Here is a 56,257-nt window from a genome sequence, read left to right on the forward strand (position 1 = left end):
CCGCTACGTGGCGGTCGGGGCCCTGGAGAGGGCCTTCTTCGCACAGCTGTGGGAAACGCTTGGCCTTGGGGACGTACCGGACCACTTCGACCGGGCATTGTGGCCGATCATTGAAGAATCACTTGCAGGGGCGTTCGCGACGAAGACGATGGAGGAGTGGACCGCGGTCTTTGCCGAGGTGGACGCCTGCGTCACCCCTGTGCTCGAGCCACACGAACTCGCTTCGTTTGAGCAGATCATCAGCAGGGATCCGAACTTTGCTCTCGATTCGGTGCCTGTGGTCCCGGCATTCTCAAAGGGACCCGCACGTCGGGAAACCAACACCCGGCCACGCACCCAGACAGTACTGCTTCGCAACGGTCTTGAACCTGAGGCGGCAGCCGCCATCGCAGCACAGAGTGACAGCACCGCCGTCACAGGCCTGAGTTGGCCGCCGTTGTGACACACATTCCGAGCACCCACGATCACTCTTGTACCAAGGGCCGCAGTTAAACAGGATCCCTCCGCAGGCAATCCACATCGAGGAACATATGGCACTGACCAGCATCACACCCGCACCGACGACAGCTGAGAGGCTCGAATCGATTCTGGCCCAGGCAGCAGACGCTGCCCAGAGCTGGAGCACGAGCTCACCGCAGGAACGCATCACCGCCTTGGAATCGGTCGCCGATCATCTTGACCGCTGCGGGGATGAGCTCATAGAGATCGCCCACGACGAAACTCACCTCCCCCATGCACGGCTGAGAGGGGAGCTGAAACGCACCACTTTCCAACTCCGACTTTTCACCGAGGTTATTGCCGACGGCAGTTACCTTGATGCACGCATCGATCAAGCAGACCCGGATTGGGGCATGGGGCCAAGGCCGGATATCCGGCGAACCCTTGAACCGATCGGCCCGGTACTGGTCTTCTCCGCCAGCAATTTTCCCTTTGCCTTCAGCGTCGCCGGCGGCGACACCGCATCGGCTCTGGCCGCCGGCTGCCCCGTCATCGTCAAAGCACATTCCGGTCATCCCCGGCTCTCGGAAATGACTGCAGACATCGTCACCGCTGCCCTCGTCCAGGCCGGAGCCCCCGAAGGCCTGTTCGCTGTGATCTTCGGGACCCAGGCAGGGCGAGATGCGCTCCTTGATCCGAGAGTGAAAGCCAGCTCATTCACCGGCTCCATTCCCGGCGGGAGGGCTCTATTCGATCTCGCCAACTCACGTCCGGATCCGATTCCCTTCTACGGGGAACTGGGCAGCGTCAACCCCACTTTCGTCACCCGGGCGGCTGCCCGCAAGCGCGGCAGCCAGATCATTACAGAGTTCGTGGACTCGTTCACACTCGGGGCAGGACAATTCTGCACGAAACCAGGAATCCTGCTCGTACCCGCCGAGTCAACCATCGCCTCCGGCCTGGCCACCGCGCAATATCCGGCGGCCGCCTTGCTTCTCAACGACCGCATACAGTCCGGATACGCCGAAGCCCTGCAGACCCTCAGCGGGCACAAAGACATCAAGCCTTTGGTATTGGGAAACACCGCCTATGCCAGCCCGCCCGGACCATCACTCATGCAAACCACCACTGCCAGCGCGCTGGCTGCACCGGAGGAACTCCTGGTGGAGTGCTTCGGACCGGCAGCTTTGGTTGTTAGTTACGAGGACGAATCGGAACTTCTGCAAATTGCACGGGTCCTTGACGGACAACTAACCGCCACCGTGCACGGGGAAGATGACGATGCCATAGCCCCGGAGCTGCTCCGGCTCCTGGCCCGGAAGGCGGGGCGGGTGCTGTGGAACCAATGGCCTACCGGCGTCTCGGTAACCTACGCTCAACAACACGGCGGTCCCTATCCGGCAACGACATCGACCACATCGACGTCGGTGGGCACCGCCTCCATCTTTCGCTTTCTTCGACCAGTCGCGTATCAAGGCCTGCCACAGCACCTCCTGCCTGCTGCACTGCAGGATGCAAATCCCCTGCGCATTGCCCGCCGAGTTAACGGGCAGGTTCAGAATCCGCCGGCCGGCCTCTAACGGGCAACCTGTTCTCAAGCTAGCCATCTTGGTTGCGGTGTGACTCGGCCCACGATATCGTTCCATATATCAACCGCTGATCGACATATTAGACAACATGGTCGCGTGCGTGGCGTATTTGTTAATTTCTTACCCTTAGCATCGCGGGCCCCGAAAAGTGGGGCGCGCGGTCCGTAAGCAGAAAAGGTTCTCCCATGATGACTGAGCAGCGCTGCCGGCCAGCGGTGACCGAATTTGCCGCCCGGCGTGACGTCGACGAATACTCGCCTCCCTGGGCGGATTTCGGCGACTTTTTCCGCAGCCGGAAGGACGATGACAGCACATTCCTCATCGCGGTCAGCCGCGGCCAGAGAACCCGGGCGGAATGGAGCGTCGATCAGTGGCGAAATGCGGTGTACAACGTGACCAGCGACCTGATCCGCCACGGCGTGAAGGCTGGTGATAATGTGGCCGTCTTGGCGCATAATTCCGCTGAGACGCTTGCCCTAACATTCGCTGTATGGCTGCTCGGTGGCTGCCTCGTTCCCCTTGACCCTCGGGATGAGGATGACAGGCACAAGGAAATCCTGGAAGAGTCGGGAGCACGGTGGGTAGGCGTAGACGCCGGTCCTGAATCGGTGGCCCAGGTGATGCGCTCTGGGTGCGCCGAACCCCTCGTGGTTCGAGGGCTTATGTCGACCCAGCGCAGGGAACGACCATCAACGGGCACGGACCCTGCGCCCTTGGACGCTCCCGCGCTGCGAATGCACACCAGCGGCACCAGCGGTCGGCCCAAAGCGATCGTGCTTTCCATGAGAAGCATTTTGCTCAACTGCGATGCCATGCAAAAAGCGTTCGGTTGGGATTCCAAGACCAGGGTACTGACGGTACTACCGATCAGCCATGCCAATGGCCTGCTCATCAATAGTTTCCTGCCCTGGTTCGTTGGGGGGTCAACGGTGCTGGCGGACCGATTCAGCGGCAGCACTTTCTGGTCGATTGCTGCCGAGACCCACGCCACCACAAGCAGCATTGTGCCCACGGTGCTGGAGTATCTACTCGCCACTGAGAGTAGTGAAACCCCCTCGCCAATCATGAAGGAAGTGATATCCGGCAGCGGGCCACTCCGGGCCACCGCCGCATCGGAGTTCGAGCAGCGGTTCGGCATACGGGTACGCCAATTGTACGGACTCTCTGAAACGACCGCCGTACTCACCGCCACACCGCCGTTGACTGGGAGCCATCTTGAGCCCAACCTTCGACGCTCCATCGGCGTGACCGTTCCCCATGCTGAAGTTGATGTCGTTGATTCCAACGGGGCGTCCTGCGATGAGGGGGTGCGAGGCGAAATCGTGGCACGGGGCGGCATGCTCATGAACAGCTATGACAACAACGACTCTGCGAACGCCGAAGCCTTCAGAGGGGGCTGGTTCCACACCGGTGACCGCGGTTACTGGGAACGTGGAGCCGACGGAAACCGCTGGTTTTTCCTGGAAGGACGCCTTAAGGAAAGCATCGTACGCGGTGGGTTGAACATCGCGCCCCAGCTTATCGACGAAGTCGTGACCAGCCATCCGCTCGTTCGCAGCGCTGCTGCAGTTCCCTTCGCCAACCGCTGGCAGGGCGAAGAGATCGCCGTCTTCGTCATAGCGGCAGGGGACTTGACCGAGGCGGAGCTTCTAACGTGGTGCGCCGAACGCCTCCAGCCGCACATGTGCCCGAAGGTTGTCATCTTCGGATCCGAGATTCCCTCCACGAGTGTCGGAAAGATTCGCCGCAACCTCTTGACCCAACAGTTGGCGGGCGAACTCGCCCGATTCTGGGAATCGTCTTTCCGCCCATAACCCATAACCCATAACCCATAACCCAGCATGCCCAGGAAGTTAACTTCCGTCCCAAATTGCGGTGGACTCCGGGCTGCGGACCCAAACGGATTTTTTTGCACTGACAACTACCATTCCAGGAGAAGAGTAATGACAAGGACCAACACTTCCAGCACGCGGGATTTCGGAGCCGAAGCATGAGCGTGGCAATGAGCCTCGGGACCGACCAGATTTTGGCAGCGGCTGAAGCGTATGCCGTTGAACTGGCAGCCAAGGCTGAGAGCCTGGACAGAGGAGCTGTATTCGACAAAGAGATCCTGGACGAAGGTGCAGCTCTTGGCTTCGTGAAACTAATTTTCGACGAGAACCTGAATTTGGACCTCTCGAGGATGCCGTTGGTGCACGACATCACAGAGCGTATTGCCAGCGTTTACCCTCCCGTCGCCATGGAACTGGGCGTCATGAGGCTGGTGTCTTACCTGCTCGCGCGGTACGCACGACCGGCGGTCAAAGACCGTTGGCTTCGCGCCACGATTGAAGGCCAGGCATACGGATCATTCGCCTTGACAGAACCACATGCTGGGACTGACCTTCGTGGAATGTCAACAGTCGCCCGCAGAGACGGCGATAACTACATTTTGACCGGGGAGAAATGCTGGGTCGGTTTCGCTCCTGTGGCTTCCTACGCCATCGTCCTTTCCAAATTGGAATCATCCGAGCGAGACGCGCCGACCATCGCATTGGTGGTCGACATGTCAAGCACCGGCGCTGTGGGCGAGACAGGGCCCGAGCTTTCCGGGTTCCGCGGACTCTCCAACGGAGTACTTCGCTTTGAAAATGTAGTGGTGCCTGCAGCAAACGCTCTCCAGGTAGATGGGTTCGCGGGTATGATGGACGGCCTGAACATGGCCCGCATTGACGCTGCATCCTACGCCTGCGGGCTGTTGCGCGCTGCTTTGGAAGTCAGTGTCGAACGAGCAGCAACACGCACCGCGTTCGGCAAACGAATAGGTGACCTGCCAAGCATTCAGATTAAACTCGGCCGGATGCGGGCCGCCTACCACACCGCCAGAGAACTGGCCATGCGCGCCACCGAAACCTATATGGAGGGCAACGGCGGAGACCAGGACATTATCTCCATCGCCAAGATGACCGCCAGCGACCTGGCGCGGGAACACACCGACCAAGCTATGCAAATCTTCGGAGCGTCGGGCCTTATCGCCTACTCCAGGGTCGAACGGCTGCACCGGGATGCCAAGGCAACCCAAATCTTCGATGGCACCAGCGAGATCCACGAGACCATGCTGGGACGCCGCCTTGTCAACGCGTTCAGCAAAGACGGGCACGGCGGCTCGTACATGCCTTCCTGGAGCATCAACCAGCCCGCGGACAACATCACGGGCGCTTAGACAGAATCCAGAAACTCCTCAAACCACAGGTCGATGCCGGACAGGTTCGGCCTCCGTCGCTGAAGTAGCACCCGACGAAGACCGGACCTGTGCCTGGGGCCCTAATCAATGTCCTCCAGCGACTGACACGGCCGTTCCGCTTGGGTTCAGCTCGTTCCCTGCTCCATGATCTCCCTGCCTTCCCACACCGGAGGTTTATGAACATCGAGCCCCCACGAAACGGACCCCTCCGCTAGCCACGCCAACAGATACCAGGAAAAACAAGATGAACCACACGCAAAGCACTCTTGAGGAGGTCGCCGAGGCAAAAGGCCAGCTGACCATGAGGATACTAATGACACCGGACACGGCAAACTTTGCCGGCAAAGTACACGGCGGCGTCCTGCTGAAGTACCTGGACCAAGTCGCGTACATTTGTGCCGCACGGTATGCAGGAACCTACGTCGTGACGCTTTCGGTGGATCGCGTCGATTTCCTGGCCCCCATCCAGATCGGTGAACTCGTGACCTTCCAAGCATCAGTTAACTACACAGGACGCACGTCGCTGGAAGTCGGAATCCGCGTACTCAGTGAAAATTTTCACGAACAGAACATCCGGCACACCAACAGCTCCTACTTCACCTTGGTGGCAATCGGCCACGACAACAAACCTACCGCCGTACCTGAATTTAAACCTTCTGACACCGTTGAACGACGACGATTCCGGGAAGCGCACCAACGCCGGCACGAAAGGATGCGACGCGCCCGGATCCGCAGGGACAGAAGAGAGCTCAGTCCCTTGGACCTGCTGCAGGCATGAACCATCGTCTACCTTGAACCGAAAAGCCCTTGTTGGTCCTTCTGAGGCACCGAACTCAGGGGTGGGCAAGAGAAGCCAACCCCAAGAAGTGGAACCATGATGCGCGCAGTTTATGCGAAATCACTTTCCCCGCAAGATCCACTTGCCGGGCTCGACGTAGGGGACTTGCCAGAGCCGGAAGCACCCGCTGCTGACTGGGAGAAAATCACACTCAAAGCCTCTGCCCTAAACCACCATGACCTATTCTCGCTTGGGGGAGTACTAGACCAAGAGGTTCTGCCCATGATCCTGGGCAGTGACGGCGCCGGAATAGACGCCGCCGGCAACGAGGTGATTGTTCATTCCGTAATCGCAAGCCCTGGATGGCGCGGGGACGAAACCCTTGACCCGAAACGCACCATACTTTCGGAGCGCCATCCGGGAACCATGTCCGACCATGTCTGGGTGCCCGCCGGCAACACCGTCCCTAAACCTGCAGAATTGAGCTGGGAGGAGGCCGCCTGCCTTCCCACGTCTTGGCTCACTGCCTACAGGATGCTTTTCTCCGTCTCCCCGGCGAAGCCAGGATCCACCATCCTGATACAAGGAGCCGGCGGCGGGGTGTCCACAGCGCTGACCACCATGGCTGCCGCCACCGGATTCCGAGTATGGGTGACCAGCCGCAGCAGAGAAAAACAAACCCACGCGCTGATGCTTGGGGCCGATCAAGTATTCGACCCCGGTGCCCGCCTTCCGAAGCGGGTCGACGCAGTCTTTGACTCAGTAGGACAGGCCACATGGGACCACACACTGAAATCCGTTCGACCGGGCGGAACCGTCGTTACCTGTGGCGCAACCTCAGGCAGCTCCGCAGTGACTGAACTGAATCGGGTGTTCTTCACCCAGCTGAAAATACTCGGCTCAACCATGGGAACTCGGGACGAACTCGACAGACTCACCGGCTTCCTTGTAGGAACCGGGATACGCCCAACTATCGATTCAGTGCTACCGCTAAACCACGCCGTCAAAGGATTTACCAGAATGCTCGGCGGGAGCCTGATGGGAAAAATAGTATTCACGCATTAACCCAGCAACGGGCAACGCCCGCGACCTAAAGAACAAGAGTCCAATGTCAATCCTCCTACACCGCGACAAGAGACTCCAATGGGCTTAACGCATTCTTGGGCGGGAAAGTTTTCCTCGGCGTGCCCGCCCGGGGCGGCGGGTAAAAATGGTCGGGCCAGTATGGGAGCCGATGCCATTTTTGCGGCCGGATGCGGGGGCGGGTAGGTCGGATGCCAGTGACTGGAAGAACAAAGACGTTGGGCACTGCGCGGTTGGGCGTAGCGTTCCTAGGTATTCTGCTTATCGCCGTGAACATGCGAGTAGCTTTTGTCAGCGTGGGCCCGGTGCTCTCCAACATCGGCGCCGAGTTCGGTTGGTCCGGCAGCACCGCGGGCCTTCTCACCGGTCTACCTCTGATCTCCTTTGCAGTGTTCTCCCCGGTAGCACCGGGCATCGCACGGCGATTCGGCCTGGACCGGGCCTTGTGGCTCGCGATGCTGCTGCTCGCAGCGGGCATTCTGGGCCGGACCGTCCCTGTGGAAGCTGCCGTCTGGGCAGGTACGATGCTGATTGGCACCGGCATCGCTTTCCTGAACGTGTTGCTGCCGTCACTGGTCAAGAGGGAGCTGCCCTCACGGGTCAGCCAAGTGACCGGAATCTACACAGCCGTTCAAGGCGCGGTGTCCGCGGTCGCCGCCGCCGCCGTCGTTCCTATTGCCCACGCCACCGTTTACGGTTGGCGGCTGGCCCTGGGAGTCTGGGCGGGGCTGGCCCTGATCGCACTGGCGATCCTGCTCCCGCGGCTCCGGACCAGGGATCCGATCACCGTCGAGCCCCAAGGCCGGCACGGGCGCTTCCACTCACCCTGGAAGTCCGCGCTGGGCTGGCAGATCACGCTCTTCATGGGGCTGCAGTCCCTGGCGTTCTTCGTGATGATCACATGGCTGCCTGCAATCGAACACGAACGGGGAATCCCGGCGGCCACCTCCGGCCTGCACACCTCGGTGTTTTTACTGGTCGGAGTGTTGGCGAGCCTCGCGGCCGGTACAGTGCTGCACCACACCGCGGACCAGAGGCCGATAGCCCTGGGCAGCAGCATCCTCGCGTTCTGCTCCTACGCCGGGCTCGCCCTGGCTCCGCAACTCTCCCTGCTCTGGGTAGTGATCGGCGCCGCAGGCTCCGGAAGCCTCATAGTGATTGCGCTGTCCCTGTTCAGCCTTCGCACCGCCCACCACGAGCAGGCCGCATCACTCTCCGGAATGGCACAGTCCGTAGGCTACGCGATCGCCGCCGCCGGGCCAGTGGCCTTCGGCGCCCTGCGCGACGTCAGTGGCAGTTGGACGCTCCCGTTGACCATCACCGCCGCGCTCATGATCATCCTGTGCTTCACCGCCGTACTGTCCGGCAGGAACCGCCTGATAGGCGACCAACACCACACCCGGGAACGTGGCCCAGCACCAGCCACCCAAGCACACAGGTAGCCAATCCTTGGGGGCGCCCAGTTCTCAAATCCCTCGGAGTCTTGGGAGGGAAATGTAAAGCTGGCTGCAGGCAGCCCTTTTGTGGGCACTCCCCGCCCCATTCTAAAGAGCCGATAATAAAGATTCCGTAAAGCTGGAAGCGACTGTATGGGGGTACCATACATGTATGGATGATGTGATCACGCGGCTATCGGCAGAGGCCAGGGCTTTGGCTGAGGAGTCGGAGGTGGCCCGGCAGCGGATGCTGGTCCTGGCCCGGGGCCGGCAGGAGTGCATTCTGGGTCTTCACGCCTCGGGCCTGTCGGTGCGGGGAATCGCCGAGCGGTTGGGAAGCAGTGCTTCGGTGATCCAGGACGCGATCCGCACAGCCAAGGGACGGCATCCGCAAGCGCGGCGTGAGGAGCGGTTCCCGTTTGAACTGCATGTCATGCTGGGGATGAGGTTGCGGGAGAATCCGTCGCGGCTGCGGAGCCTCGCGCGGGAGAATCTTGAACGTCTGCGTCGCACTCCGCGGGCGGCTGTCGCTGAGCGGTGGCTGGACCGGTGGGAAGAACTTCTTCGCTTGCCTGATGACGAGCTGGAGAAGGCGATGCTGGCCGATGACGAGGAGGGAAGGGACCTGCGCCAGATCAGCCCCTTTGCCGGGGCACTAAGCCCCGAGGACAGGCTGGTTGCGATGAAGAAGGCGCAGTTACTTGCGAAGGGATGAACTCGAGCACGCAATCCGTGCCGCGACGCAGATCATCAAAGATGACCAGGTCATCATCATCGGCAGCCAGTCGATCCTCGGTTCCTACACTGAGGATCAGCTGCCCGCCGAGGCCACGATGTCCCCGGAGATTGACATCGCGCCGATGCGTGATGCGGACGCCGATGCCCTGAGTGATCAGCTCAGCTTCGACGTGGGGGAGTGGTCGGAGTTCCATGCAACCTACGGCTTCTACATCGAAGGGGTCGGCAAAAGAACCGCGATCCTGCCTCCCGACTGGGAATACCGTCTGGTCGGAGTGCGCAGCGAAGCCACAAACAACGCCACAGGGCTCTGCCTGGACCCCCATGACCTATGCGTTGCGAAACTCATGGCACACCGCGAAAAGGACTTCGAGTTCGTTCGAGCACTGGTGGACGCCCGGCTGATTGACCCAGTAGTTCTGCAGCAGCGGCTGGCATCGATCGACTTGGCCCTTGTCCAGAGCGATCAGGACATCGATGTGCTGGACTACCGGCAACGGAACGCCATTGCCTGGGCAGCCGCCCTGACGAGCTGAAAATAAGGGCATATCTGACGCCTCAAGCGGTGCATTGCGTAAGAATAATGTCCAGAATCGATGTACTGACAGGTGCTGCGGATCATCTCAGATCTCAAGCTGACAGTCCGCAACCAACGCAAGCACGTCCACCGGCTCGAGAACGGTCGAAACAGGCCAAAGCATCAGGAAATGATGACACCCACTCGGGACGAACGGCGCGATGCCACCTGTTGCGGCTCTGCCGGCACAGGGCGTCAGACCCATCCACCGGGCACGGGGCGAGTCTTCCCATGTCGGACGGCTCCAACGTCAGTTTGGGGTGTAGTTCAGCCGGATATGAGAGTCCCTTGTACTACGCCTGGACCCTGGAGCTTCTGTTCCAGAATGCAGGTTTTTCACTGTTCCATTTGCTGTTTGGCTGATCCCGCTTCAGCATGGGTGTCGCGCAAGCACAGGGTTAGCGGGGCCGCTGCGGATAAGCTGCGAGTATGACTGACTTCGTGCGCTTGTTAGCTTCCCGACAGCTCACCGATTACCGGTCGGGGAATCCGGGCACGTTCTTCGCCGATCCCGAACGTCCGCAGCTCAGCCTCGACGAGGCCTACCGGGTGCAGGATGAGGTGGCCGCGCTGCGTGCGCCAGCGGAGCGGGTGGTCGGCTTCAAGGTGGGCTGCACCGGTCCGGGCACCCGCGCGCAGTTCGGGCTGGACGGACCGATCCGGGGGCTCCTTTATGAAAGCGAGCTACACACCTCCGGCAGTGAGCTCTCCCACCAGGCCTATGACGGTCTTGCAATCGAGGGCGAACTGGCGGTGCGCTTGGGCGACGAGGGCCAGATCGCACAGGTCTTCCCGGTCATCGAACTCCATAACTACGTCTTCCGGGGAAAGCTGCCGACGCTGCAGGAACTCGTGGCCAACAACGGCATTAACGCCGGAGTGGTGCTTCCGCTAACGGCGGCGGAATTGCCTTGGCCCGGGGATGAGGCGTTGACTGGTCGCTTGAGCGTTCAGATCAACGGGATCTGCATCGACCAAGGGCCGATGGGTGGCGTTCCCGGAGGCCCGGCGGGGTCGCTGCGGTGGTTGGCGGGGCATTTGAACGACTACGGCCTACGTCTGAGCCCCGGACAACTGATCCTCACGGGCACGCCGTTGGGACTGATCCGGGTGCAGCCAGGGGACCACGTCCAGGTGACCGCTGAGGGCTTCGGTGACGTTGAGGCTACTATCCTCTCCTGAGGCCCCAACCGTTTTCCGCGCTGCTGCCCTTTACCGTTCCTGCAGTCGGCAGTGGTGTTGGTTCGTCCACAGCCGCGGCACTGACTACTGATCCGACAAAATGCCGCCGCGGCTGTGGTGGGTGGGATGAAGGTTCAGCCCTCGCAGGAGCAGCACGTTTTTCTAGACGAGCGGTTCAGCCGCCACCCTGAGCTCGCGAAGTTCGTCCTCCACCGCACGCGAGGGCCAGTGGTCACCAGCCAGCTCCTGAATCCGGTTCCGATCCGCTGCCGGAAATAGCTTCTCAAGCACTCCTGCCGCGTGCAGGAGCGCGATCAGTGCACGGGTCCTGGGATCGGTATCGGCATGGGCAGCCTCTGGAGTCACCGGCTTTGCGGCGGGGGATTTTGACGTCGAATCGGCCGGGGCACCGCTGAGTGTCGATTCGATCTTCTTGAGGAGCGCGGCCTCTGGAGCATGGTCCTTCTCGGGGTACCGCACACGCTTAAAAACGCCGAGGTGCTTTTCCCCGACTTGATCCAGGATGCCGCGTGAGGCCATGCTCTCGTAGACGCGCTGCACTTCTGCGCGGCCTTCCAGTATGGAGACCCACTTTTTGGGAGAGTGCGGACGGGATTTGTGGCGAATGATCTCCAGCTCGTGCCGGAGATGCGTTTGCGGCTCTGTACCCGTGGCCCGGAGATTCTTTCCCTGCAGTTCGATTGCCTCAAGCAAGTCTAGTTCAGCCAGGATTGCCCCGGCCACCGCGGTCCTGAGTATGTATGCCGGCAGCTCTGGTTCACCGTCGATATCGTTCGTTGCCAGGAGGAGGAATGCCTGTGGAAGGCTGAGCTCCCCGGCTTTAGGTGTTTGAGGATCCATAACGATCATGGTGCCCCCGTAAGGCATCCGTCACAACCAGTCGCGTTGATTCATTGAAGATGCGTGGGTGCTGGATGCGAAGGATTAGGCGTTTATCTGCCAAACCGATGGCAGTGTGCCTGCCATTGAGGGTGCCACGGCAGCGCTCGTGGGTTGCCCCATCTGTGCTGCCGTGGCTGCTGCTTCTGCCTTAGTTCCTCCGCCAGGTGGTTATTTCGCGGCGACGGTGGTGGACAGCCGGAGCCAGGTGTCCACCACGGTGTCCGGGTTCAGTGAAACGGACTCGATGCCCTGATCCACCAGCCACTCGGCGAGGTCCGGGTGGTCGCTGGGACCCTGCCCGCAGATCCCCACGTACTTGCCGCGCTCCCGGCAGGCCTTGATGGCCATACTGAGGAGCTTCTTGACCGCCGGATCCCGTTCGTCGAAACCGCCGGACACGATCGCCGAGTCCCGGTCCAGGCCGAGGGCCAGCTGGGTCATGTCGTTGGAGCCGATCGAGAAACCGTCAAAGTAGTCCAGGAACTCGTCGGCGAGCAGCGCGTTGGAGGGAAGCTCACACATCATGATCACCTCCAGGCCGTTCTCGCCGCGGACCAGTCCGTTCTCGGCAAGCAGCTCAATGACGCCGCGGGCCTCATCAAGGGTCCGCACGAACGGGATCATCAGCTTGACGTTGGTCAGGCCCATCTCGTTGCGGACGAAGGACAGGGCCTCGCACTCCAGATCAAAGCAGTCGCGGAAGGACGGCTCCAGGTAGCGTGAAGCGCCCCGGAATCCGAGCATCGGGTTCTCTTCGCGGGGCTCGTACGCCGGTCCGCCCAGGAGGTTGGCGTACTCGTTGGACTTGAAGTCGGACATGCGCACAATCACCGGTTCCGGCGCGAACGCCGCCGCGATGGTGGACACCCCTTCAGCCAGGCGCTTGATGTAGTACTCCCGCGGGCTGCTGTACGCGGCGATCCGTTCCCGGATCTCCGCGGCCACGTCCTCCGGCTGGCTGTCCAGATTCAGCAGAGCCTTGGGGTGGATGCCGATCTGGCGGTTGATGATGAACTCCAGCCGGGCCAGCCCCACACCGTGGTTGGGCAGCTGGGCGAAGGTGAACGCCTGTTCCGGGGTACCCACGTTCATCATGACCTTGACCGGGACGTCGGGCATCTTGGTGATTCCGGTTTCCTCCACGGTGAAGTCCAGCAGTCCTTCGTAAATGACGCCGGTCTCGCCGTCGGCGCAGGAGACGGTGACCTCCAGCCCGTCGGACAGGGAGTCCGTGGCGGTGCCGGTTCCCACAACGGCGGGGATCCCCAGTTCCCGGGCGATGATGGCGGCGTGGCAGGTCCTTCCGCCGCGGTTTGTGACGATGGCGGAGGCGCGTTTCATGATCGGTTCCCAGTCGGGATCGGTCATGTCCGCCACGAGGACGTCGCCGGTCTGGAACGCGGCCATCTGGTCGATGGCGGTGAGGATGCGGACGCTGCCGGCGCCGATCCGCTGGCCGATCGCGCGGCCCTCGGCCAGCACGGGGCCGGTTTCGTTGAGGCGGAAACGGCTCTGGCTGCCGGGGGCGCGGCGGGACTGCACGGTTTCCGGGCGTGCCTGCAGGATGTACAGGCCGCCGTCGATCCCGTCCTTGCCCCACTCGATGTCCATGGGACGGCCGTAGTGGTTCTCGATGGCCACCGCGTGGCGGGCGAGCTGCTCCACGTCCTCATCGCTGAGGCTGAAGCGGTTCCGCAGGGACGCATCCACCGGCACGAAGTCGATGGTGCGGCCGATCTCCTGACTGGCCGTGTAGGTCATCTGCAGGGCCTTCTCGCCCAGTCCCCGCTTGAGGATGGCGGGCCGGCCGGCCTGCAGTGCCGGCTTGTAGACGTAGAACTCGTCCGGGTTCACGGCGCCCTGGACCACGGCCTCGCCGAGCCCGTAGGAGGAGGTGACGAACACGGCGTCCTGGAAGCCCGACTCGGTGTCCATGGTGAACATGACGCCGGAGGCCCCGACGTCGGAGCGCACCATCCGCTGGATCCCCGCCGAGAGTGCCACGTCCGCGTGTTCGAACTTGTGGTGCACCCGGTAGGCGATGGCACGGTCGTTGTAGAGCGACGCGAAGACATCCTTGATGGCTGCCAAAATGTTCTCGATCCCGCGGACGTTCAGGAACGTCTCCTGCTGCCCGGCGAAGGACGCGTCGGGCAGGTCTTCCGCCGTCGCACTGGACCGCACGGCCCAGGAGAGGTCATCGGAGCCGCCGTGCTTTTCCACGAGTTCCCGGTAGGCGTTCCGAAGCTGCTCTTCGAAGTCCGGCAGGAAGGGCGTCTGGCGCACCAGGGTCCGGATCTCCTGCCCGGCAGCGGCCAGGGCCGTCACGTCATCGGTGTCCAGGCCCACCAGCCGGTCGGCGATCTGCTGGTCCAGTCCGGAATCGGCCAGAAAATGGCGGTAGGCATCGGCAGTGGTGGCGAAACCGTCCGGCACCTGGACGCCGGCAGAGGTCAGGTTCTGCACCATCTCCCCGAGGGAGGCGTTCTTGCCGCCCACCCGGTCCAGGTCCTTGAGTCCGAGTTCCGAGAACCACAGGATGTCCGTTGTCATTATGTACTGCTCCTTTGCAGAGGGTGGTGTGCAGGGGCGTGCCCGGTCGTTGAATGGTTGTCGGTAAGCGGGCAGGACCTGTTTACAGTGGCAGGTCGGCGGAGGCCTTGCCACATGATCTACGCCACATTCAGGGTGGGTCTTTCTAGTGTTTGAGGTTCATTTTTTGCAGGATGGTCGCGGCCATTTCCTCGATCGAGACGCTGGCTGAATTGAGGTACGGGATCCCGTAGGACTCGTATAACCGCTCTGCGCTGCGCAGTTCGAAGCCGCATTGGCGAAGTGACGCGTAGGGTGAACCGCGGCGCCGTTCGGTGCGGACCTGGCTCAGGCGCAGCGGGTTGGTGGTCAGGCCGAAACACTTCGACACGAAGGGCCTGAGCGGTTGGGGAAGTCCTTCGCGTTCAAAGTCCTCGTCCACCAAGGGAAAGTTAGCGGCGAAGATCCCGTGCTGCAGTGCCAGGTACATGGTGGTGGGTGTCTTGCCGCAGCGGGACGGGGCCACCAGGATCACCTGGGCCTTCTCCAGGGCCCGGAGGCTCTGGCCGTCGTCGTGTTCCATGGCGTACTCGACCGCGGCCATCCTGGACTGGTACCGGGCGGCGTTCCCGAGTCCGTGTGCCCGGCCGGGCTCCCCGCTGGCCAACGTGCCGAGCCCCTGCTCGAGAACTCCGATATGGGTTCCGATGAGGTCCACGACGATCCCCTTGCACGTGGCAAGAATCTGCCGGATTTCGCTGTTTACTGCGGTGGAAAACACGATGGGCTGCAGACCGGTAGCGGTGTGGCTGTCGATGGTTTCGACGACGGAGCGCGCCTGCCGTGCGGTGGTGATGAAGGGGATGGTGATGCGGTCAAAGTTATTGACGGGAAACTGGGTCAACAAAGTGTTGCCGAGGGTTTCCGCAGTGATGCCGGTGCTGTCGGAGAGGAAGTAGACAGGCCGGAGGTCCCCGCTGGTCATGCTCTTTCCGTTACTGCTGTGCGGATGCGGTACCGCATCCGTCCGTGGGTGGCGTCTTCACTCCGGTACCGGTCATGTCCGGTGTGGAGCGCGGACCAGGTCATACGGTAGGCGCGGGTACCTTTTAGTTGCTTTGGTTCCACCCACACCTCGTGTCCTTCCACGACTTCGATGAGTACGCGGCCTGTCAGCCCATCGGCGGCGATCCACAGGGCGGAGGAATCGGGCATGACGTCTTCGACGAGCCCTGTGCGGATAGTGGTCCCGTTTTTTCGGACTTCCACGACGGCGCCGCGGAGAGTGTTCCAGGTGTCATGGCGGTAGACGGGCATGGGTTGCCTTTCGTTCAGCGGCGGTGGGGAACGGGTGGGCGCCGGCACTGCGGGGGGCACGACCTGGATCGCGGCCATGCCCCCGTCGTCCGTGAGTCTTAGCGGGCGATGATGACGTCGAGTGTGCGGGGGCCGTGAACTCCCTCAACCCGTTCCAGTTCGATGTCGCTGGTGGCGCTGGGCCCACTGATCATGGTCAAAGGCCGGGTGCCGTCGATCCGGCGCAGGGCCTCGGGCAGGATCCCGGCGATGTCGGCGACTTCCACAACACAGATGTGGTGGTCCGGGACGAGGGTGATCGCGCGGCGGCCCTGGTTGGGGCTGCCGTTCAGGATGATGGTCCCGGTCTCGGCGACGGCCACGGCGCTTCCCGTCACGACGGCGTCGACCCCATCGAGCTCGGCGACGCTCAGTGGCGCGGTCACCGAGTCCAGGCGCCGCCGGCTGTCCTGTTCGAGTTCCAGTCCGGTAAGCCAGCCGGCGTCCAGCCCGGCTGGCACAACGTAGCTGCCGGCCCCGGCGAGGACCTCTGCAATCTTGGCAGGAACGTCCGCGGTGTCCACGATGGAGACCCGGGCTTTGTAGTCGATCAGGCGGTCCACCAGCAGCTCGATCAGTACGGCTTCGTCCAGCTGGCTCGAGGCCCGGTACCCACGGGGGATAACGGGAACCTCGGGGGCGTCTTTCAGGGCGGTGCGGATCCGGTCGAGGATCTCTTCGCGGGCGCTCATGGCTGGTCTTCCTGGTCGTGGGCTGCGGCGGGGGCGGTGTCCGGGGCGTGGTGTTCCTTCTTCCACCAGTCGCGGAAGGATTGCTTGGGCGGGGCCGGGATGTCGCGGCTTTGCGTCCAGCCGGCGGCTATGCCGGGCAGTTTGGTGATTTTCTTGTCGGGGCCGGCCGCCAGGCGTCCCAGTGGCAGTCCTTTTTCAAGCATGCCCAGCCGCTTGCCGGAGGACAACGCCCAGGAGGCAGCGTTCATGCCGATGTCCATTTGGGTGGGGATTTTCTTTTTCCCGCGTTTGCTGTCCACGTCCGCGCTGCGCAGATGCACCAGGATGTCCGGGATGTTGATCTTCACCGGGCAGGCGTCGTAGCAGGCCCCGCACAGTGAGGACGCGTAGGGCAGCGAGTTGTTCTCCTCGGCCTGGATGCCGGTCATCAGGGGTGAGAGGATCGCCCCGATCGGGCCTGGATAGGTTGACCCGTAGGCGTGGCCGCCGGTGCGTTCGTAGACGGGGCAGACGTTCATACAGGCGCTGCACCGGATGCAGTGCAGTGCGGAGCGGCCCATCTCATCGGCCAGGGCAGCGCTGCGGCCGTTATCCAGCAATACCAGGTGCACGTTCTGGGGCCCGTCTCCTTCGGTGACGCCGGTCCAGAGGGAGGTGTAGGGGTTCATCCGCTCACCGGTTGAGGACCGCGGGAGGAGCTGCATGAACACTTCCAGGTCCTGCCAGGTGGGCAGGAGCTTCTCCACGCCCATCACCGTGATCAGAGTCTCGGGCAGGGTCAGGCACATCCGGCCGTTGCCTTCGGATTCAACCACGGCGAGGGTACCGGAATCTGCCAGGGCGAAGTTGGCGCCGGAGACGGCGACCTTGGCAGTGAGGAATTTCCGGCGCAGGTGCGCCCTTGCCGCGCCGGCAAGGCGTGCCGGGTCGTTGGTCAAATCAGGGTCCACGCCCTCCATTTCGCGCAGGAATATGTCCCGGACCTGGGTGCGGTTTTTGTGGATCGCCGGGACCAGGATATGGCTGGGTTTGTCGTGGTCCAGCTGGACGATCAGCTCGGCGAGGTCGGTCTCATAGGCGGCGATGCCCTGTTCTTCGAGGTACTCGTTGAGGCCGATCTCCTGGGTGGCCATGGACTTGATCTTGACTGCTTCGGTTTCCCCGGTCGCCCGGATCAGCCCGGCCACGATCTCGTTCGCCTCATCGGCGTCCCTGGCCCAGTGGATCACGCCGCCGCGGGCGGTGAAGTTCGCCTCGAACTGTTCCAGGAGCTCGGGCAGGCGGGCCATCACAGATTCCTTGATGGCGGAGCCGGCGTCGCGCAGGTCTTCCCAGTCAGGCAGTTCGGAGACCACGTTGAGCCGTTTGTCCCTGATGGTGTGGGTGGCGTGGCCGAGGTTGGCCCGGAGCTGGGCGTTGCCAAGCTCCCGGTGGGCCGCCTTTGGGAAGGACTCGGAGGCGTGGAGGTTGCCTGTGCCGTAGACGGGCAGGGAGGGCATGCCAAGGAAGGTGCTCATCGTGTTGCCTTTCCGGTGGAAACGAGCACATCGCCGCTAACGGACGCGGGCTCCTCCACGGTGCTTGCAAGGATTTCGGCCAGGTGCAGGGTGGTGACGTCGCTGCCCTGCCGGGAGAGGCCGCCGCCGATGTGCATCAGGCAGGAGGCGTCCCCGCCGGCGCACAGGCTGGCGCCGGTGGAGGCGATGTTGGCCGTCTTGTCCTCCAGCATGGCCGAGGAGACATCGGCGTTCTTCATTGAGAACGTGCCGCCGAATCCGCAGCACTGGTCTGCTTCGGGCAGCTCGGCCATGTCGATTCCCTGTACGGTGGCCAGCAGCCGTGATTGCCGGTCACCCAGCCGCAGCAGGCGCATGCCGTGGCAGCTTGGGTGGTACGTGACCCGGTGCGGGAAGTAGGAGCCCAGCTGCGCGCCGGCATCGGTGACGCCCAAGACGTCCACCAGGAGCTCTGAAAGTTCGTAGGTTTTGGCGCCTACGGCGGTGGCACGGGCTTCCAGGTCCTTGTCGCCGCAGGCGCGCGCGACCATGGGGTGCTGGTGCTTCACGGACGCGACGCAGGACCCCGAGGGAGCGACGGCAACGTCGTAATCGTCCGTGTCGAAGGCATTCACGTGGTTGGCGATAACGGGGACGGCTTCTTTGATGTAGCCGCTGTTGACGTGCATCTGCCCGCAGCAGGCCTGGCCGGACGGGAACACGACCTCGTGGCCCAGCCGCTCCAGAATCTTTACGGTGGCCCGCGCCGTGGCGGGGTACATCGCATCCACGATGCACGTAGCGAACAAAGCGATTCGCATGGCAGCCTTTCGGGCTAAGGGGTTGTGGTCTGACCATAGTAGATCACGTGACCGGCGCCACTGGCAACCACCGTGGTGCGCGTGAAGGGGCTCACAAACAGGGGAGATGTACGCTACACTCTACTGGTCCGACCACAGTGGTCAGACCATACTCCCCCTGTCGTCCCCTCAATGTGGAGGAACTCCGTGGACCAGTTCACCCCCAGCACCGACCCGGTGCTCAACAGCGTCATGTGGTCGGCCATCGTCGCCCTGCTGCCGCTGCTGACGTTCTTCATCCTGCTCGCCGTCGTCAAGACCAAGGCCCATGTTGCCGGGGCCTTCGCCCTGCTAGCGGCCCTCCTCGTCGGCATCGTGGCGTTCCAGATGCCGGCCGGCCTTGCACTGCTGTCCGCGACCCAGGGCGGAGTCTTCGGCGCCTTCCCCGTGCTGTGGATCGTCATCATGGCCGTCTGGCTGTACCAGGTCACAGTTCTCAGCGGGCGCTTCGAGGACCTCCGCCGCGTCTTTGACGTGATCGGTAAAGGTGACGTGCGCCTGCAGGCGGTCCTGATCGCGTTCTGCTTCGGCGGGCTGCTGGAGGCCCTCGCAGGGTTCGGCGCACCGGTTGCGATCACCGCCACCATGCTGCTCGCTCTCGGGCTGCCGCCGCTGCGTGCCGCGGCCGCTGTGCTGGTGGCCAACACCGCCCCGGTGGCCTTCGGCGCCATGGCCATTCCGATTACGACCGCCGCCGGGCTTACCGGCCTTCAGGCCACGGACATTGCCTCCATCGTTGGCCGTCAGGCTCCACTGCTGGCCACCATCGTGCCGCTGATCCTGCTCTTTATCCTCGACGGCCGCAAGGGCCTGAAAGACTGCTGGCCCGCCGCACTCGTCGTCGGCTTCTCCTTCGCCGTTGCCCAGTTCCTCTGCTCGAACTACTTCTCGTACGAACTCACTGACATCGTCGCTTCTCTCGCCGGACTCGGCGCGGCAGTGCTGTTCTTCCGCATCTGGACTCCCAAGGGCAGCATCGCGGCACGCGAACGCCTCGGCGTGCTCTCTGAGGCAGCCGAGAAGGCATCCGCCACGGCAGGCGGCGGCTCACACAGGGCTTCTGCAGTCGCTACCGCTGATACCGCCGAAGACCGCCTGACGCCCATGCGCACCTGGCTGGCCCTGTTCCCGTACTTCCTCGTGATCGTCGTCTTCGGCATCGCAAAGCTGTGGAAGCTTGGCGTGAACGTCCCCGCATTCCTCGCCTCGACTGATATCAAGATCCCGTGGCCGATCCTGCACGACGCCCTTGTCAACGCCGAGGGCAAGCCTGTCTCTTCCACCATCTACTCATTCCAGTGGCTCTCCACCCCGGGCACCCTGCTGCTGCTGACCGGCCTGATCGTCGCCGCTGTGTATTCCAAGTACAACGACGGCGGCCGCTACCGCATCACAATCGGAGACGCGGTAAAAGAAATTTGGAACACCATTTACCGGATGCGCTGGGCAGGTTTGACGATCATCACCGTCCTCGCGCTTGCCTACGTCATGAACTTCTCCGGGCAGACGATTTCCATCGGCACCTGGCTGGCCGGTACCGGTACCTTCTTCGCGTTCCTCTCACCGGTTCTTGGCTGGATTGGCACGGCTGTTACTGGATCCGACACCTCAGCCAACGCCCTGTTCGCCAAACTCCAGCAGACCGCCGGCCTCAAAGCGGGCATCGATCCCAACCTGCTGGTGGCCGGTAATACCTCCGGCGGTGTCGTGGGTAAGCTGATCAGCCCGCAGAACCTCGCTATCGCGGCGTCCGCGGTCAACCTTGAAGGCAAGGAGTCGGTGATCCTGCGTAAAGTAGTGGGATGGAGTGTGGCGCTGCTACTTGTGCTCTGCACGCTCTCCTACCTCCAGTCCACCCCAGTCCTTGGCTGGATGCTGCCCTAGCGTCCCGCCCAATCAGTACGGCGTGTGCGGGCCGGTAGGCCCGCACACGCCCCGCGCATTAAGGAACCGCCCGTGCCAACCGTTGAAGCAGGAGCAACCCCACGCCGCCGCACCCATGACGCGCTCCTCAAAGACATCGAAGCGGACCTGCGCTCGGGCAAAATCATGGTCGGCGACCGCCTCCCCGGCGAACGAACACTGGCCGAAAACTACGGCATCTCCCGGGCCTCAGTCCGCGAAGCAATCCGCGTCCTCGACGCCATGGGAATACTGCGAAGCTCCGTCGGATCGGGACCCACCTCTGGTGCAATCGTCGTCTCCGACCCATCCGCCGGACTCTCGTCCGCACTGCGGCTGCACGTAGCCAGCAGCACACTTCCGGTCGCAGACATCGTGGAGACCCGCATCCTCCTCGAAACCTGGACAGCCCGGGCCGGCGCGAACAGAGCCGGTGGCGAGGAAGACCTGGAGCAGGCCGCTCAACTACTGAACGCCATGGACCATCCCGACATAGACCTTGAAACGTTCCATGAGCTGGACGCGAGGTTCCATGTGGCGCTGAGCTCCCTCGCCGGCAACGCCGTGGTGGCCACCATGATGGAATCCCTCAGCGGTGCCATCGTCGGCTACGTCAAAGGCGCGATGAACGCCATGGACACCTGGCCTGACGTCATTTTCACACTCCGGACCCAGCACCACGGCATCTTCGACGCAGTTCAGGCACGTAACGGAGAACTGGCGGCCCGGCTGCTGCAAGAGCACATCGAATGGTTCCACAAGAAGGCGCAGGAAGCCACTGCCACCTAGGTCAGGCTGGCTCAGTCAGGAGCGAAGCGCAGCTGCCCTGGGCGTTGCAAGAGCGGGCACGAACCGGCGGCAGCAGGTCGCCAATCCCGGTCATATGGGAAACCGTCACGCGGTGCGGCTCATGGATCCATCCACTTGACTGTCAACGACGGCGACACAACTGCTTCTCATGTGTGCCGTCACGTGCGGTTCGGCGCTCTTCCTGGTGTACCTCATGGAGCGGGATTTCTCGCAGCTACTCTTACTCCCGTGCCTTGTAAGCCGATAACGGATATTCCGTCAACCCGGCGAGGCTCGGACAAGCTGCGCTGATGACTTTGTTCCGTCCACAGTTGGGGTCAATTTGGGTTATCCACGGCTGAATTGAATATTGGGAGCCCCTGGATTAGCTCCCGGAGCAGCAGTAGCGGTGGAAACCCATGAGAATTGTCCCTGGGTGTGGGCGGCGGTGGAACCCAGCCTCTCAGTGGACTCGGATTGAATTCCCTTATTTCTGGGGCCCAACAAGGCCGTCTGTGTCAGGTTGGGGTGTACCTAAACCTAGTAATGCCGGGCGTCGAGATTCTCGGCCCTCGGCCATTTTTGGTCACGGTCCGCGATAGCCAGGGCGGCCGTCTAGGGATTGGTACACCCCGTTTCCTATTCCTATCGCACTTGCGCGAGGGCTTCTTCAACGATGTGTTCGGCGATGGCTAGGGAAGCCGTGGCCCCGGGGGAGGGTGCGTTGCGGACCTGAACGAGTCGCCCTGTGGACCGGATGACGAAGTCGTCTACCAGGCTTCCGTCCGCGTTGAGGGCCTGCGCGCGGATCCCACGCACGCCCTTGACCACGTCGGCTGATTCGATGGCGGGCACGAATTTGCGGGCTTCCTCCACGAAGGCTTTCTTACTGACCGCAGTGCGGACCTGCTGAAGCGTCGCGGGGATGTTTTCGGCAGCAAATTTCCAGAAGCCCGGGTAGGTGAGCGTGTCCGTGAGGTCGCGGAGGTTGGGTGCGTTGTTCCGGTAGTTTTCGCGTGCAAGGGACAGGAAGGCGTTGGGTCCGAGCATGACTGCGCCGTCCACGCGTTTGGTCAGGTGTACACCGAGGAAGGGGTACCGGGGGTCCGGGACAGGGTAGATGAGCCCGTTGACCAATGAGGAGCGCTCGGGCCGGAGCAGGAAGTAGTCGCCGTAGAACGGCACGATTTGCGGTCCGTTGTCCTTCTTCCCTGGGGTTCCTGTCTGGTCTGTGACGGCGTTGGCGAGCCTGTCAGACTGCAGGCCCGCGCACGTAATGACCAAGTCGAACGCCTCAGTGTCGAAGCCGGCGCCGGAGACCCTGACCTCGGATCCGGTCACGTCCAGCCCGGTGACTGAGGCGCCGAGACGGATCTGGCCTCCGTCGGCCTCGACGTCCTTGCCGAGTGACCGGGTCAGGCCGGGGTAGTCGATGATGGCAGTGTGAGGGGAGTGCAGGGCGGCGATGCCTCCGGTGCAGGCGGGTTCCAGCTCACGAAGCCGGTCACGGTCGATGAGGGCAACGTCCGGGACACCATTGGCCTTGGCCCGTTCGAAGATGCTGTGCAACCGGTCGAGCTCAAGGCTGTTGTGGGCTACGACAACCTTTCCGCATTCGTCGTAGGCGATGTTGTTCTCAGCGGCGTATTCGGCCAGCAGCTCAACCCCGCGGCGGCAGAGCCGGGCCTTGAGCGAGCCGGGTTCGTAGTAGAGGCCGGCGTGGACGACGCCGGAGTTGTGGCCCGTCTGGTGTCCGGCGAGGTCGGATTCTTTCTCAAAGAGGGTGATTTGGGCGCCGTCGACCATTCGGGATAGCTGCCGGGCCACCGCGGTGCCAATGATTCCGCCGCCGATCACTGCAATTCGATTCGTTGTCATTACTTTTCTTCCGTTGCTGAAATGATGGTGAAGTGAAAAAACTGAGCCGTAGTACGTCCCTTACCGATCAAGCCGTGGAGCTTTTTCGTGAAGCGATCACTTCCGGCGAGCTGGTTGCAGGCGAAACGTATTCAGCCAACAGCCTGGGTGAGCGCATCGGCGTCTCCAGAACCCCGGCCCGCGAGGCCCTGCTGCAGCTGGCACGGGCGGGAATGATCCGGATTGACAAGAACAAGGGAGCCACGATCCTTGCGACCACGCTCACCGATCTGGTGGAGGTCTTCCAGATCCGGCTGATGCTTGAAGTGCCCGCCGCGGCCAAGGTCGCCCGGACGGTTTCCGAGGCCGGAATGAGCCGCATCCTCGAGTGTTTCGCCCATATGCAGGCCGCAGCGGACGAGGATGACGCCGAGGCAACCCTCCGGGCCGACCGCGATTTCCACCTGCAGATTATGGAGAATGCAGGAAACACGAAACTGGTCGACGTCCTTGAAAACCTCCGCAATCTGGTGCTGACGAGGGGGGTGGGGACCGCTCCGGCCGCCCGATCCTGCCAGGACGTCGTTGATGACCACCTCGACATCGTCAAAGCGATCTCAGCGCATGACGGACCGGCCGCCGCAGCCGCCATGCGCCGCCACATCGTCAATACCGCAGAGCTGCTGATCGCACAGGAGGCCGGGGACAGCGGGGAGTTCGACGCCGACGCCGTCACCGAGGCCCTGCGCTGGCCCAACGACTATTCCTGCTGAGTCGCCTGCGAGGCTCAGGGCCTGAGCACTGCCTTGGTGCACTGTCCGGCGGCGACGGTGTCCATTGCCTCATTGACGTCTTCGAGGGCGAAGACGGTTAAGAGGGCGCCCAAGTCGTGCCGCTTGCGCAGCTGGGGCAGCGACTCCACATATTTCACGTAGTGGGCTTCGGCGAAGCCCCAGGAGCCGAAGATCTTGAGCTGCTTTTTCGTGATGTAATGCGGGTTGATGGGCGTGGCCCCGTGGTCGGTGTATTGTCCCAGAACCAGGACCTGTCCGTTGGGGCGGGCCAGGTCCAGGCTTTCGGCCACCGCCGCCGGCACCCCGGCGCATTCGATAACGACGTCCGCGCCCCGCTCCTGCGGGGTCATCTGCCGAAGCTTCTCCAGGCGCGCAGCGGGGTCCGTGTAGATGCCCATGTCTATGACCTCGTCGCAAGCGCCGATTTCAAGGGCGAGTTCAAGGCGGGACGCCGGTGCGCCGAGGAGGATGACCTGGTCCGCGCCCATTTGCTTGGCGTAGATCGCTGCGGCAAGTCCGACGGGGCCGCTGCCTTGCACTGCCACCGTGTCTCCCGGGTGGATCGTGAGGTTTTCCAGCATGCCGTGGAGAGCGGTGGGACCGGCGCAGCCCAGAGCGATCACTTCCTCGAAGGTCACGTCATCGGGAATCCGGATGATCGCTGTGCCGGCTTCTAGGGCGATCTGGCCTGCCATCCCGCCGCGCAAATGCGGGGCGTCGCTGCTGGTCCGATTGATGCCGTAGATTTTACGGGATTTACACAGAGTGCGTTCTTTCAGGACGAGGCACTCATGGCAACGGCCGCAAGGGATGTTGTTGGACCAGACAACTCTGTCGCCCACACGCAGCGGTGCACCATTGATGTCGGTGGACAGGGCCGGATCGAGAGCCGCGATGGTGCCGACGGCTTCGTGGCCCATGACGATGGGCATGGGAACAGGGAGATTCCCTGACTTTAGATGGATGTCGGTGCCGCAGATGCCCGCGTAGGCCACCGCGACCACGGCGCCTCCGGTGGACGGGACGGGTGCAGGGAATTCCTGCATTTCAAGAGGCTTGTTCACAGCCGTGAGGACAGCGGCCTTGATGAGCTCGGTCACGAGATTTTCCTTTTCAGATCTTTTAGGTGTGCGTGAGTTCTTCGACCTTGGGGGCGGTGGCGCCCTTGCGTTCCTTGCCGAGGGTGATCGCGAGCAGCCCGATGAGGGCAGCCCCGGCGATGTACAGCGCAATGCCCCAGGACGCGCCTGTTTCCGTGTAAAGCAGGGCGGCCAGGAAGGGGGCCGGTGCCGAGGTGATGATGCCGCCGATCTGGTAGGCCAGTGAGGCACCTGTGAAGCGGACTTCCGGCTCGAAAAGCTCGGGGATGAAGCTGGCAATGACGGAGTACGCCATGGCATGGGCCACGGGCAGGGCGAGAACCATGGCCAGGACGATCAGGAGGGTCTCACCCGTGTCGACCAGCAGGAATACCGGGTAGGCCAGAAGCGCGACGGCCAGGGCGCCGGCCTGGAGGATCTTCTTCTTGCCGAGCCTGTCCGCCACTGTAGCGACCAGGGGGATGGTGAAGACCTGGATAAAGGCGGCGAAGATAACGGAGAGGAAGATGACGTCCCGGCTGACCCCGACGACTCCGGGGCCGTAGCTGAGCATGTAGACCGAACAGATGTAGAAGATGATGTTCGGCGAGGCCATGGCCAGGGAGCCGAGGATGAGCGGCTTCTTGGCGCTCCGGAATACTTCGAGGAAAGGAACCCGGACGTCTTTCTCCTCCGACTTCATCTTGAGGAACTCCGGCGATTCGGAGACGCGCAGCCGGATGAAGAGTCCGACCACAATCAACAGTGCCGAGAGGAGGAACGGGATGCGCCAGCCCCAGGTGTTGAAGAACTCCGGCGGCGTCTTCTGCATGAGGAAGAAGATGCCGCTGGAGAGCACGAGGGCCGCGGGTACGCCGCACTGGGTCCACGAGGCGTAAAAGGCGCGGCGGTTTGCCGGAGCGTGCTCGAGTGCCATGAGCACCGCGCCGCCCCATTCACCGCCGACGGCAAGGCCCTGCAGGAAGCGCAGGGCAACGAGGATGATCGGCGCAGCAATGCCGATCGCGTCGTAGTTCGGCAGGAGGCCGACGATAAAGGTTGATGCACCCATCACCAGGAGGGACCACACGAGCATCTTCTTGCGACTGTACTTGTCGCCGAAATGCCCGAAGATGGCGCCGCCGAACGGGCGGGCAACGAAGGCTACAGCGAACGTGGCAAGGGACGCGAGGGTGGCCGCTGCCGGATCGAGCGTGGGAAAAAACTGGTTGTTCAGGACCAGTACGGCGGCTGTGCCGAAGATGTAGTAGTCGTACCACTCAATGGTGGTGCCGATCATCGAAGCCGCTGCCACTCTCCGGGGAATAGCGCTGGCTGAACTTGTCTTGGTACTCATGGAGGCCCCGTTGCCTTTCGGTGCTGGAAAGTTAATTACCTCACACAGAATGGCTGCATGTAACATGTAAGTCAACCGCAGCAGCATATTTCGTGGCTGTGCGCCTTCAATTTGCAGACTTGACACCTTCAACAGGAGCAGAGGAATCACATGGTTGAGATCCCAAGCACCACCAAGCTCACCGCCGATCACGGTACTTTCAGCATCCCCACAGGCCTCTTCCTCAATGGAGAGTGGCGGCCCGCGCAGGACGAGGCACACATCCCGGTGGTGAACCCGGCCACCGGCGAAGAGTTCGCAGCCGTCTCGGACGCCTCACTCAAAGACGCGGCAGAGGCCCTCGACGCCGCCTCCGCGGCGCAGGAGGCGTGGGGACTGACCAAGCCGCGCGTTCGGGCCGAGCTCCTGCGTAAGGCCTTTGACGCCGTCATCGCCCGCACGGAAGATTTCGCATGGACGATGGCGACCGAAATGGGCAAACCCTTGGCTGAGGCCAGAGGCGAAGTGGCGTACGCGGCAGAGTTTCTCCGCTGGTTTTCCGAACAGGTACCGTCCCAGACCGGCAATTACGGGCCCGCGCCTGATGGTGATTACCGGATAATAACGACTTACCAGCCAGTGGGTCCGTCGTTGCTGATCACGCCGTGGAATTTCCCTCTCGCCATGGGAACCCGGAAAGTCGGAGCGGCCCTGGCTGCCGGCTGCACTGTGATCATCAAGCCGGCATCCCAGACCCCGCTGACGATGCACCTCTTCGTGGAGGTCCTGCGTTCGGTCGGTATCCCTGATGGCGTCGTCAACCTCGTCACCACCAGCAAGTCAGGGGCACAGTCTGCGGCCTTGATGAGCGACCGGCGCCTGCGCAAGGTCAGCTTTACGGGCTCCACCGGAGTCGGTACGGCCCTGCTGAAGCAGGCGGCGGACAACGTCATGGCATCCTCCATGGAGCTGGGCGGCAACGGGCCATTCCTGGTCCTCTCGGACGCCGACGTCGAGGCAGCCGCGGAGGGGGCGGTCACCGCGAAGTTCCGCAATGCCGGCCAGGCCTGTGTCGCGGCCAACCGGATCATCGTTCACAAGGACGTACTGCCTGCCTTCCGGGAAAGCTTCCTGAAGCGTGTGGCCGAACTGCGTGTCGGCGCCGGCACGGCCGCCGGAACCACCGTGGGTCCGCTCGTCGACGGCAAGCAGCGGGACTCCGTGCTGGAACTCCTGGAAACGGCCAAGGGCGAGGGGGCAAATGTTCTCGCGGGCGGCCACGCGATCGAAGGGGAAGGCTTCTTTATGGAGCCCACCGTCATCGACGGGGTGGCTCCGGGCTCCACGATCGCGCGAGCGGAAATCTTTGGTCCCGTCGCTGTTCTCTATGCGGCCGATTCCGACGACGACGCCATCGACATGGCGAACGACACCGAGTACGGGCTTGTGGCCTACCTGTACACCCAGAATCTCAGCAAGGCGATGCGGGCGGCCGAACGCTTGGAGACAGGAATGGTGGGCATCAACCGCGCGATTATTTCCGAGGCGGCCTCACCGTTCGGCGGTATCAAGTCATCAGGTCTTGGCCGCGAAGGCGGACCTACAGGTATCGAGGAATACCAGGACATGAAATACATCGCCCTGACCCTCTAACACCAAGGAGACAAGCTACGTGAACGCTTCAGGACGCATCCCTGCATTGCCTCGGGCGCGGCGGGCCTCCTAGTGGATCTCGGCATTGAGGGGAAGACAGCCTTCGTGGCGGCGTCTACCGGGGGCCTGGGATTGGCCGTCGCCTCGGCATTGGCCTATGAAGGCGCGAACCTGGTTATCACGGGCCGACGGGGCGAGGAGGCCAGAAGGATCGCAGCAGAGTTGCCATCCGCAGCGATCGGCGTTGAAGCCGATCTGTGCACGCATGACGGCCTCACCGCGGCTGTGACCGCCGCCAACGCTCGCTTTGGGTCCGTGGACATCCTCGTGCTCAACGGACCCGGGCCGGCCCCGGGAACAGCGGCCGGCCTCACCAGTGCAGATATGTCCTCCGCGTTTGATCTCTTGCTTCGGCCCCCGCACGCACTCGTGAGCAGCCTTCTGCCAGGCATGAGAAATCGTCGTTGGGGCCGGATTCTGGCAATAGGCTCAAGCGGTGTGGCCGCCCCATTGCCGAATCTGGCGCTGTCCAACACCGGCCGGGCCGCCTTGGCCGGGTATCTGAAAACGCTCGCGGCGGAGGTGGCTTCGGACGATGTCACAGTCAACATGCTGCTTCCGGGGCGAATCGCGACAGAGCGGACCCGAGGCCTTGACCTTGCCGCAGCCCGACGACGCGGAGTCAGCGTTGACGTCATTGAGGCAGAATCACGTGCGTCCATCCCGGCGGGGCGTTACGGAAGCACCGAGGAATTCGGAGCGACGGCGGCTTTTCTGTGCAGCGGTTTTGCCTCCTATGTCACGGGCACAGCGCTTCGCTGCGACGGTGGGCTGGTTCGGAGCTTATGATCTCGTCCGGTTTCCTTAGTTTTCGCGGGTCAGGCACAGGCGCTCTCTCCCCCACCACACCGGGTGGGGGAGAGAGCGCCTGCGCCGACGATCGAGCCCGTCCACCGGCTTCAAAGAAGATCGCCTTGCCAACCGACCTTTACCGACCTTTCGGCCATGCCGAATGATCAGCGCCCTACGAATCGCTCGCTCCGCTCGTCTTAGGGTCAAACGCCATAGCCCCGGTCACACTGGGGGAACTAACCACCATCGCCCGCATCGACCCGGCCCACGGCGGCACGACCGCTTTTCCCGAAGTGGACGTTCCCGATGTGGATGCGTGGTGCGGCAGCATCGCGGAGGAGTTTGGCCTCCTTGTGGCGCCGGGGAACGCGTGCTTCGGCGTCCCCGGCCGCGTGCGGATCAATCTCGGTCTGCGTCCAAAACAAGGGCACAGCGTTTCCCTTGCTGGCACAGGCGTTCACGAAGCTTCATCGAGGGGCAGCCACCAGCAGGTTGGCAGGGCAATGATGAGCTTGCTACAGGTGCCATCGTGGGGCGGTCAGAGGCAGCGGCGGCCCGCGAGAGCGCCCTCACAATCGAGACCCGAGAAAGCCGGACCATGCAAAGAACCATTGACCTCCCAATCACCGTGATTGCAACCGACCGTGCCGGGATGGAAAGCGGACTCGACGAAGCCGTGGCTGTCGCGAGGACGCGGGCATTGCATGAAGGGCGCCAAGGAATCCTGGTAACGAGGCATGACTACTACGCGTTCACGGTCGGCCTTAGCGATGACGTGCCCTTCGGCCTGACCCGCGAATATCAGAACTGGTAAGGCAACCCGCAGGCCCGAGAGACGAATCGGCGAACAGATGGGGTCGGGCATCCGCCCCTTCGAGAGGTTGGGAAAGACGCTTCTCCCCTGTGATTCAGGGCTTTTCGAAGCGCCGATAATGGTGATTCCGTCAAGCCGGCGCCGCACAGGCTATTGCACATGGACGGCGCAGGCGGGGGAGGGCTTACGAGAGTTTGGCCTGGCGGAGGTACTGGTAGACCGTTTCCCGGCTGATCCCAAAATCACGGGCAAGGAGGGCCTTTGGAACACCGCTGCCGGCGCGCTCAACGAGTTCGGCCGCCCGTTCCGGGGTGAGCGTCTTTTTCCGTCCTTTGTAGGCACCGCGCTGCTTGGCCAGCGCGATCCCTTCCCGCTGGCGTTCCCTGATGAGGGAGCGTTCGAATTCAGAAAAGGCTCCCATAACGGAGAGCATGAGGTTTGCCATGGGGGAGTCCTCGCCGGTGAAGACCAGGCTCTCTTTAACGAACTCCACCCGCACACCTTTGCGCGTGAGGTTTTGGACCAAGGCACGCAGGTCATCAAGGTTCCGGGCTAGCCGGTCCATGCTGTGAACCACTACGGTGTCCCCATCCCGGGCGAACCGCAGCAACTCCGTAAGCTCTGGCCTTGCGGTGTCCCTGCCGGAGGCCTTGTCCGTGAAGACCCGGTCCAGAACCTGGCCCTCGAGCTGGCGTTTCTCGTTCTGATCCAGCGTGCTCACCCGCACGTATCCGATCCGCTGTCCGGCCACTGATCGCCTCCAACCTTGAACCCGTCAGGTTGAGTTCTAGGCTTCTCTCAGAAAGAAGTCAAGACCAACCGCGAACTTGTCAGGTTGGGGTGTAGCTCATGGGACTGTCCGATAAACGGTGTGTGGAGTCCGGCCGGTTTTCATTGTTGAGTGGTTCTTTCGAACCGGCCAGCGAAGGTAATAGCGAACGCGTTTAGCGCAGGCTTCCACCTCATCACCCAGCGTGCACGGCCACCGCCGGTTGGATCAAGAGATCTGGTGACCAGGTATAGGCATTTCAGGGCAGCGGTCTCGTTCGGAAAGTGCCCGCGGGCCCTCACCGCCCTTCGGTAGCGTGCGTTGATCGACTCGATCGCGTTCGTCGTGCAGATGACCCGTCGGATCTCCACGTCGTACTCCAGGAAGGGCACGAATTCGGCCCAGGAGGATTCCCAGAGCCGTACGATGGCCGGATACCGCTGGCCCCACTCGGCAGTGAATTCGGCGAACCGGTCCTTCGCCGCCTGCTCGGACGGGGCCGTGTAGACCGGCTTGAGCGCCTTGACGATGCCGTCGCGGTGCTGGCGTCCGGCGTAGCGGAAGCTGTTGCGGATCAGGTGCACGATGCACTGCTGCACCACCGTCCGCTCCCACGTGGTCGTGATCGCCTCCGGCAGGCCTTTGAGCCCGTCGCAGACGGCGATCAGCACATCTTCCACGCCCCGGTTCTTCAGCTCCGAGAAGACCTGCAGCCAGAACCGGGCACCCTCGCCACCGTCGCCGGCCCAGATGCCCAGGATCTCCCGCTCCCCATTGGTGGTGACGCCCATAACGACGTAGAACGGGGTGTTGCGCACCTGCCCGTCACGGACCTTGACCACGACCGCATCAACGAACAGCACCGGATAGATCGGATCCAAAGGCCGGGCCGACCATTCGGCCAGTTCTCCGGCGACTTTCTCCGTGATGCGGCTGATGGTGTCTTTAGAGACTCTGGCCCCGTAGACCTCCTCGAAGTGGGCGGCGATTTCCCCGGTCGTCAGCCCCCGGGCAGAGAGGGAGCGCACGATCTGGTCGATCCCGTCCAGACGCCGTTTCCGCTTGGGCACGATCACCGGTTCGAACGACCCGTCCCGATCCCGGGGCACCTCAATCTCGACCGGACCGATCTCGGTCAACACGGTCTTTGACCTGGTGCCGTTGCGCATGTTGGCTGCGATCGGTGTCTGGCCGTGCTCGTGGCCGAGGTGCTCTGTCAGCTCGGCTTCCAGAGCGGTCTCCAGCACATTTCTCGTGAGTTGGTTCAGCAGCCCGCCCGGGCCTACCAGGCTCACGCCCTGTTCCTTGGCCTGCGCGAGCAACCGCTCCGCAAGCTCCTTCTGATCGATGATCTCTCCCGTCACAGGATCGATCATCACCCCTGCCATCTCGGACGTGGACTCTGACACGGCCGTCTCCTTTCGGATCAGGCCGGACTCCACACACCGTTATTCAGACAGTCCCATTGAGTTAGCTCCTTTGCCAATTTCTTGCGTCATCGGTGACCGCAATCGCTACATTCAGTGTTGTCGGTGCAGCAGAGTGGGCATAGGTGTGACGAACCATAATTGTGGGCACTCCTATGTGTGGCTGCACAGGTTAATGTCCGAGTGCTTCAGAGTCCTGCCGCCGTGGGGGCTCTCTTGCCGGGCTGGTTCCTCGTAGAGAAGACCTGGCCCGGGCTCGCTCGCAGGAACGGAATCCAGGCATGCTGTTCTCTACGCTAAGTGGGGAATAGAGCGTCGGTGACATGTTAGCGGGATGCAATGCCTTAGCGGGATGCATTGCCGGTGGTTTTCAGGTGCCAGATCCTGAGGGTCAGATGGTTGTCGAGTTGACGTGTGGCGTCGAGCCAGTCTTCGCCGAGCAGGAGAGCGATGCGTTCGAGGCGCTGTTTGACGGTGTTGCGGTGGATGAAGAGGCTTTCAGCAGTTCGTGCCAGGTTGTGGTGTGCTTCCAGGAACGTCCAGGCTGTCCGGGTCAGTTTGGTGTTGTGTTCACTGTCGTGGTCGATGAGCGGCTGGATCTGTGAGTAGAGGCTCTCTTGGGCTCCGGTGGAGTGGACGGCGGCGAGCAGCAGTCCCAAATGCCCGAGCTGGTCTCCGTCCAGGAGCTCGCCGCGTCGTTCCAGGACCAGCAGGCTGGACAAGGCTAGTTCAGCCTGATGGTTCGCCCTTTTTACACCGGCCAGTCCGTCGGTAGTGCTGGCGTGTCCGGCGGTGGCGGGAATTCCACTTTCCTTCAGTTTGGCCATCACCGCTTCGGTGAGGGTTTTGCTGCCGGAGACCAGGACACATATGCGGGATCCTCGGCGGGCGATAAGTGCCTTTGCCGGGCCAAGGCCCTCACGGATGGTTTTCTCGACGCGGGCGTAGTCTGCGCCGGCGGAATCGAAGACGGCGACCGTCATTTCTCCGTTGGGCCGTACTCCAAAGCGTGCAGTCCTTTGCTGGATGAGGTCCAGTGGGACGTCTCGGTCAGAGAGGAGGTCATCGAGGACTTCGAACTGAAGCCGTTGCGCCGAATCGTGTGTGGCCTGGTCAAAGAGCCGTAGGACTGTGAGGAAGACTGCCAGTCTTTCGGCGATGGAGCGTTGGCTTCCGTTCAGCGGGCCGCGGGCGACGAGGGTGGCCAAATGCTTCGGGCCTGCTTGGGCTGGGACCAGGACCAGTTCTTCATTATTGGTGACGAAGATGTGTGGGCGCCCGGTGGCCACCGCTTGGGCAACAGTCGATTCGAACATCGCTTGCTCACCCGCGCCTCTGAGCAGTGCACCAAGCGGGGCGGTACCCGGATGCAGCGATTCCAGGGGCTCTTCCTGCAGGATGCCGTTAGCAGGATCGAGTACCAGTATGTCTGTGCCCAGGATCTGCCGGGAGAGGGCGGCAAATCCTTCAAGGCCGCTCCCGCGGACCACGACCTCAATGAATCGTTCGTCGAGGTCGATGAGTCTCTGAAGGCCGCCCATCTCTTCGAGCCGGGTGCGGTTTTCGTTTCCCAGCCGTTGCAGGGCGGAGGTGGCTTCCGCGAAGCGCTGCGCATTGTCGATCGCGACGGCGGCATGCTTGCCGATCGCATCCACCAGGTCAACGAGCTCCGGCCCGTATACCCGGGGCATCCTGTCCGCGATAAGAAGTGCGCCGATGACCTTGCCGTAAAGGTGCAACGGAACCCCGAGTATCGCGCGCACTCCCTCTTTGCCGACGATGTTGTCGATATGCGGCAGATGCGAGATGGCGAGGTCGGTGAGGTAGTCCTCGGTCTGATACGGCGAGAGCCCGGCTGCGGCTTTCCCCAACACGCCGGTTCCAATCGGCATCCGGATGGTTCGGTAATCCTCTGTGGCAACGCCATCGGATTTCCTGATGTACGTCTCGTGTCGTTCGTAGTCGTTAAGACTGATGTACGCCATGTCGCTTCCGGCGAGGATGCGGGTGCGCTTCACGATCGCCAGCAAAACCGCCTCAACGTCCCTGATTCCCGTCAGATCCGTCGCGGTGTCATGGAGCGCCCGGAGCAGGTCCTCGCGTTGTCGCCGCTCACGGAGCCGGGCATTGATGCTCAGGGCAGCCCGTGCTGCGCTGTCGGTTACTTCATGCCTGTCGAGCGCCTCTTGCAACGCCTTCGCCAGGCTTTCATCAGTAATCCCTGCTTCGATGCGCTCCAGCCATATACCCATGGTCTTCATACTTGTGGGCCTCGTCCCTATCTTCCGATCACGGTACAAGATGCATGTGCACCAAGCACAACTTTCTCTTCGAACAATAGTCATAAGCGATATAGGTAGCGTGTGGCGCAGCCCATAGTCTCGATGAAACGGATTCCCTACAGAAAGGATCGTCATGGGCGACGATATGAAACTGCATGTACTCTCCAGCGGGGTGATGGAGACCGATCACACCTGGCTGTTGCTCAAAGGCGGGACAACAATCATGGACCGCAACCACAAGAGCGCACCTCCGGCCTGGGGTGATTGCCCCACCCACGCGGTGCTCATCGAGCATCCCGAAGGTCGGGTGCTCTGGGACACGGGAGTGCCCCGCGATTGGGAGACGCGCTGGGCGCCAACAGGGTTCCAGGACTTCTTTCCTGTCAAGGAAGACCCCTCCGGTCCGGGCTACCTTGATTCGGCACTGGCCGAGCTGGAACTGGAACCGAGCGACATCGATATCCTGGTCCTTTCGCATCTTCATTTCGACCACGCGGCGAACGCGAAAATGTTCGACAACGGCAAGACCCGGATTATCGCCAGCATCGATGAAATCGAGGGCGTCAAGGGCATCTCCGGCGCCTTCCAGGGCGCTCACCTGGTTTCGGACTTCGATGGTCTTAACCTGGAACCGGTTGCCGGCGACGCAGAGATCCTTCCGGGTGTGAGTGTGATCGCCACCCCTGGCCACACCTGGGGCACCATGTCGCTGCAGGTCGATCTTCCCAACGATGGCACCAAGATCTTCACCTCCGACGCCGTCTATCTCGGAGCCAGCTGGGGTCCGCCCGCTGTCGGCGCCGCGATCGTATGGGACAACCTTAAGTGGCTCGAATCCGTGGAAAAGCTGCGCGGCATTGCCGAACGCACCAACGCGGATGTCATTTTCGGCCATGATCCGGAGCAGCGAAAAACGCTCAAGTTCGCGCCCGACGGTTATTACTCCTAAGCGGCGGGCCATGATCCTTTACGACGTGAAATGCGCCGACGGCCACCGCTTCGAAGCCGCCCTGCAGTCGATGTTCGACGACACACCGCCCTGTCGTGAATGCGGCGCTGCGACAGGCAGGGTTCCGGCGGCCGTGAGGCTGTCCGGCACCGCAGACCCTGGTCCCTCCCGCGAACAGATGCCCAACACGTGGCACGGAATCCGGCGGGGAGACCCGGAGACGGTTCGCGGATGGCATGGGTTGATGTCCAAACGGGAAAAGCTCGAAGAAAAATACCCGGAACTGGCCGGGGACCGCAGACCCGTCCTCGCCCACGAAGGAGTATTCGCGAACGCCCCCTTGAGAGCTGGAGACCCTCTGGCAAGTCAAGTTGCGGAAGCAACCTTCAAACCCGCGGCGCCTCCGCGGAATGGGGCTGGACAAAGTAAACAGACAGACCGAAAAGAAGCGGACAAATGAAGATCACCGGCGCAGTTCTTGAAGAAATCGGCCGTCCCCGCCCCTTCAGCGAATCCCGGCCTATCACCATCTCCGAGCTGGAGCTCGGAGACCCCGGGCCCACCGAGATCCTCGTGCGGCTCGAAGCCGCAGGGATCTGTCACTCGGATTTGAGCGTTGTCGACGGTAACCGGGTTCGCCCAGTCCCCATGCTGCTCGGACACGAAGCGGCAGGACGTGTTGTGGAGGTCGGCTCGGAAGTCGACGACTTGCGGCCGGGCCAACGTGTGGTCATGTCTTTCCTCCCCAGGTGCGAGCAGTGCGCCAACTGTGCCGAAGATGGCCGGTTGCCCTGCAGCGAAGGCTCCAAAGCCAACGGTGAAGGTGTCTTGCTGCATGGATCCATGCACCTCACCCGGGACGGCGAGAGAATCTTCCATCACCTCGGCGTTTCAGGCTTCGCCACCCATGCCGTCGTGGACAGGGCCTCCGCCGTACCCGTCGCGGATGACGTTCCCCCGGATATTGCCGCCGTTCTTGGGTGCGCCGTCCTTACCGGCGGCGGCGCCGTGCTAAACGCAGCGCGCCCCAAACCTGAAGACAGCATCATGATCGTCGGCCTTGGTGGCGTCGGCATGGCTGCGCTGATCACGGCTGTCTCCCAAAGCGTCTCGCGCATCGTCGCCGTGGACACGCTCGAAGAGAAACTAGAGCACGCCCGCCGCCTCGGCGCCCACGAAACCTACACCCCACAGCAGGTGCTCGAGCAGGGAATAAAGGCCAAATACGTCATCGAATGCGCGGGTAATCCGAAGGCCTTCGAAACTGCATTTGCCGCAACCGCGGTAGGCGGAACGACCATCACTGCTGGACTGCCCTCACCGGACGCCCGCGCGCAGATCCCGCCCATGACCATCACCGCCGAAGCCCGGACGATCATCGGCAGCTATCTCGGATCCGCCGTACCGTCGCGAGACATCCCGAAATATGCCCAGCTCTGGCGGGAGGGAAAGCTACCCGTCGAAGAACTCATCACCACCCGCATCGCCCTGGCCGATATCAACCAGGCCATGGACCAGTTGGCTGACGGGAAAGCAGTCCGACAGGTCATCATGTTCAACACCGATCACGACCACGCCAGCTAGAGGGCTCAGTCCCGGCAAAAACGACACCGGTCACCGGCAGGTCCCCCCTCCTGCCGGTGGCCGGTATTGGGATGCCACCAGTCCTCTGCGGCCATCAACGACAGGAAACCGACCGTGACATTCGAGCTCCGGACCTACAACGCCGCGGCGGGAAAGATGGGAGCGCTTCTGGAGCGCTTCCGCACCCACACGACCAGGCTTTTCCCCGACCACGGCATCCAAGCTATCGGCTACTGGATATCCGACGAAGACCCGGACACCCTGATTTATCTGGTGCGACATGAGGGCGACCCCGAATCAAACTGGGAAGGGTTTAAAACCGATCCCAGGTGGGTGGCTGCGCGCGCAGCATCCGTCGCGAATGGCGAACTCACCGACAACATCTCATCCCTGTACCTGACCGCCACGGATTTTTCGCCGCTTGGCCCCGCACAGTAGAACAGGGCTCACCGCCGACGACCCACTCCGGTGTCAAGATCTTAGGAGACAACAATGACAACAACTCCCCAGCGTGAGGCCGAGCTGCTGGCCTCGGTGCCGACGGGTCTGCTGATTGATGGCCGGTGGCGTCCGGCCGTGTCCGGGAAGACCTTCGAGGTGGAGGACCCCTCGACGGGGAAGGTGCTGCTGAGCATCGCCGACGCCGGGCCCGAGGACGGGGCGGCCGCCCTGGACGCGGCGGCCGCCGCGCAGGAGTCCTGGGCGAAGGTCCCGGCCCGTGAGCGCGGGGAGATCCTGCGCCGGGCCTTCGAGATGGTCACGGCCCGCGCGGAGGACTTCGCGCTGCTGATGACCCTGGAGATGGGCAAGCCCCTGGCAGAGGCCCGCGGCGAGGTCACCTACGGCGCGGAGTTCCTGCGCTGGTTCTCCGAGGAAGCAGTGCGGGCCTTCGGCCGCTACTCGGTGTCCCCGGACGGGAAGTCCCGCCTGCTGGTGACGAAGAAGCCGGTGGGCCCGTGCCTGCTGATCACGCCGTGGAACTTCCCGCTGGCCATGGCAACCCGCAAGATCGCCCCGGCCGTCGCCGCAGGCTGCACCATGGTCCTGAAGTCCGCGAATCTTACCCCGCTGACCTCGCAGCTGTTCGCCGCCGTCATGATGGAGGCCGGCCTGCCCGCCGGTGTCCTGAACGTCATCCCCACCTCTACCGCTGGTGCCACCACCGGCCCGCTGATCAAGGATTCCCGGCTCCGGAAGCTTTCCTTCACCGGGTCCACCGAGGTGGGCCGCCGCCTGCTCTCCGATGCCTCCGAAAACGTGCTGCGCACCTCCATGGAACTGGGCGGCAACGCCCCGTTCGTGGTCTTCGAGGACGCCGACGTCGACGCCGCCGTCGCCGGGGCAATGCTGGCGAAGCTGCGGAACATGGGCGAGGCCTGCACCGCGGCGAACCGGTTCATCGTGCACGACTCCGTCGCCGACGAGTTCGCGGAGAAGTTCGCCGCGAAGATGTCCGGCATGACCACGGCCCGGGGCACCGAGGCGGAGTCCAAGGTGGGCCCCCTGATCGACGCGAAGAGCCGCGACAAGGTCCACGAGCTCGTCACCGACGCCGTGGCCGCGGGTGCGGTCGCGGTGATCGGCGGCGCCGCCGTCGAGGGCCCGGGCTACTTCTACCAGCCCACGATCCTCAAGGGCGTCACCGAAGGCACCCGGATCCTGTCCGAGGAAATCTTCGGACCGGTCGCGCCGATCATCACCTTCTCAACCGAGGACGAGGCGGTCCGGCTGGCGAACAACACCGAGTACGGACTCGTCGCCTACGTCTTCACAAAGGACCTCAACCGGGGCATCCGGATGGGCGAACGCCTCGAGACCGGCATGCTGGGCCTGAACGCCGGCGTGGTCTCCAACGCCGCGGCCCCCTTCGGCGGGGTCAAGCAGTCCGGCCTGGGCCGCGAAGGAGGCCTCGAGGGCATCGAGGAATACCTCTACACCCAGTACATCGGCATCGCCGACCCCTACGCCGGCTAGTCGTCAGCAGCCAATGGGAAAATGACCGCCCGTGCCACCCCGAGGATTCTGGCACAGGCGCTCCGTCGTCATCCTGCCGGAGTCACGGGTTGCCCCGGCGCCCCGCAAAGTGGACTTGTCTGTAAGCCGCTTCTGAGCCGGACCAAGGGGGTCAGATGAGGAGCGGCACTATTCCCCCTGCGATGGTCAGTGCAGCAAAACCGGAAGAGAGCAAATGCCCGCATTGCCAAGTCGACCGTGTTGTCGCGAGGTCTCATTACGGCCCAATGGAGCGGGACTGGGGAAGTTGGGTCGTACGTGAGTACGAAGAAACCCTGCGGCGGAAACTTTCGTGCAACCTTGAACGTGCACTCTGTGAGAGCGGAACGCTTCGGAAAGGATGCGACTCATGACCATGAATGAAGAGACTGTTGATACCTGCCATGACCTCGCTGCCGGGGATCTCATCGCCGCCCGGTACAAGGGCTCCCTCGTCCACCGCGGGCGCGTGACCGAAAGGGTCCCGGATCACGGCCTGTTCTGGATCATGGACGAACTGACCGGCGGGCGGCGCTTGCTGGACATGGCTGATCTTAAGATCGGCCGGGTTAGCAGCGCCGGCATCGGATCGACCCCTGCCTGATCTACGCCACGTCGTGGAGCACAAGTTGGCGGCGGGGTCCTGCCCTGCACTTTGTCAGGTGAGAGGCGTCAGTTGAGTTCTGCTTGGCAAACCCGAACCCAGCCAACCAGCCCGTCCGTGCTCCTACTGGCATCCCTGCGGATTCAAAGTGAGCGTATTCATCCTGCGGTAGGGCCGTTTGGTCAGTGGAAATAGCAGCCGAAGAGCCAATCTCCCTACCGAACTTTGAGCACGCGATCGGGTTGTTTGGAGGGAAGGCGCAACGACCGGCCACTTCGGGCAAATTTTTTTTCCCGAGTCTTGCAGGCGCCATGTTGACTCCTTGGCCTGTCCACCCTGTAGCCAATCAAGCCGTTCCACGGGGCGTTTAAGCTGACGTTCCAGCCAGTTGGCTGCGAAGTGGCCGTAGGTATCCGGCGCTTCCTCCAAGCCGATAATTGTGAGGCCATCTCCGTCGTAGACATGGTTGTCCAAGACGTGGCTATCTCCCCATTCACCTTCCAAAGTGCGGCCGCTGGGTCCGTCGTGCCAGTACGCAACCTGAAGTGTGCACGCGTCCGGCGTCTCGATACCAGGGACGTCCAGAATCACGACTAGCGGTTTGATGCGTGCGAACACTTTAAAGGAATCAAGCTTGGGGTTCGTCGGGGGCCAGCCGGCGATGCCGCGAGCGAGCTCCTTCAGGAACTTCTCCTCTTCGGGCGTGCGGGCTCGATCTCCTTGGAACTGGCCATGCACCGTCATGGTGTGAGCCTAGCGCAGGCTGACAGTCGTGGCGGAGGAAAGTGCGTGTAGTCGTGGCCCGAGCTGCGGCGGGAAGGTCATGGTTTGGTTCGGAGGTTGACGTAGCGGGACCAGGCGTCGCCTGCTGCGTCGGCGTGGAGGAACGCGATTTGATGGCTGTAGCCGAGGGCGTCGGCGACCAGTGGCGGCGGTGAGACTAACAGGTGTTCGTCCAGGGCAGTGTTTCGTGCGCCGCGCAGGTCGATGCCCAGGCTGCGGAGCCTATCCATGATGCCGTTTGGGTGAAGTGGTTGTCCGGCCCGGGTCCCCGGGGAAGAGCCAAGGGCTTTGTGCGTCTGATCCTGTTCTGAGATTCGGACGGCCTTTAAGGTGCTCTCGAAGCAAGTCGGCGAAAGGTTCGGGAATGGGCACTGGATGCGGGCCGAAGGTGATCCACATGTTGCCGGTGCTTTCATTGGTTTCGATAGCGTCGGTCCGGAGTTTGGCGACCCGAACGAGCGGCTGGGCGTAGAGAAGCAGCAGGATGCCGGCGACTCGGTAGGTCAGGGACTCGCTGGTGCCTGTAAGCAGTTCCCGGAGCCAGGCCACGCGCTGGTCCTGGGTGATCGCGGGGCGGGTCTTGGCTGTGTAGTGGCCCATGTCCACTCGGTGGTTTGTGCCGGTGTTCTTGATGAAGACGATGAAGGTGCGGACGGCTTTTCTGGTCGTGGGACCGGTTGCGAGCCAGGTTTCGATGTCTTGTGGGGTGCAGTTCGCCGCTGTCCGCTGGTGGGTTTCCCAGAGCCAGTCCAGAAACTTGATGGTCTCCGTGATCTCCTGTTTGGCGGAGTGCACCGGGGCCTGGGCACTCTTCTCCGGTGTTGTCATGGATCGGATGCGCCGGAGGTGATGCCAGGTGGCGAACTGCGCGACGGGTTTGGCGACCTCCTCGGACAAGTCGCGGAGCTTGTCGTCAACCCAGGTCTCGAACCGGGCCAAATACGGGTCCTGGTAGGGGAGGAGTCCGTGATGAATGAACAAGGCGCGCAGGTGATTGGCTTCGCGGTTCGCTGACTCAGCCGCGGCATCGAGTCCTTCGTGCGTCAGCGGAGTCTCCCCGCTCGATAGAGAGCGGAGGAGGGCTTGGACTTTGGGGGAGCGCTTCCACGTGATGATGCTTTCAGGCCGGTCTGCTTTGCAGAGGGCATCGACAATTCTGCTGGCTGTTTCGGGGTCGGAAGATTCTGTCAGCAGTTGCTCATTGAGGTCCTCCCGGAGGGCGCAGCGGGCGCAGATACCGCGTCGGTAGAACTCACCTTCAACATTGCAGCGGGTGCAGTGAAAGTCATGGAGGATGCCGGCGCAGGGCGCGCAGCGGGGCCCTCCGTTGCTGTCCGGTGGTCCGGGTAGAAGTCTGTGCTGGCCGCAATCCGGACAGGTCCCGGTGGTGCGGGTGGCGGCGGTGAAGCAGGGCCCGCAGATTCGGCCTTCGGGCCAGGTGGCGCGTGTTCGGCCGGCGGCCCGGCCGCAACGTGCGCACGTCGCGGTCCCGGTGGTGCGGGGCCGGCCGCGGCTGGTGCTGCGGGGGCTGAGGCCTTCGGGTTTGTCAGTGGTCATCGTCGATGATGCGTGCCCGTCGTGGTCTGACGGTGCGGTTCAGGTCAACGACGTTGGGGCGCTGGTTCCTGTCTTGCGGGCGCGGACGTCGGCGGCTGTGACGGTGATGAGGTCCTCGGGTCCGCAGGAGAAGATGTCGCAGATCGCGGCGATGACCTGCAGTGCCACACGTTCCGGCTTCTGGTTGACGAGCCGGTAGACCTGTGGCCGGGACAAGGTGATGCCTCGCTCGGCCAGCAGAGGGATAAGGTCGGTGGTGTTGTGAAGCCCCCGTGCTGCCATCAGCTCGGAAAGCCGCCACCTGTATTCGACTTGGCGCCTCACCACTGCCCCCGCATCTGCACGCCCAGGACTTCATCCATGGTGCGGTCCAGCGCAGCCTTGAGCGTGGTGTTGCGGAAGTCATCGCTGACGAACTGGTAGATCCCTGTGGTGGAGGCGTGTGCGTGGCCCATCTGATGTTGCACGAATCTAGGATCCCATCCGCCTTCGAGCAGGTGCGTTGCGTAGGAGCGCCGGAGCGAGTGCAGGTCCAGGCCATCCATCGGCAAACCCAACTCATTGAGGTAGCGCCGGAGCCGGCGCAGCAGGGTGGATTCACAGATCAGGCCGCCGCGTTCGCTGGGGAACAGGTCCAGGGTGTCGAGCGTGCCCCGTCCGTTGGCGAGCCAGTCCTCGACGACGCCGGCGGTCCAGTCGAAGACCGTCAGGACGCTGCGGGGTTTGTGCGGGGAGCCCTTGCGAGATTTCCCGTACCGGACCTTGCAGACGCCCGCCTTGCCGAACCTTCGCGCCTGCGGGTTGGTCGCAAAGTCGATGGTTTGCAGGTGCCTGAGCTCGTTGAACCTCAGCCCGTACGAGTAGGCGACTTTCAGCATCACGGCGTCCCGGTAGGCCGCCCTGCCAGCCCTTCTTGCCTGAGGCCGCGATGAGTTCGACCTGGTCGTCGGCGTGATCGAACAGCATCTGCAGTTCAGATTTAGTAAAGGGCCGCTTGGACGGCTGTCCCTCGTATTCCTGGGTGTGGGTGGCGGTGTTCCAGTCAAAGAAGACCTGGGACGGGTGTGTGCCGAAGCGCTGTTCGCAGACCCGGTCCCAGCCGTAGTCGGGGTTCGACACGTAGGACGTGAACCGGCGCAGCGTGGACTGGTAGCCGCGGACAGTAGAGTGCTTCAGCTGGTGGATCGAGCGGAGGTCACCGAAATACTCCTCGACATGCTCCGGTGCCCAGTTCCACGGGAACTCGTTCACATGGTTCACGAACCGGCGGACGCACTCGATGCCTTTATCGATTGTGGCGAACTGAAGGTTCCTGGAGAGCTGCTGGTTGCGCCAGCCGGTCAGCATGTCCTCGAGCGTCTGTTCCTCGGGATGCAGCAGCTGAACACCGCTCAGCTGCAGCACACACCCGGACCCGTCGACCGCCATTTTTCGCCTCACAGTCCCGTCGAAGTTTGTGCTCAAATCCTGAATCAATGATTCATTAAATGCATCATCAGGGCAAAACCGCAGGTCAGAGTCTTGTATCGATCGCTTCGAGCTTCGGCGTTGCAGGCGCCAGGAACGCCATAGGCGGCGGTACATCAAACCCGACAGGCTTCATTTTCCGCGGAATTTCAAGGAAGTTGGAGAACTCTATGCAGCTCTGGGGGGATGGGCCGATTGATTCATCTGATGCAATACGCAGAGTACTACTTTACATAACGTCGGTTATCGGCTGCCAACTCATTCGCCCTTTTGGCCCTGCCGCTAACCTCTCGGATTACTTCCCAGAATGCGAAGCAGCTCACTGATCATCATGCGCAGCTCCTCGTACCCGTGTTGATAGAACAGTGGGGTCATCTGATGCAGGGGAGTGTCATCCAGTTCACGCAGCCGCCGCACGGCCTCTTCGATGACTTCCTGGTCGGTTTCGTAGACCGAACCGGGGGAGGGATGAGGCTTTCCGTAACTTTCGTAGGGAACCGAATCTATCCTCTTCGACGGCAGACTACCATTCAGCTCTTACGGGTGTGTATCGACGTGGATTCTAAATCGATCCACACCACGAGCACTCAGCAACAGCGACGCCCACGTCACCCAATAGGCGCCGGCCCCAGCTCATCGAGCAGCTTCTGCATGGCGACATACGCCTTGTTGCGGTAGGCGATCAGCTCGGGGGTACGCTCCGCGGGCACGTTGAGGAAACCGGCGCCGGTCTTGGTGCCCAGCTTCCCGGCCTCCACCAGATCGCTCAGGGTTTTAGGCGTGGCGAACCGTTCCGGGAACTCCTTCTGCAGGGACTTGTAGCAGAAGTTGTACACGTCCAGCCCGGCCATGTCGGCAATGGCGAACGGCCCGAAGAACGGCAGCCGGAAACCGAAGGTGGTGCGGACCAGGGTGTCCACGTCGTCCGCCGTCGCAATGCCCTGCTCCACCAGCTGCGCCGCCTCGTGGAACAGCGCATACTGCAGCCGGTTCAGCACAAAACCGGTGGTGTCCTTGACCACGGCGGTCTGCTTGCCGGCGGCATGGACCAGCTCGCGGACCGCGCCCACGGTGGCGGTGGACGTGCCGGCGTGCGGGATGATCTCCACACCGGGAATGAAGGGCGACGGGTTCGAGAAATGCACGCCCAGGAACCGTTCCGGGTTGCTGACGGGCGCGGACAGTTCGGCGATGGAAATGGTGGAGGTGTTGGAGCCGATGATGGCGTCCGGGCGGGCCGCGGCGCTGATGCGGGCCAGCGTCTGGTGCTTGACGGCCAGGATTTCGGGGACGGCCTCCTCGATGAAGTCCGCGTCCGCCACGGCCTCCTCGATGTCCTTCGCGGCCCACAGGTTCTGTTTCAGGATCTCGGTGGAACCGGCAGGGAACAGCCCATCGGACACGAACTGGTCGGACTCAACCAGGAGCCGGTCGTAGTTTCCCTGGGCCACCTCGGCGGACACATCGGAAAGAGCCACGCGGGCACCTCCCAAGGCCAGGACCTGCGCGATCCCGCCGCCCATGTAGCCGGAGCCCACGATGGCGATCTTCCGGGCCCCGGGAGCGCCAGAGCTGGAACCGATAGTTGGGTGGGATGAATTTTCGGTCATGATCAGACTGCTTTCGTGGGTTCGGGTTCGTAGGAGCAGATGGCGTCCACCTTCGCGGCGGAGGCCGAGGCCTCGTCAAACCGGTAGCCGAGCCACTCGCCCACCAGTTTCTTGGCCAGTTCCAGGCCGATGACGCGCTGGCCCATGGTGAGGACCTGTGCGTTGTTGCTCAGCACCGAGCGCTCCACCGAGTACCCGTCGTGGGCCGTGACTGCCCGGATTCCAGGGACCTTGTTGGCCGCGATGGCCACGCCCAGCCCGGTGCCGCAGATCAGCAGGGCGCGGTCCGCCTCGCCCTGGGCCACCTTGCGGGCGGCGTCGACGGCGACGTGCGGGTACGCGGTGGTGTCGCCGGCACCAACGCCCACGTCCAGGACGGACGCAACGCGGCTGTCAGCCTCGAGCATCGCCTTCAGCGCGTCCTTGTACTCGACGCCGGCCTCGTCGTTTCCGATGACGATCCGCCATCCTTCCGCAGCGCCGGCGCTCATGCCTGGGCTCCATGCCCGGCAGCCACAGCGGCCGCCCTGGGAGAGGACAGGGGTGGTGAAGACTCGAAGTAATCAGAGACCCGGGTGGCGATCAGCGCAAAGGACACCGCTCCCGGATCCGGGTGGCCCAGGCTCTTTTCGGCCAGCGGCCGCGCCCTCCCCTTCAGTGGGCGCAGGGATGCGGTGGCGTCGGCCGCCTGCCGGGCGGCGGTCACCGCGGAGGCCAGCGCCCCGGTCACTGGCGTGCCGCCGTCGAACGCCGCGACGAAGGCGTTCCGGAAGGGAAGCAGTGCGTCCACCATGGTCTTGTCGCCCACATCGGCCTTGCCCAGGGTGGTGACGGCGTCCGCGAAGGCGGTCACTGCGGCCGCCGCGTCCCCGCCGCTGTACGAGTCCTGGTTGCCGAGGGCCCGCCCGGCCGCCGCCAGGGCGGATCCCCAGAGCGCCCCCGACGTGCCGCCGGCGCGCTCACTCCACGCTTCGCCTGCCGCGGTGAGGACGCGGTGAACCGAAAGTCCCGCGCCAACAGCTTCGCCGGCCGCTGCCACCGCGGCGTCCACGCCCCGGCGCATGCCGACGCCATGGTCGCCGTCGCCGGCAATGGCATCCAGCCTGCCCAGTTCGCGTTCATGGTCGACGACGGCGTCCCTCGCCTGGGCGAGCACGGCGGCTGCCAGCCGGCCCAGCCCGGCTGCTGCCGCCGTCGTATCTTCCCCCTCAGCGGCCAGGGCACCCTCCGGTGCGGCCACTTCCCGGCGTGCCCGCGGCGCCATACTGCCCTTGCGGTACCCGGGGGTGTCGGCCGGGGCTGTCCAGTAGCGCTCCAGTTCGTCGTCCAGCCACAGCAGCGTGAGGGACAGGCCGGACATGTCCAGGCTGGTGACCAGCTCGCCGCATTCCGGCTCCACGATGGTCAGGCCGGCGGCGGTGAGGAGCTTGTCGATCTTGCCGAACAGCAGGAACAGTTCCTCGTACTTCACCCGGCCTAGTCCGTTGAGGATGGCCACCACACGGTTCCCCGCATCATCGGGCTTGTCCCGGAGCAGGCCGGAAACCAGCAGTTCGGCCAGTTCGGACGCCGTGGGCATGGGGTGGTCCGAGATTCCGGGTTCGCCATGGATGCCCAGCCCGAGCGACATCCCGCCGGCCGGCACGTGGAACAGCGGTTCGGCAGCGCCCGGCAGGGTGCAGCCGTCGAACGCCACGCCGAGGGACCGCGTGCGGTGGTTGGCCAGCACGGCAAGCCGTTCGACGCCGTCCAGGTCCAGTCCCGCTTCGGCTGCGGCGCCGGCGATCTTGAAGACCGTCAGGTCCCCGGCGATTCCGCGGCGTTTCTCGATCTGGTCCAGCGGGGCGCTGGCGATGTCATCCGTGACCAAAACGGTGCGGGTCTCGATGCCTTCGGCGTTGAGGCGCTGCTGCGCCTCGCCGAAGTGGATCACGTCCCCGGCGTAATTGCCGTAGCTGAACAGCACTCCGCCGCCGGCGTTGGCCGCCTTGGCCACCCGGTACGCCTGCCCGGCGGACGGCGACGTGAAGATGTTGCCGCACACGGCGCCTGCGGCGAGGCCGGGACCCACCAGGCCGGCGAAGGCCGGGTAATGGCCGGAGCCGCCGCCCACCACCACGGCCACCTGGCCGGCGGGCACCTCGGTGGAGCGGACAACGCCGCCGTCCACCCTGGCCACGTAGCCGCGGTTGGCTGCCACCAGGCCGTCCAGTGCCTCCTCCGCAAAGTCTGCGGGGTTGTCAAAGATCTGGGTCATGGTTTCCTCATCGAATCCTTGGGTTGGGACAGGCGGTGGTGCAGCGGTTACACGCGGGCGGGCTGCGCCGGCTGCTGCCGGCCCTGGGCCACTTGGCTGCTGCCCAGGGCGTATCCATCGGTCTTGGGGAGGACATGCCGGCGGAGGTAGTCCTGGTTGCTGGCGGAGACACTCAGGCCGTCCCCGCCGTAGTGCTCGGTGCACAGGATGCCCTGGAACCCGGCTGCCAGGGCCACCTTGAAGGCCTCCCGGTAGTTGATGAGGCCGCTCTCCATGGGAGACGGCCTCGCCACATACATGTCCCGGGACGCGTCCTCGTCGCGGAGGTAGTTCTTCATGTGCCAGAAGTTGGCGTACGGGAGCGTTTTGGCCACCAGTTCCCGCCAGTCCTCCACCGGCCGGTGCAGCCGGATCAGGTTCCCAAGGTCCGGGTTGAGGCCCACATTCGGGAGTCCAATGTCCTGGACAAGGCGCACGGACGAATCTGCGGTGCCCAGGTAGGTGTCCTCGTACATCTCGAGTGAGAGCAGGAGGCCCACCTCGGCGGCGTGGCGGCCGAGTTCCCGGAGGCGGGTGACGGCGTTGCCCCAGGTTTCCCGGTCTCCCTCGGGGTCCTTGTGCCCTTCAACCGTCCAGAACCACAGCTGTTTCTGCTGCTCCGGCGTGATGGCCTGGTGGAGTCCAAAGGAGACAACCTCGCAGCCCAGCTCCGCCGCCGCGTCAATGGTCCGGTGGCTGTACGCCAGGTTGGCTTCCCAGTTCCGCCCGTCAATGACGCTGCGGCGGATGGCGGAGACGGCAGGGGTGCCGATGCCCACGTCCTGTGCCGTCTGTTTGAACTCAGCCAGCCGGTCAGGGCTCAGGTCGCCCGGGCGGACCCAACTGTCCGTCAGGTCCGCGTTGGCGAACCCGGCCTCCTTGACCTCGGTCAGCACCGCCGCCCAGGCGGACGGATCGGCGTCGTTGATGTGGGTTCCCTGCGCGCTGGTGCCCGGGAAGGGCAGCATGGCCGCGGTAATGGGCCAGTTCTCGGCGGTGTAGGCCATGCCTAGACCGCTTCCTGCGTCTGGAGCCTGTCCAGTTCCTCCGCCAGAACGGCCAGTTCGACGCCCGCCGGCCGCTCAACGGTGCTGCGGATGGCTACCGCTGCGCCGCTGTGGGCTGATTCGAGGACCGATTCCATGACCTCGAGGGCGTGGTAGGCCATGGCCCCGCCTGCCCGGGGCTCGGTCCCCGCAGGAGTGGACGCCAGGTCCGCTATGCCGAAGCCGCGCCCGGAGTCAACGTACCCGGCGGACACCGGAAGGGTTTCCCAGTCCTCGGCCCCGAGGGAAAACAGCTGGACGTCGCCGTCGAAGTGGTTGGGGTCCGGGACCACCAGGGAGCCGCGCTCGCCGTGGATCTCGATGTTGGGCGACTTGGACTTCACGGCGTCGAAGCTCATGAACAGGGTGGAGAGCGCACCGGAGGCGTGCACCAGGACACCGGTGACATGGGAATCGATGTTGACGGGGACCTTCTCGCCCTGCCGGGGTCCGGAGCCGATGGTGCGTTCGTTGCGGGTGTGGCTTGCCGCGCCGATGACCGAGACCACCGGGCCCAGCAGGGTGACCAGGGCGGTCACGTAGTACGGGCCCATGTCCAGGAGGGGTCCGCCGCCGGGCTGGTAGTAGAAGTCCGGGTTGGGGTGCCACCGTTCGTGGCCCGGGGTCACCATCGTGGCGCTCGCCGAGACGGGTGCGCCGATCAGTCCGTCGTCGATCGCCTTGCGCGCTGTCTGGATGCCGGTGCCGAGCACCGTGTCAGGAGCGCAGCCGACGGCGACGCCCGCCTCGCGGGCCGCGTCCAGCACCTGGCGTGCCTCGGCAGTGGTGGCGGCAAGCGGCTTCTCGCCGTACACGCTCTTCCCGGCGGCGATGGCCTTCAGCGCCACGTCGGCGTGGGCGGCGGGAATGGTCAGGTTCAGGACCAGTTCGACGTCGTCCGCGGCGAGGAGTTCCTCGACGGAGATGGCGCGGACGCCATCGTAGTCATCCGCCACCGCCTGGGCGCGTGCGGGGTCCAGGTCCGCCACGGCCACCAGGTCGATCTGTCCGAGTTTGCGGAAGTTCGCCAGGTACTGCGCGATGATGGCTCCGCAGCCAATGATTCCGACTTTCAACGGCTTGCCCACAGCAGGCCCCTTTCGATGATGGTGCGGACGTTGGTGTCCTGGAGGATGTCGACCCGGTGTCCGGGGGTGGCAACGAAGATGCGGCCCTTGCCCCACTGGCGGGTCCAGATGGCCGGTGAGGTGACTTCGCGGTTCCAGGGGTCCCATTCGCGGACCTTCTGGGTGGTGGTGGCCAGGACGTCGATGTAGTCGTCGGAGAGCACCCAGTACTGCTCGGTGACCAGGTCGAAGTCGGAGATGCCCTGGGTGATGGGGTGCTCCGCGGCGGCCGGGAGCATGTTGACCGTGTACGGAACATAGTTGTCCGACTGCTCGCCGACGCACTCGTCCGGGTGCTTGCCGGGGTGGCAGGCGAACTGGCCGCCGATCAGGTGCAGGTAGTCGGAGTTGTTGCGGTAGGAATCGGCGATGCCGCCGTGCCAGCCGGCCAGGCCGGTGCCGTTTTCGACGGCGGTCCGCAGCCCGGCGAACTCGTCCTTTTCGATGGTGGTCATGGTCATGCACTGCATAATCAGGTCCACTCCTGCCATGTATTCGGCGTCGGCGTAGACCTTGGGGGATTCCTCGACGCGGACGTCGTAGCCGTTGTCCTTGAGGTAGGGGATGAAGAGTTCCGTGGCCTCGTACGGCTGGTGGCCGTCCCAGCCGCCGCGGACCACCAGGGCGTTCTTGCGTTCTGTCATGTCGGGGTTTCCTTTTGTTTGGCTGCCGGCCGGGGCCGGAAAGTCTGGGCCGGAAAAGTGCGGGCCGGAAGGTCCGGGTCAGCGGCTGGAGAAGGCGGCGTCGAAAGCGGCCGCCGGCGGGGCGATGCGGGCGAGTTCCTTGACCATGGCCAGCGCCTGCGGTGCGCCGATGAGCCGATCCATGCCGGCGTCCTCCCACTCGATGCTGGTGGGCCCGGTGTAGCCGATGGCGTTCAGGGTACGGAAGATCCGGTTCCACTGGACGTCCCCGTGCCCGGCGGTGACGAAGTCCCAGCCGCGCCGCGGGTCCGCCCAGGCCAGATGGGAGCCCAGGCGCCCGTTGCGGCCATCGAGCTGGCGGACTGATTCCTTGACGTGCACGTGCAGGATGTGGTCCGCGAAGTCCTGGAGGAACATCACCGGATCCAGGTCCTGCCAGATGAAGTGGGACGGGTCGAAGTTCAGGCCGAAGCTCTTGCGGTGTCCGATCGCCTCCAGGGTGCGCTTGGCGGTCCAGTAGTCGTAGGCGATCTCGGACGGGTGGACCTCCAGGGCGAAACGGACGCCCACCTCGTCGAAGACATCCAGGATGGGGTTCCAGCGGTCCGCGAAGTCCTGGTAGCCGGCGTCGATCATTGCCTCGGAGGCGGGCGGGAACATGGCCACCGCCTTCCAGATGGACGAGCCGGTAAAGCCTGTTACGGTCTTGACGCCCAGGCGCGCGGCGGCCCGTGCTGTGTCCTTCATGGACTCCGCGGCCCGGCGGCGCACACCTTCGGGGTCCCCGTCGCCCCAGATCTCCGCGGACAGGATGCCCTGGTGGCGTTCGTCGATGGGGTCATCGCACACGGCTTGGCCGGTGAGGTGGTTGGCGATGGCGAAGACCTTCAGGTGGTTCTTCTCCAGGATGTCCAGCCTGCCCTGGAGGTAGTTGTCGTCCTCCGCGGCCCGGCGGGGGTCCAGGTGGTCGCCCCAGCAGGCGATCTCGAGCCCGTCGAAGCCCCACTCGCCGGCGAGCCGGGCCACCTCCTCGAACGGCAGGTCGGCCCACTGGCCGGTAAAGAGTGTGATGGGTCGTGTCATGGCTGCTTCTTCTCCTGTTCCCGTGTTCACGGTCCTAGACCTTCTGCCACTGGCTGGAATTGGCGGCGCTGGCCTCCACGGCGGCCAGGACCCGCTGGACCTGCAGGGCGTCCGCGAAGGACGGCTCCGGCTGGCGGCCCTCACCGATTGCGGTGACCAGGTCCACCACCTGGTGGGTGAAACCGTGCTCGTAGCCCAGGCCGTGGCCGGTGGGCCACCAGTTGCCGACGTACGGGTGCTCGGGTTCGGTAACGAAGATTTTCCGGAAGCCGGCGTCCGGGGATTCCGCCGCATCGTAGAAGGACAGGACGTTCATGTCCTCGAAATCGAAGGCGAGGGAGCCCTTGGTGCCGTTCAGTTCCAAACGCATGGCGTTCTTCCGGCCCAGCGCGTACCGCGTGGCCTCAAAGACGCCGATCGCGCCTGCGGAGGCACCGCCGTCGAACTTTGCGCTGAAGATGGCGGCGTCATCCACGGTGACCTTCCCGCGGGGCGCATCCCCGCTGAGGTCGCCGTGGCCGCCCAGGCCCACGAGGTCCCCGGCCAGCGGGCGTTCCGGGACAAACGTTTCGAGCAGTGCCGAAACGCCGGTGATGCTCTGCCCGGCCACCCACTGGGCGGCGTCGATGCTGTGCGCACCGATGTCGCCGAGGGACCCGGACCCCGACTTGCTCTTGTCCAGCCGCCAGGTCATGGGGGCGTCGGCGTCGGAGAGCCAGTCCTGCAGGTACTGCGCCCGGATGTGGCGGATCCCGCCCAGCCGGCCCTGCTCCACGAACCGCTTGGCCAGCGCCAGTGCCGGGGTGCGGCGGTAGCTGAAGCCGCACATGGACATGACTCCCTGCTTGGCGGCGGTCTCGGCAGCGAGGGTCATCCGCTCGGCTTCCTCCACCGAGTTCGCCAGCGGCTTCTCGCACAGCACGTGCTTGCCTGCCTCGAGGGCTGCGATGGCGATCTCGGCGTGGGTGTCGCCTGGTGTGCAGATATCGATCAGGTCGATGTCGTCCCGGTCGACCAGGCGGCGCCAGTCCGTCTCCACCGAGTCCCACCCCAGCTTGTCCGCGGCTGCCCTGGCGGCATCGGCGTTCCGGCCCGCGACGGCGGTCAGCTGCGGCTGCAACGGCAGGTCGAAAAACCGTGGTGCGGTGCGCCAGGCGTGGGAGTGTGCTGCGCCCATGAAGGCGTAACCCACCATGCCGACGCGAAGGGGCTGTGCGGAGGTCATGTGTCTGTCCTTTCGGGAAGTTCCAGGGTGTTACTTGCTGAAGCCGGCGGTGAGGCCGCTGAGCAGCTGCCGGCGGCCCACGACGTAAAGGACCAGGATGGGCAGGGTGCTGAGCACCACCGAGGCAAGCACGGCCGGGATGTTGACGCTGTATTCGCCCTGGAAGGTCCACAACGCCAGGGGCAGGACGCGCAGGCCCGGGCTCTGGGTGAGGACCAGCGGGAGCAGGAAGCCGTTCCAGACATGCAGGCCGTTGTAGATGGCGACCGTCACGATGGCGGGGCGGGTCAGCGGCAGGGCAAGCCGCCACATGGTCTGCCACTCGCTGCAGCCGTCCAGCCGCATCGATTCGAACAGTTCATTGGGTACGTCGCGGATGAAGTTGGACACGATGAGTACGGTCAGCGGGATGGCAAAGGCGATGGAGGGAAGCATGAGTGCCAGCAGGCTGTCGTAGAGGTTCAGCCGGATGATCATCAGGTAGATCGGGATGATCGTGGCCTGCAGTGGAATGGCCAGTCCCATCAGGAACATGCCGTTGACCAGCTTCAGGAACCTGCCCTTGCCCCGGACGATCGCGAAGGCGGCCATGAAGGAGATCAGGACCGTGGGGATGACGGCACCGAGGGTGACGATGGTGCTGTTCATGAAGTACTGCGCGAAATCCGCCTCGAGGACCATCTGGTAGTTTTCCAGCGTCGGGGAGGTGGGAAGCGCCAGCGGATTCTGGCCGAAGTACCCTTCCTGGGTCTTCAGGCTGGTGATCACCACGTAGTACACCGGGATGATGATGATGGCCAGCCAGATCCAGCCGCCGAGGCCAGCCGGGACGTTCAGCTTCCGCATCCGGGATCCCAGTCCCCGCTTTGGGGCGGCGGCGTCGGCCCGGGGGCCGGCGGGAACTTCCTCGGTGCTGCTTTTCAGGACTGTGCTCACCCTACATACCTTCCAATTGGCTGCCCTGCTTGTCCTTGCCTCCAAGGCGCTGGAGGAACAGGGCGAGTGCAAGGCCGATGAGTACGAGAATGACGGCGATGACGCTGGCAGGGCCCATGAGGTTGGCCCGGAAGCCCCGCAGGTACATGTCCAGGGCCAGGATCCGGGTGGAGTTGCCCGGGCCGCCGCCGGTGAGGACGAAGATCAGGTCGAAGTACGTCAGGGACCCCACCACCATCAGGGTGGAGGAGGTGATGATGGTGTACTTCAGCTGGGGGAGGGTGATGTGGAAGAACTGCTTGATGGTTCCCGCCCCGTCGATTTCCGCCGCTTCATAGAGCGACCTGGGAATCTGCCGCACACCGCCCTGGTAGATGAGCGTGTGGAACGGCACGAACTGCCAGGCGATCACAAAGATGACCAGCCCAAGGGCCAGGTGGGGGACACCCAGCCAGTCCTGCGCCAGGAAGGGGAGTCCCAGCCCGGTGGCCAGGCCGAAGTTCGGGTCCAGCAGGGCTTTGAAGGCGATGGCGACCGCTGCCGATGAAAGCAGCAGCGGCAGGAAGTACAGCACGGCCAGGGCAGCCCGGTAGCGCTGGCTTCCCGCGGTGAAGACACCCAAGAGGAGGCTGATGGGCGTCTGGACCAGCCAGGAGGCGATCATGATCAGGAAGGTCAGCCCCAGGGCGTTGTACAGCCCGGGGTCCGCGAGCACGGAGAACCAGTTGCCCAGCCCTGCCGACCCGATGGCACCGATGCCGTCCCAGCTGGCGAAGCTCAGGACGAGGACACCGGCCAGCGGCACCACGGCGAACGCCAGGAAGAAGAACAGTGCGGGCACTGTCAGCCAGGCGAGGGCAGTGTTGCGTTGTCCGCTGTGGCCCGGGTCGCCCTTGGGACGGGCGGCCCGGGCGGCCGGCTTACGGGTGGTGGAGGCGGCGTTACTCATTTGCCCAGGGTTGCATTCATGTTCTCGGCGAACTGCTGCGGGGTGATCGACTTCAGGAACAGCTGGTCGATGTTGTTCAGCAGGGCTTCTGCTGCGGTGGGGCTGAGGGCCTGGTCCCACGACTGCTGGAAGTTGGGGGCGTTCTTGGCCAGGTCGTAGACAAAGTTCAGGAAGTCCTTGTCTTCGGAGGTGTTGAGCTTGTCCTCGATGCCGTTGACGATCGGGACGGAGCCGGAATTGATGTAGGTATCGATGACCGTCTCGGTCAGGATGCCTTCCTTGAAGAACTTCTTCGCCGTCTCCTTTTCCGCGTCGGTGGCCTTGGAGGAGATCGACATGTACTGGGCGGGGTTTCCCACGCCGTTCTTCGGATCGCCCTTGCCGCCGGCAACGGTTGGGAACTGGACAAACCCCAGCTTCCCGTCCTGGACGAAGTTCTGGCCGCCCTTTTTCATGGCGCCGTAGGTCCAGGAGCCGTGCAGCATCATGGCTGCCTTGCCCGTGAACAGCAGGGCCTGGTCCGCATTGGAGTCTGCGGCGATGGAGGAGAAGCCCTTGATGAACCCATCCGCAGAGACGAGTTCCTGGATCTTTGTTCCGGTCTCGATGACGGCGGGATCCATCCAGGAGTTGGGCTTGCCTTCGAAGATGGCGGTGAAGACCTCGGCGCCGCCGATGCGGTCCAGGAGGTATTCCAGCCACATCATGGAGGTCCAGCGGGACTGTCCGCCGAGGGAGAAGGGCGCAACGCCCATGTCGTTGAAGGTCTTGACCAGGGACATGACGTCATCCCAGGTCTTGGGCGGCTGGGCGCCGGCCTTTTCGAACAGTTCCTTGTTGTAGAAGAGGACGATCGGGGCAACGTACTGGTTGGGCAGTGCGTAGATCTTTCCGTCGACCGTGGCTGCACCGAACGAGGCCGGGAAGAACTTGTCCTTCAGGTCCGGGTTCTCGTCGAACCAGCCGGTCAGGTCATCCACCTGGTTGGCCTCGGCGTAGGTCTTCAGGGTGCCGCCGCCCCAGCCGTAGATGATGGTGGGTGCCTGGCCGGCGCCGATGGCTGTCTTGATCTTGGTCTTGTAGGCGTCGTTCTGGAAGTAGGTGACGGCGAGCTTGTCGTCAGGGTTTGCCGCGGTGAAGGCGTCCACGGCCTTCTGCATGGTGGTCTGGTTGGGCTCGCCGGAGAGGTACCACATGCTGGCGCCCCCGCCGCTGCTGGAGGAACCCGGTCCCGATGTCCCGCAGGCAGTGGCCGTCATGGCGGCGAAGGGGGTGAGGGCAGCAAGGGCGAGGAATGAGCGGCGGGAGGTCTGGGATTGCTTCATTGCTTCTCCATCTGAAATTGCTTCGTTGCAAATGTTTGGGGCGTGAGCTCCACCAGCAGTTTCGAAATATTTCGAATGCGTGATTTAGGTCACGGTCTAAACTAAAGGCCTGGAGTGGCAAAGGTCAAGGCCCAATTTATTAGCCTCATGACGGAGGTATCTTCCGGCCCCTTGACCGCGCCAGCACAAATCTGAACAATGAGTCAACGAAACTTTTCGAAAGGTCTCACCAGATGGCAACGAAGATCCCGGAACGGGCCAAGCCGACGCTTGCCTCCGTTGCCCAGCAGGCCGGAGTTTCCGCGCCCACCGTTTCGAAGGTGGTGAACGGCCGCGAGGATGTGTCTCCGGAAACCAGGGCCCGCGTGCTGGCCGTGCTGGAGCAGGCCGGGTACCAGTCCCCGCTGCAGCGCCGTTCCGCAGGGGAGACCGGCACGGTGGTGGAGGTGGTCATCGATGTCCTCGATTCCGCGTACACCATCCAGGTGCTTAACGGCGTGCTGCAGTCCGCGGCAGATGCCGACGTGGAGATCATGGTCAGCGTCACCGGGCCGGCGGGCCAGGGCAGGCGCAGCCCCGAGGGCCGCGCGCAGCGCATGGTGGACGAGGGCAGGGCCGGAATGATTGTGGTGACCTCAGCCTT

The 56,257-nt window shown here is 63.5% G+C and carries 53 protein-coding genes (2 of these 53 running past the window's edge); 23 read left to right on the plus strand and 30 right to left on the minus strand.

Features of this window, described 5'->3' with window-relative positions:
* From AC4BCK_RS01070 to AC4BCK_RS01115, 10 genes are all read left to right on the plus strand, one after another.
* Nucleotides 1-442, plus strand: the end of a protein-coding gene (locus AC4BCK_RS01070; protein WP_366279932.1) for a CaiB/BaiF CoA transferase family protein. The gene continues 749 nt to the left of window position 1, outside the view; only the last 442 of its 1,191 coding nucleotides appear in the window; its start codon lies off the left edge, out of view; it ends in the stop codon at nt 440-442.
* 88 nt (nt 443-530) lie between these two features.
* On the plus strand, nt 531-2,018 hold the full coding sequence (locus tag AC4BCK_RS01075) for an aldehyde dehydrogenase (NADP(+)) (RefSeq protein WP_366279934.1): 1,488 nt from the start codon (nt 531-533) through the stop codon (nt 2,016-2,018).
* 194 nt (nt 2,019-2,212) lie between these two features.
* Nucleotides 2,213-3,841 carry a class I adenylate-forming enzyme family protein gene (locus AC4BCK_RS01080; protein WP_366279936.1) on the plus strand — a complete coding sequence of 543 codons (1,629 nt, stop codon included), beginning with the start codon at nt 2,213-2,215 and terminating at the stop codon, nt 3,839-3,841.
* 176 nt (nt 3,842-4,017) lie between these two features.
* Entirely contained in the window at nt 4,018-5,229 is a 1,212-nt protein-coding gene (locus tag AC4BCK_RS01085) for an acyl-CoA dehydrogenase family protein (protein WP_366279939.1), read from the plus strand.
* Between the two features lie 265 nt (nt 5,230-5,494).
* Nucleotides 5,495-6,028 (plus strand): acyl-CoA thioesterase, encoded by a 534-nt coding sequence (locus AC4BCK_RS01090; protein ID WP_366279942.1) that lies wholly within the window; start codon nt 5,495-5,497, stop codon nt 6,026-6,028.
* A gap of 96 nt (nt 6,029-6,124) precedes the next feature.
* Nucleotides 6,125-7,093 (plus strand): zinc-binding dehydrogenase, encoded by a 969-nt coding sequence (locus AC4BCK_RS01095; RefSeq protein WP_435896743.1) that lies wholly within the window; start codon nt 6,125-6,127, stop codon nt 7,091-7,093.
* Between the two features lie 293 nt (nt 7,094-7,386).
* Nucleotides 7,387-8,553, plus strand: coding sequence for an MFS transporter (locus tag AC4BCK_RS01100; RefSeq protein WP_490566473.1), 1,167 nt, complete (start codon nt 7,387-7,389; stop codon nt 8,551-8,553).
* A 166-nt stretch (nt 8,554-8,719) separates the two neighbouring features.
* Nucleotides 8,720-9,262 carry a hypothetical protein gene (locus AC4BCK_RS01105; protein WP_174181943.1) on the plus strand — a complete coding sequence of 181 codons (543 nt, stop codon included), beginning with the start codon at nt 8,720-8,722 and terminating at the stop codon, nt 9,260-9,262.
* Nucleotides 9,249-9,821, plus strand: a complete 573-nt coding sequence (locus tag AC4BCK_RS01110; RefSeq protein ID WP_251424526.1) for a DUF6036 family nucleotidyltransferase — start codon at nt 9,249-9,251, stop codon at nt 9,819-9,821. Before AC4BCK_RS01105 ends, AC4BCK_RS01110 begins: the two co-directional genes overlap by 14 nt.
* Before the next feature lie 470 nt (nt 9,822-10,291).
* Nucleotides 10,292-11,044: a 2-keto-4-pentenoate hydratase gene (locus AC4BCK_RS01115; protein ID WP_141001156.1), complete on the plus strand. Its 753-nt coding sequence runs from the start codon at nt 10,292-10,294 to the stop codon at nt 11,042-11,044.
* 162 nt (nt 11,045-11,206) lie between these two features.
* Here AC4BCK_RS01115 and AC4BCK_RS01120 read toward each other — a convergent pair whose 3' ends face one another.
* From AC4BCK_RS01120 to AC4BCK_RS01150, 7 genes are all read right to left on the minus strand, one after another.
* Nucleotides 11,207-11,905 (minus strand): GOLPH3/VPS74 family protein, encoded by a 699-nt coding sequence (locus AC4BCK_RS01120; protein ID WP_141001310.1) that lies wholly within the window; start codon nt 11,903-11,905, stop codon nt 11,207-11,209.
* 210 nt (nt 11,906-12,115) lie between these two features.
* Nucleotides 12,116-14,500: a phosphoenolpyruvate synthase gene (ppsA, locus tag AC4BCK_RS01125; RefSeq protein ID WP_490566474.1), complete on the minus strand. Its 2,385-nt coding sequence runs from the start codon at nt 14,498-14,500 to the stop codon at nt 12,116-12,118.
* 145 nt (nt 14,501-14,645) lie between these two features.
* Complete coding sequence (locus tag AC4BCK_RS01130) at nt 14,646-15,464, minus strand: pyruvate, water dikinase regulatory protein (protein ID WP_174181937.1); 819 nt, start codon at nt 15,462-15,464, stop codon at nt 14,646-14,648.
* Nucleotides 15,461-15,796 carry a hypothetical protein gene (locus tag AC4BCK_RS01135; protein WP_174181935.1) on the minus strand — a complete coding sequence of 112 codons (336 nt, stop codon included), beginning with the start codon at nt 15,794-15,796 and terminating at the stop codon, nt 15,461-15,463. Before AC4BCK_RS01135 ends, AC4BCK_RS01130 begins: the two co-directional genes overlap by 4 nt.
* A 98-nt stretch (nt 15,797-15,894) precedes the next feature.
* Nucleotides 15,895-16,527, minus strand: coding sequence for a LutC/YkgG family protein (locus AC4BCK_RS01140; protein WP_490566475.1), 633 nt, complete (start codon nt 16,525-16,527; stop codon nt 15,895-15,897).
* Nucleotides 16,524-18,044, minus strand: a complete 1,521-nt coding sequence (locus AC4BCK_RS01145; RefSeq protein ID WP_141001151.1) for a LutB/LldF family L-lactate oxidation iron-sulfur protein — start codon at nt 18,042-18,044, stop codon at nt 16,524-16,526. Before AC4BCK_RS01145 ends, AC4BCK_RS01140 begins: the two co-directional genes overlap by 4 nt.
* The gene (locus tag AC4BCK_RS01150) at nt 18,041-18,844 is read right to left on the minus strand and encodes a (Fe-S)-binding protein (protein ID WP_400602135.1); all 804 of its coding nucleotides are present in this window, start codon (nt 18,842-18,844) and stop codon (nt 18,041-18,043) included. The genes AC4BCK_RS01145 and AC4BCK_RS01150 overlap by 4 nt, the downstream gene beginning before the upstream one ends.
* A gap of 186 nt (nt 18,845-19,030) precedes the next feature.
* On the opposite strand from AC4BCK_RS01150, the gene AC4BCK_RS01155 reads away from it, so the two are divergent.
* Together AC4BCK_RS01155 and AC4BCK_RS01160 are read left to right on the plus strand one after the other, a co-directional pair.
* Nucleotides 19,031-20,767, plus strand: coding sequence for an L-lactate permease (locus AC4BCK_RS01155; RefSeq protein WP_400602137.1), 1,737 nt, complete (start codon nt 19,031-19,033; stop codon nt 20,765-20,767).
* Nucleotides 20,768-20,839: 72 nt separating this feature from the next.
* Nucleotides 20,840-21,574, plus strand: a complete 735-nt coding sequence (locus AC4BCK_RS01160; RefSeq protein ID WP_490566476.1) for a FadR/GntR family transcriptional regulator — start codon at nt 20,840-20,842, stop codon at nt 21,572-21,574.
* A 645-nt stretch (nt 21,575-22,219) separates the two neighbouring features.
* On the opposite strand, the gene lhgO is transcribed toward AC4BCK_RS01160, so the two are convergent.
* Nucleotides 22,220-23,452 carry an L-2-hydroxyglutarate oxidase gene (lhgO, locus tag AC4BCK_RS01165; RefSeq protein WP_174181929.1) on the minus strand — a complete coding sequence of 411 codons (1,233 nt, stop codon included), beginning with the start codon at nt 23,450-23,452 and terminating at the stop codon, nt 22,220-22,222.
* Nucleotides 23,453-23,484: 32 nt separating this feature from the next.
* Between lhgO and AC4BCK_RS01170 the strand changes: the two genes are divergently transcribed.
* Nucleotides 23,485-24,204, plus strand: coding sequence for a GntR family transcriptional regulator (locus tag AC4BCK_RS01170; protein ID WP_490566477.1), 720 nt, complete (start codon nt 23,485-23,487; stop codon nt 24,202-24,204).
* Nucleotides 24,205-24,218: 14 nt separating this feature from the next.
* Here the strand turns inward: AC4BCK_RS01170 and AC4BCK_RS01175 are convergent, their stop codons facing one another.
* The gene (locus AC4BCK_RS01175; protein ID WP_174181925.1) at nt 24,219-25,325 is read right to left on the minus strand and encodes a zinc-binding dehydrogenase; all 1,107 of its coding nucleotides are present in this window, start codon (nt 25,323-25,325) and stop codon (nt 24,219-24,221) included.
* Between the two features lie 22 nt (nt 25,326-25,347).
* A complete protein-coding gene (locus AC4BCK_RS01180) occupies nt 25,348-26,661 on the minus strand; it encodes an MFS transporter (protein WP_174181923.1) in 1,314 nt (437 codons plus the stop codon).
* A gap of 150 nt (nt 26,662-26,811) precedes the next feature.
* Between AC4BCK_RS01180 and AC4BCK_RS01185 the strand changes: the two genes are divergently transcribed.
* Both AC4BCK_RS01185 and AC4BCK_RS01190 read left to right on the plus strand, forming a co-directional pair.
* Nucleotides 26,812-28,293, plus strand: coding sequence for an NAD-dependent succinate-semialdehyde dehydrogenase (locus AC4BCK_RS01185; protein WP_174181921.1), 1,482 nt, complete (start codon nt 26,812-26,814; stop codon nt 28,291-28,293).
* Between the two features lie 72 nt (nt 28,294-28,365).
* On the plus strand, nt 28,366-29,142 hold the full coding sequence (locus AC4BCK_RS01190) for an SDR family oxidoreductase (protein WP_174181919.1): 777 nt from the start codon (nt 28,366-28,368) through the stop codon (nt 29,140-29,142).
* Between the two features lie 239 nt (nt 29,143-29,381).
* On the opposite strand, the gene AC4BCK_RS01195 is transcribed toward AC4BCK_RS01190, so the two are convergent.
* Nucleotides 29,382-29,576 (minus strand): hypothetical protein, encoded by a 195-nt coding sequence (locus AC4BCK_RS01195; protein ID WP_174181917.1) that lies wholly within the window; start codon nt 29,574-29,576, stop codon nt 29,382-29,384.
* Between the two features lie 167 nt (nt 29,577-29,743).
* Here AC4BCK_RS01195 and AC4BCK_RS01200 point away from each other — a divergent pair, with 167 nt between their 5' ends.
* Nucleotides 29,744-29,959 carry a hypothetical protein gene (locus AC4BCK_RS01200; RefSeq protein WP_217432796.1) on the plus strand — a complete coding sequence of 72 codons (216 nt, stop codon included), beginning with the start codon at nt 29,744-29,746 and terminating at the stop codon, nt 29,957-29,959.
* A 184-nt stretch (nt 29,960-30,143) separates the two neighbouring features.
* On the opposite strand, the gene AC4BCK_RS01205 is transcribed toward AC4BCK_RS01200, so the two are convergent.
* The 3 genes from AC4BCK_RS01205 to AC4BCK_RS01215 form a co-directional block, all read right to left on the minus strand.
* Nucleotides 30,144-30,710 carry a recombinase family protein gene (locus AC4BCK_RS01205; RefSeq protein ID WP_251421525.1) on the minus strand — a complete coding sequence of 189 codons (567 nt, stop codon included), beginning with the start codon at nt 30,708-30,710 and terminating at the stop codon, nt 30,144-30,146.
* A 140-nt stretch (nt 30,711-30,850) separates the two neighbouring features.
* Nucleotides 30,851-32,104 (minus strand): IS256 family transposase, encoded by a 1,254-nt coding sequence (locus tag AC4BCK_RS01210; RefSeq protein WP_490566887.1) that lies wholly within the window; start codon nt 32,102-32,104, stop codon nt 30,851-30,853.
* Nucleotides 32,105-32,499: 395 nt separating this feature from the next.
* Nucleotides 32,500-34,407 carry a helix-turn-helix domain-containing protein gene (locus AC4BCK_RS01215; protein ID WP_400594938.1) on the minus strand — a complete coding sequence of 636 codons (1,908 nt, stop codon included), beginning with the start codon at nt 34,405-34,407 and terminating at the stop codon, nt 32,500-32,502.
* Between the two features lie 163 nt (nt 34,408-34,570).
* Here AC4BCK_RS01215 and AC4BCK_RS01220 point away from each other — a divergent pair, with 163 nt between their 5' ends.
* From AC4BCK_RS01220 to AC4BCK_RS01240, 5 genes are all read left to right on the plus strand, one after another.
* The gene (locus tag AC4BCK_RS01220; protein ID WP_229748556.1) at nt 34,571-35,386 is read left to right on the plus strand and encodes an N-acyl homoserine lactonase family protein; all 816 of its coding nucleotides are present in this window, start codon (nt 34,571-34,573) and stop codon (nt 35,384-35,386) included.
* 456 nt (nt 35,387-35,842) lie between these two features.
* Complete coding sequence (locus AC4BCK_RS01225) at nt 35,843-36,970, plus strand: alcohol dehydrogenase catalytic domain-containing protein (RefSeq protein WP_174179817.1); 1,128 nt, start codon at nt 35,843-35,845, stop codon at nt 36,968-36,970.
* A 114-nt stretch (nt 36,971-37,084) separates the two neighbouring features.
* Nucleotides 37,085-37,408 carry an NIPSNAP family protein gene (locus AC4BCK_RS01230; protein WP_174179815.1) on the plus strand — a complete coding sequence of 108 codons (324 nt, stop codon included), beginning with the start codon at nt 37,085-37,087 and terminating at the stop codon, nt 37,406-37,408.
* 54 nt (nt 37,409-37,462) lie between these two features.
* The gene (locus AC4BCK_RS01235; protein ID WP_490566478.1) at nt 37,463-38,944 is read left to right on the plus strand and encodes an NAD-dependent succinate-semialdehyde dehydrogenase; all 1,482 of its coding nucleotides are present in this window, start codon (nt 37,463-37,465) and stop codon (nt 38,942-38,944) included.
* Nucleotides 38,945-39,332: 388 nt separating this feature from the next.
* Complete coding sequence (locus AC4BCK_RS01240; RefSeq protein ID WP_229748557.1) at nt 39,333-39,566, plus strand: hypothetical protein; 234 nt, start codon at nt 39,333-39,335, stop codon at nt 39,564-39,566.
* A 123-nt stretch (nt 39,567-39,689) separates the two neighbouring features.
* Here AC4BCK_RS01240 and AC4BCK_RS01245 read toward each other — a convergent pair whose 3' ends face one another.
* From AC4BCK_RS01245 to AC4BCK_RS01265, 5 genes are all read right to left on the minus strand, one after another.
* Nucleotides 39,690-40,310, minus strand: a complete 621-nt coding sequence (locus AC4BCK_RS01245) for a hypothetical protein (RefSeq protein ID WP_490566479.1) — start codon at nt 40,308-40,310, stop codon at nt 39,690-39,692.
* A 77-nt stretch (nt 40,311-40,387) separates the two neighbouring features.
* Nucleotides 40,388-40,579, minus strand: a complete 192-nt coding sequence (locus AC4BCK_RS01250) for a hypothetical protein (RefSeq protein ID WP_400602911.1) — start codon at nt 40,577-40,579, stop codon at nt 40,388-40,390.
* Complete coding sequence (locus tag AC4BCK_RS01255) at nt 40,572-41,330, minus strand: hypothetical protein (protein WP_490566480.1); 759 nt, start codon at nt 41,328-41,330, stop codon at nt 40,572-40,574. The genes AC4BCK_RS01250 and AC4BCK_RS01255 overlap by 8 nt, the downstream gene beginning before the upstream one ends.
* 615 nt (nt 41,331-41,945) lie before the next feature.
* The gene (locus tag AC4BCK_RS01260) at nt 41,946-42,230 is read right to left on the minus strand and encodes a helix-turn-helix domain-containing protein (RefSeq protein ID WP_363960422.1); all 285 of its coding nucleotides are present in this window, start codon (nt 42,228-42,230) and stop codon (nt 41,946-41,948) included.
* Nucleotides 42,227-42,784: a tyrosine-type recombinase/integrase gene (locus AC4BCK_RS01265; protein WP_363960428.1), complete on the minus strand. Its 558-nt coding sequence runs from the start codon at nt 42,782-42,784 to the stop codon at nt 42,227-42,229. Before AC4BCK_RS01265 ends, AC4BCK_RS01260 begins: the two co-directional genes overlap by 4 nt.
* 373 nt (nt 42,785-43,157) lie before the next feature.
* Here AC4BCK_RS01265 and AC4BCK_RS01270 point away from each other — a divergent pair, with 373 nt between their 5' ends.
* Nucleotides 43,158-43,385: a hypothetical protein gene (locus tag AC4BCK_RS01270; RefSeq protein ID WP_363960425.1), complete on the plus strand. Its 228-nt coding sequence runs from the start codon at nt 43,158-43,160 to the stop codon at nt 43,383-43,385.
* Between the two features lie 596 nt (nt 43,386-43,981).
* Here the strand turns inward: AC4BCK_RS01270 and AC4BCK_RS01275 are convergent.
* The 11 genes from AC4BCK_RS01275 to AC4BCK_RS01325 all read right to left on the minus strand — a co-directional run bounded on the left by AC4BCK_RS01275 (nt 43,982) and on the right by AC4BCK_RS01325 (nt 55,614).
* Complete coding sequence (locus AC4BCK_RS01275; protein WP_251420665.1) at nt 43,982-44,983, minus strand: 3-hydroxyacyl-CoA dehydrogenase family protein; 1,002 nt, start codon at nt 44,981-44,983, stop codon at nt 43,982-43,984.
* Between the two features lie 2 nt (nt 44,984-44,985).
* On the minus strand, nt 44,986-45,474 hold the full coding sequence (locus tag AC4BCK_RS01280) for a ribose-5-phosphate isomerase (RefSeq protein ID WP_174179800.1): 489 nt from the start codon (nt 45,472-45,474) through the stop codon (nt 44,986-44,988).
* Nucleotides 45,471-47,240, minus strand: a complete 1,770-nt coding sequence (locus AC4BCK_RS01285; protein ID WP_310114785.1) for a dihydroxyacetone kinase family protein — start codon at nt 47,238-47,240, stop codon at nt 45,471-45,473. The genes AC4BCK_RS01280 and AC4BCK_RS01285 overlap by 4 nt, the downstream gene beginning before the upstream one ends.
* A 47-nt stretch (nt 47,241-47,287) precedes the next feature.
* On the minus strand, nt 47,288-48,286 hold the full coding sequence (locus tag AC4BCK_RS01290) for a sugar phosphate isomerase/epimerase family protein (protein ID WP_490566481.1): 999 nt from the start codon (nt 48,284-48,286) through the stop codon (nt 47,288-47,290).
* A gap of 2 nt (nt 48,287-48,288) precedes the next feature.
* Entirely contained in the window at nt 48,289-49,413 is a 1,125-nt protein-coding gene (locus AC4BCK_RS01295; RefSeq protein ID WP_174179794.1) for a Gfo/Idh/MocA family protein, read from the minus strand.
* Complete coding sequence (locus tag AC4BCK_RS01300; RefSeq protein ID WP_104185831.1) at nt 49,398-50,096, minus strand: ThuA domain-containing protein; 699 nt, start codon at nt 50,094-50,096, stop codon at nt 49,398-49,400. Before AC4BCK_RS01300 ends, AC4BCK_RS01295 begins: the two co-directional genes overlap by 16 nt.
* A 78-nt stretch (nt 50,097-50,174) precedes the next feature.
* Complete coding sequence (locus AC4BCK_RS01305) at nt 50,175-51,179, minus strand: sugar phosphate isomerase/epimerase family protein (protein WP_490566482.1); 1,005 nt, start codon at nt 51,177-51,179, stop codon at nt 50,175-50,177.
* 34 nt (nt 51,180-51,213) lie between these two features.
* Nucleotides 51,214-52,404, minus strand: a complete 1,191-nt coding sequence (locus tag AC4BCK_RS01310) for a Gfo/Idh/MocA family protein (RefSeq protein WP_490566483.1) — start codon at nt 52,402-52,404, stop codon at nt 51,214-51,216.
* A 30-nt stretch (nt 52,405-52,434) separates the two neighbouring features.
* A complete protein-coding gene (locus AC4BCK_RS01315) occupies nt 52,435-53,340 on the minus strand; it encodes a carbohydrate ABC transporter permease (protein ID WP_400575991.1) in 906 nt (301 codons plus the stop codon).
* A 1-nt stretch (nt 53,341) separates the two neighbouring features.
* Complete coding sequence (locus AC4BCK_RS01320; RefSeq protein ID WP_174179784.1) at nt 53,342-54,289, minus strand: carbohydrate ABC transporter permease; 948 nt, start codon at nt 54,287-54,289, stop codon at nt 53,342-53,344.
* On the minus strand, nt 54,286-55,614 hold the full coding sequence (locus AC4BCK_RS01325) for an extracellular solute-binding protein (protein WP_251420677.1): 1,329 nt from the start codon (nt 55,612-55,614) through the stop codon (nt 54,286-54,288). Before AC4BCK_RS01325 ends, AC4BCK_RS01320 begins: the two co-directional genes overlap by 4 nt.
* Nucleotides 55,615-55,847: 233 nt before the next feature.
* Here AC4BCK_RS01325 and AC4BCK_RS01330 point away from each other — a divergent pair, with 233 nt between their 5' ends.
* Nucleotides 55,848-56,257 carry the start of a LacI family DNA-binding transcriptional regulator gene (locus AC4BCK_RS01330; protein WP_310109971.1) on the plus strand. Its footprint extends 634 nt past the window's final position, so only the first 410 of its 1,044 coding nucleotides appear in the window; its start codon is at nt 55,848-55,850; its stop codon lies beyond the right edge, outside the window.

It is taken from the genome of Pseudarthrobacter sp. As-47 (assembly GCF_058215595.1).

Excerpts from the sequence above, each read along its gene's own strand:
- AC4BCK_RS01075 (WP_366279934.1), top strand. The coding sequence starts at position 531 with ATGGCACTGACCAGCATCACACCCGCACCGACGACAGCTGAGAGGCTC.
- AC4BCK_RS01080 (WP_366279936.1), top strand. The coding sequence starts at position 2,213 with ATGATGACTGAGCAGCGCTGCCGGCCAGCGGTGACCGAATTTGCCGCC.
- AC4BCK_RS01085 (WP_366279939.1), top strand. The coding sequence starts at position 4,018 with ATGAGCGTGGCAATGAGCCTCGGGACCGACCAGATTTTGGCAGCGGCT.
- AC4BCK_RS01090 (WP_366279942.1), top strand. The coding sequence starts at position 5,495 with ATGAACCACACGCAAAGCACTCTTGAGGAGGTCGCCGAGGCAAAAGGC.
- AC4BCK_RS01095 (WP_435896743.1), top strand. The coding sequence starts at position 6,125 with ATGATGCGCGCAGTTTATGCGAAATCACTTTCCCCGCAAGATCCACTT.
- AC4BCK_RS01100 (WP_490566473.1), top strand. The coding sequence starts at position 7,387 with ATGCGAGTAGCTTTTGTCAGCGTGGGCCCGGTGCTCTCCAACATCGGC.
- AC4BCK_RS01105 (WP_174181943.1), top strand. The coding sequence starts at position 8,720 with ATGGATGATGTGATCACGCGGCTATCGGCAGAGGCCAGGGCTTTGGCT.
- AC4BCK_RS01115 (WP_141001156.1), top strand. The coding sequence starts at position 10,292 with ATGACTGACTTCGTGCGCTTGTTAGCTTCCCGACAGCTCACCGATTAC.
- AC4BCK_RS01120 (WP_141001310.1), bottom strand. The coding sequence starts at position 11,905 with ATGGATCCTCAAACACCTAAAGCCGGGGAGCTCAGCCTTCCACAGGCA.
- ppsA (WP_490566474.1), bottom strand. The coding sequence starts at position 14,500 with ATGACAACGGACATCCTGTGGTTCTCGGAACTCGGACTCAAGGACCTG.
- AC4BCK_RS01130 (WP_174181937.1), bottom strand. The coding sequence starts at position 15,464 with ATGACCAGCGGGGACCTCCGGCCTGTCTACTTCCTCTCCGACAGCACC.
- AC4BCK_RS01135 (WP_174181935.1), bottom strand. The coding sequence starts at position 15,796 with ATGCCCGTCTACCGCCATGACACCTGGAACACTCTCCGCGGCGCCGTC.
- AC4BCK_RS01140 (WP_490566475.1), bottom strand. The coding sequence starts at position 16,527 with ATGAGCGCCCGCGAAGAGATCCTCGACCGGATCCGCACCGCCCTGAAA.
- AC4BCK_RS01145 (WP_141001151.1), bottom strand. The coding sequence starts at position 18,044 with ATGAGCACCTTCCTTGGCATGCCCTCCCTGCCCGTCTACGGCACAGGC.
- AC4BCK_RS01150 (WP_400602135.1), bottom strand. The coding sequence starts at position 18,844 with ATGCGAATCGCTTTGTTCGCTACGTGCATCGTGGATGCGATGTACCCC.
- lhgO (WP_174181929.1), bottom strand. The coding sequence starts at position 23,452 with ATGACAACGAATCGAATTGCAGTGATCGGCGGCGGAATCATTGGCACC.
- AC4BCK_RS01180 (WP_174181923.1), bottom strand. The coding sequence starts at position 26,661 with ATGAGTACCAAGACAAGTTCAGCCAGCGCTATTCCCCGGAGAGTGGCA.
- AC4BCK_RS01185 (WP_174181921.1), top strand. The coding sequence starts at position 26,812 with ATGGTTGAGATCCCAAGCACCACCAAGCTCACCGCCGATCACGGTACT.
- AC4BCK_RS01200 (WP_217432796.1), top strand. The coding sequence starts at position 29,744 with ATGCAAAGAACCATTGACCTCCCAATCACCGTGATTGCAACCGACCGT.
- AC4BCK_RS01210 (WP_490566887.1), bottom strand. The coding sequence starts at position 32,104 with ATGATCGATCCTGTGACGGGAGAGATCATCGATCAGAAGGAGCTTGCG.
- AC4BCK_RS01215 (WP_400594938.1), bottom strand. The coding sequence starts at position 34,407 with ATGGGTATATGGCTGGAGCGCATCGAAGCAGGGATTACTGATGAAAGC.
- AC4BCK_RS01220 (WP_229748556.1), top strand. The coding sequence starts at position 34,571 with ATGGGCGACGATATGAAACTGCATGTACTCTCCAGCGGGGTGATGGAG.
- AC4BCK_RS01225 (WP_174179817.1), top strand. The coding sequence starts at position 35,843 with ATGAAGATCACCGGCGCAGTTCTTGAAGAAATCGGCCGTCCCCGCCCC.
- AC4BCK_RS01235 (WP_490566478.1), top strand. The coding sequence starts at position 37,463 with ATGACAACAACTCCCCAGCGTGAGGCCGAGCTGCTGGCCTCGGTGCCG.
- AC4BCK_RS01240 (WP_229748557.1), top strand. The coding sequence starts at position 39,333 with ATGACCATGAATGAAGAGACTGTTGATACCTGCCATGACCTCGCTGCC.
- AC4BCK_RS01245 (WP_490566479.1), bottom strand. The coding sequence starts at position 40,310 with ATGACGGTGCATGGCCAGTTCCAAGGAGATCGAGCCCGCACGCCCGAA.
- AC4BCK_RS01250 (WP_400602911.1), bottom strand. The coding sequence starts at position 40,579 with ATGGATAGGCTCCGCAGCCTGGGCATCGACCTGCGCGGCGCACGAAAC.
- AC4BCK_RS01265 (WP_363960428.1), bottom strand. The coding sequence starts at position 42,784 with ATGCTGAAAGTCGCCTACTCGTACGGGCTGAGGTTCAACGAGCTCAGG.
- AC4BCK_RS01270 (WP_363960425.1), top strand. The coding sequence starts at position 43,158 with ATGGTTCACGAACCGGCGGACGCACTCGATGCCTTTATCGATTGTGGC.
- AC4BCK_RS01275 (WP_251420665.1), bottom strand. The coding sequence starts at position 44,983 with ATGACCGAAAATTCATCCCACCCAACTATCGGTTCCAGCTCTGGCGCT.
- AC4BCK_RS01280 (WP_174179800.1), bottom strand. The coding sequence starts at position 45,474 with ATGAGCGCCGGCGCTGCGGAAGGATGGCGGATCGTCATCGGAAACGAC.
- AC4BCK_RS01285 (WP_310114785.1), bottom strand. The coding sequence starts at position 47,240 with ATGACCCAGATCTTTGACAACCCCGCAGACTTTGCGGAGGAGGCACTG.
- AC4BCK_RS01290 (WP_490566481.1), bottom strand. The coding sequence starts at position 48,286 with ATGGCCTACACCGCCGAGAACTGGCCCATTACCGCGGCCATGCTGCCC.
- AC4BCK_RS01300 (WP_104185831.1), bottom strand. The coding sequence starts at position 50,096 with ATGACAGAACGCAAGAACGCCCTGGTGGTCCGCGGCGGCTGGGACGGC.
- AC4BCK_RS01305 (WP_490566482.1), bottom strand. The coding sequence starts at position 51,179 with ATGACACGACCCATCACACTCTTTACCGGCCAGTGGGCCGACCTGCCG.
- AC4BCK_RS01310 (WP_490566483.1), bottom strand. The coding sequence starts at position 52,404 with ATGACCTCCGCACAGCCCCTTCGCGTCGGCATGGTGGGTTACGCCTTC.
- AC4BCK_RS01320 (WP_174179784.1), bottom strand. The coding sequence starts at position 54,289 with ATGAGTAACGCCGCCTCCACCACCCGTAAGCCGGCCGCCCGGGCCGCC.
- AC4BCK_RS01325 (WP_251420677.1), bottom strand. The coding sequence starts at position 55,614 with ATGAAGCAATCCCAGACCTCCCGCCGCTCATTCCTCGCCCTTGCTGCC.